The 57,671-nt window shown below is 46.6% G+C and carries 47 protein-coding genes (1 of these 47 running past the window's edge); 17 read left to right on the plus strand and 30 right to left on the minus strand.

The genetic code is table 11. The features are described 5' to 3' along the window. Positions 1–297: 297 nt before the first annotated feature. The 6 genes from P3T48_RS09150 to mazG form a co-directional block, all read right to left on the minus strand. The gene (locus P3T48_RS09150) at positions 298–2,613 is read right to left on the minus strand and encodes a TonB-dependent receptor domain-containing protein (protein WP_276506492.1); all 2,316 of its coding nucleotides are present in this window, start codon (positions 2,611–2,613) and stop codon (positions 298–300) included. Positions 2,614–2,793: 180 nt separating this feature from the next. Further along, positions 2,794–4,176 (minus strand): outer membrane beta-barrel protein, encoded by a 1,383-nt coding sequence (locus P3T48_RS09155; RefSeq protein ID WP_276506493.1) that lies wholly within the window; start codon positions 4,174–4,176, stop codon positions 2,794–2,796. Next, complete coding sequence (locus tag P3T48_RS09160; RefSeq protein ID WP_276506494.1) at positions 4,163–4,714, minus strand: RNA polymerase sigma factor; 552 nt, start codon at positions 4,712–4,714, stop codon at positions 4,163–4,165. Before P3T48_RS09160 ends, P3T48_RS09155 begins: the two co-directional genes overlap by 14 nt. Before the next feature lie 344 nt (positions 4,715–5,058). After that, complete coding sequence (locus tag P3T48_RS09165) at positions 5,059–5,976, minus strand: ribonuclease Z (RefSeq protein ID WP_276506495.1); 918 nt, start codon at positions 5,974–5,976, stop codon at positions 5,059–5,061. Between the two features lie 21 nt (positions 5,977–5,997). Further along, positions 5,998–6,555 carry a lipocalin-like domain-containing protein gene (locus P3T48_RS09170; RefSeq protein WP_158463294.1) on the minus strand — a complete coding sequence of 186 codons (558 nt, stop codon included), beginning with the start codon at positions 6,553–6,555 and terminating at the stop codon, positions 5,998–6,000. A gap of 25 nt (positions 6,556–6,580) precedes the next feature. Beyond that, the gene (gene mazG / locus P3T48_RS09175) at positions 6,581–7,462 is read right to left on the minus strand and encodes a nucleoside triphosphate pyrophosphohydrolase (protein WP_276506496.1); all 882 of its coding nucleotides are present in this window, start codon (positions 7,460–7,462) and stop codon (positions 6,581–6,583) included. A gap of 626 nt (positions 7,463–8,088) precedes the next feature. On the opposite strand from mazG, the gene P3T48_RS09180 reads away from it, so the two are divergent. The 3 genes from P3T48_RS09180 to P3T48_RS09190 all read left to right on the plus strand — a co-directional run bounded on the left by P3T48_RS09180 (position 8,089) and on the right by P3T48_RS09190 (position 13,058). After that, a complete protein-coding gene (locus P3T48_RS09180; protein ID WP_158464293.1) occupies positions 8,089–10,770 on the plus strand; it encodes a valine--tRNA ligase in 2,682 nt (893 codons plus the stop codon). Positions 10,771–10,905: 135 nt separating this feature from the next. Then, positions 10,906–12,105: a clostripain-related cysteine peptidase gene (locus P3T48_RS09185; RefSeq protein ID WP_158464292.1), complete on the plus strand. Its 1,200-nt coding sequence runs from the start codon at positions 10,906–10,908 to the stop codon at positions 12,103–12,105. Positions 12,106–12,161: 56 nt separating this feature from the next. Continuing rightward, positions 12,162–13,058, plus strand: a complete 897-nt coding sequence (locus tag P3T48_RS09190) for a GYF domain-containing protein (protein WP_276506497.1) — start codon at positions 12,162–12,164, stop codon at positions 13,056–13,058. Between the two features lie 290 nt (positions 13,059–13,348). Here the strand turns inward: P3T48_RS09190 and P3T48_RS09195 are convergent, their stop codons facing one another. The 5 genes from P3T48_RS09195 to P3T48_RS09215 form a co-directional block, all read right to left on the minus strand. Continuing rightward, positions 13,349–15,241 (minus strand): TlpA family protein disulfide reductase, encoded by a 1,893-nt coding sequence (locus P3T48_RS09195; protein ID WP_276506498.1) that lies wholly within the window; start codon positions 15,239–15,241, stop codon positions 13,349–13,351. Positions 15,242–15,290: 49 nt separating this feature from the next. Continuing rightward, positions 15,291–16,004 carry a DUF2461 domain-containing protein gene (locus P3T48_RS09200; protein WP_276506500.1) on the minus strand — a complete coding sequence of 238 codons (714 nt, stop codon included), beginning with the start codon at positions 16,002–16,004 and terminating at the stop codon, positions 15,291–15,293. Positions 16,005–16,017: 13 nt separating this feature from the next. After that, positions 16,018–16,665, minus strand: a complete 648-nt coding sequence (gene nth, locus P3T48_RS09205) for an endonuclease III (protein WP_276506501.1) — start codon at positions 16,663–16,665, stop codon at positions 16,018–16,020. Positions 16,666–16,795: 130 nt separating this feature from the next. Beyond that, positions 16,796–17,407, minus strand: a complete 612-nt coding sequence (locus tag P3T48_RS09210; RefSeq protein ID WP_276506502.1) for an OmpH/Skp family outer membrane protein — start codon at positions 17,405–17,407, stop codon at positions 16,796–16,798. A 90-nt stretch (positions 17,408–17,497) separates the two neighbouring features. Further along, positions 17,498–17,692 carry a hypothetical protein gene (locus tag P3T48_RS09215; protein WP_022251408.1) on the minus strand — a complete coding sequence of 65 codons (195 nt, stop codon included), beginning with the start codon at positions 17,690–17,692 and terminating at the stop codon, positions 17,498–17,500. Positions 17,693–17,779: 87 nt separating this feature from the next. On the opposite strand from P3T48_RS09215, the gene P3T48_RS09220 reads away from it, so the two are divergent. Continuing rightward, the gene (locus P3T48_RS09220; RefSeq protein ID WP_276506503.1) at positions 17,780–19,243 is read left to right on the plus strand and encodes an aminoacyl-histidine dipeptidase; all 1,464 of its coding nucleotides are present in this window, start codon (positions 17,780–17,782) and stop codon (positions 19,241–19,243) included. 142 nt (positions 19,244–19,385) lie between these two features. Here P3T48_RS09220 and P3T48_RS09225 read toward each other — a convergent pair whose 3' ends face one another. The 11 genes from P3T48_RS09225 to P3T48_RS09275 all read right to left on the minus strand — a co-directional run bounded on the left by P3T48_RS09225 (position 19,386) and on the right by P3T48_RS09275 (position 33,678). Beyond that, on the minus strand, positions 19,386–20,087 hold the full coding sequence (locus P3T48_RS09225; RefSeq protein ID WP_443217183.1) for a tetratricopeptide repeat protein: 702 nt from the start codon (positions 20,085–20,087) through the stop codon (positions 19,386–19,388). Then, positions 20,087–21,148 carry a 3-isopropylmalate dehydrogenase gene (leuB, locus tag P3T48_RS09230; RefSeq protein ID WP_158464286.1) on the minus strand — a complete coding sequence of 354 codons (1,062 nt, stop codon included), beginning with the start codon at positions 21,146–21,148 and terminating at the stop codon, positions 20,087–20,089. Before leuB ends, P3T48_RS09225 begins: the two co-directional genes overlap by 1 nt. A gap of 219 nt (positions 21,149–21,367) precedes the next feature. Next, positions 21,368–22,966, minus strand: a complete 1,599-nt coding sequence (locus tag P3T48_RS09235; RefSeq protein ID WP_276506504.1) for a hydroxymethylglutaryl-CoA lyase-like TIM-barrel protein — start codon at positions 22,964–22,966, stop codon at positions 21,368–21,370. Further along, positions 22,956–23,558, minus strand: a complete 603-nt coding sequence (gene leuD, locus P3T48_RS09240; protein ID WP_276506505.1) for a 3-isopropylmalate dehydratase small subunit — start codon at positions 23,556–23,558, stop codon at positions 22,956–22,958. The genes P3T48_RS09235 and leuD overlap by 11 nt, the downstream gene beginning before the upstream one ends. 33 nt (positions 23,559–23,591) lie before the next feature. Next, positions 23,592–24,986 (minus strand): 3-isopropylmalate dehydratase large subunit, encoded by a 1,395-nt coding sequence (gene leuC, locus P3T48_RS09245; RefSeq protein ID WP_276506506.1) that lies wholly within the window; start codon positions 24,984–24,986, stop codon positions 23,592–23,594. A gap of 37 nt (positions 24,987–25,023) precedes the next feature. Continuing rightward, positions 25,024–26,526, minus strand: a complete 1,503-nt coding sequence (locus P3T48_RS09250) for a 2-isopropylmalate synthase (protein WP_276506507.1) — start codon at positions 26,524–26,526, stop codon at positions 25,024–25,026. A gap of 342 nt (positions 26,527–26,868) precedes the next feature. Next, a complete protein-coding gene (gene dnaB / locus P3T48_RS09255) occupies positions 26,869–28,407 on the minus strand; it encodes a replicative DNA helicase (RefSeq protein ID WP_022251584.1) in 1,539 nt (512 codons plus the stop codon). A 101-nt stretch (positions 28,408–28,508) separates the two neighbouring features. Beyond that, on the minus strand, positions 28,509–30,605 hold the full coding sequence (locus P3T48_RS09260; RefSeq protein WP_276506508.1) for a tetratricopeptide repeat protein: 2,097 nt from the start codon (positions 30,603–30,605) through the stop codon (positions 28,509–28,511). 63 nt (positions 30,606–30,668) lie between these two features. Beyond that, positions 30,669–31,589, minus strand: a complete 921-nt coding sequence (locus P3T48_RS09265; RefSeq protein WP_276506509.1) for an ABC transporter substrate-binding protein — start codon at positions 31,587–31,589, stop codon at positions 30,669–30,671. 11 nt (positions 31,590–31,600) lie between these two features. Then, on the minus strand, positions 31,601–32,782 hold the full coding sequence (locus tag P3T48_RS09270) for a class I SAM-dependent rRNA methyltransferase (protein ID WP_276506510.1): 1,182 nt from the start codon (positions 32,780–32,782) through the stop codon (positions 31,601–31,603). Positions 32,783–32,982: 200 nt separating this feature from the next. Then, the gene (locus P3T48_RS09275; protein ID WP_022251588.1) at positions 32,983–33,678 is read right to left on the minus strand and encodes a 3'-5' exonuclease; all 696 of its coding nucleotides are present in this window, start codon (positions 33,676–33,678) and stop codon (positions 32,983–32,985) included. Between the two features lie 109 nt (positions 33,679–33,787). Between P3T48_RS09275 and P3T48_RS09280 the strand changes: the two genes are divergently transcribed. The 4 genes from P3T48_RS09280 to P3T48_RS09295 all read left to right on the plus strand — a co-directional run bounded on the left by P3T48_RS09280 (position 33,788) and on the right by P3T48_RS09295 (position 38,343). Continuing rightward, positions 33,788–36,331, plus strand: a complete 2,544-nt coding sequence (locus P3T48_RS09280) for an FtsK/SpoIIIE family DNA translocase (RefSeq protein ID WP_276506511.1) — start codon at positions 33,788–33,790, stop codon at positions 36,329–36,331. Between the two features lie 114 nt (positions 36,332–36,445). Further along, positions 36,446–37,045, plus strand: a complete 600-nt coding sequence (gene lolA1 / locus P3T48_RS09285) for an outer membrane lipoprotein periplasmic chaperone LolA1 (RefSeq protein WP_158464279.1) — start codon at positions 36,446–36,448, stop codon at positions 37,043–37,045. 244 nt (positions 37,046–37,289) lie between these two features. Beyond that, positions 37,290–37,748: a Fur family transcriptional regulator gene (locus tag P3T48_RS09290; RefSeq protein WP_276506512.1), complete on the plus strand. Its 459-nt coding sequence runs from the start codon at positions 37,290–37,292 to the stop codon at positions 37,746–37,748. A gap of 34 nt (positions 37,749–37,782) precedes the next feature. Then, positions 37,783–38,343: an NADH peroxidase gene (locus P3T48_RS09295; RefSeq protein ID WP_022251592.1), complete on the plus strand. Its 561-nt coding sequence runs from the start codon at positions 37,783–37,785 to the stop codon at positions 38,341–38,343. A gap of 222 nt (positions 38,344–38,565) precedes the next feature. On the opposite strand, the gene P3T48_RS09300 is transcribed toward P3T48_RS09295, so the two are convergent. Further along, entirely contained in the window at positions 38,566–39,294 is a 729-nt protein-coding gene (locus P3T48_RS09300) for a glycosyltransferase (protein WP_217758293.1), read from the minus strand. A gap of 1,383 nt (positions 39,295–40,677) precedes the next feature. On the opposite strand from P3T48_RS09300, the gene P3T48_RS09305 reads away from it, so the two are divergent. The 4 genes from P3T48_RS09305 to P3T48_RS09320 all read left to right on the plus strand — a co-directional run bounded on the left by P3T48_RS09305 (position 40,678) and on the right by P3T48_RS09320 (position 44,913). Continuing rightward, positions 40,678–41,373 carry a hypothetical protein gene (locus tag P3T48_RS09305; RefSeq protein WP_276506513.1) on the plus strand — a complete coding sequence of 232 codons (696 nt, stop codon included), beginning with the start codon at positions 40,678–40,680 and terminating at the stop codon, positions 41,371–41,373. Between the two features lie 109 nt (positions 41,374–41,482). Next, entirely contained in the window at positions 41,483–41,986 is a 504-nt protein-coding gene (locus P3T48_RS09310; RefSeq protein WP_276506514.1) for a hypothetical protein, read from the plus strand. Between the two features lie 7 nt (positions 41,987–41,993). Continuing rightward, positions 41,994–43,112, plus strand: coding sequence for an MORN repeat-containing protein (locus P3T48_RS09315; RefSeq protein ID WP_276506515.1), 1,119 nt, complete (start codon positions 41,994–41,996; stop codon positions 43,110–43,112). Between the two features lie 1,183 nt (positions 43,113–44,295). Beyond that, positions 44,296–44,913: a sigma-70 family RNA polymerase sigma factor gene (locus P3T48_RS09320; protein ID WP_022253200.1), complete on the plus strand. Its 618-nt coding sequence runs from the start codon at positions 44,296–44,298 to the stop codon at positions 44,911–44,913. Between the two features lie 137 nt (positions 44,914–45,050). Here the strand turns inward: P3T48_RS09320 and P3T48_RS09325 are convergent, their stop codons facing one another. Further along, positions 45,051–45,485 carry a helix-turn-helix domain-containing protein gene (locus P3T48_RS09325; protein ID WP_276506516.1) on the minus strand — a complete coding sequence of 145 codons (435 nt, stop codon included), beginning with the start codon at positions 45,483–45,485 and terminating at the stop codon, positions 45,051–45,053. Between the two features lie 182 nt (positions 45,486–45,667). Here P3T48_RS09325 and P3T48_RS09330 point away from each other — a divergent pair, with 182 nt between their 5' ends. The 5 genes from P3T48_RS09330 (at position 45,668) to P3T48_RS09350 (ending at position 51,525) form a co-directional block, all read left to right on the plus strand. After that, positions 45,668–47,542 carry an LTA synthase family protein gene (locus tag P3T48_RS09330; protein ID WP_158463423.1) on the plus strand — a complete coding sequence of 625 codons (1,875 nt, stop codon included), beginning with the start codon at positions 45,668–45,670 and terminating at the stop codon, positions 47,540–47,542. 74 nt (positions 47,543–47,616) lie between these two features. Next, positions 47,617–48,324: a phosphatase PAP2 family protein gene (locus P3T48_RS09335; RefSeq protein ID WP_276506517.1), complete on the plus strand. Its 708-nt coding sequence runs from the start codon at positions 47,617–47,619 to the stop codon at positions 48,322–48,324. Between the two features lie 107 nt (positions 48,325–48,431). Next, on the plus strand, positions 48,432–48,812 hold the full coding sequence (locus P3T48_RS09340; RefSeq protein WP_158463425.1) for a hypothetical protein: 381 nt from the start codon (positions 48,432–48,434) through the stop codon (positions 48,810–48,812). A 313-nt stretch (positions 48,813–49,125) separates the two neighbouring features. Beyond that, positions 49,126–50,841, plus strand: a complete 1,716-nt coding sequence (locus P3T48_RS09345; protein WP_276506518.1) for a glutamine--tRNA ligase/YqeY domain fusion protein — start codon at positions 49,126–49,128, stop codon at positions 50,839–50,841. Between the two features lie 42 nt (positions 50,842–50,883). Then, positions 50,884–51,525 (plus strand): DedA family protein, encoded by a 642-nt coding sequence (locus P3T48_RS09350; protein WP_276506519.1) that lies wholly within the window; start codon positions 50,884–50,886, stop codon positions 51,523–51,525. Positions 51,526–51,666: 141 nt separating this feature from the next. On the opposite strand, the gene P3T48_RS09355 is transcribed toward P3T48_RS09350, so the two are convergent. The 6 genes from P3T48_RS09355 to P3T48_RS09380 all read right to left on the minus strand — a co-directional run. Next, entirely contained in the window at positions 51,667–52,734 is a 1,068-nt protein-coding gene (locus P3T48_RS09355) for a mannose-1-phosphate guanylyltransferase (protein ID WP_276506520.1), read from the minus strand. Between the two features lie 179 nt (positions 52,735–52,913). Then, positions 52,914–54,401, minus strand: a complete 1,488-nt coding sequence (locus tag P3T48_RS09360) for a xylulokinase (protein WP_276506521.1) — start codon at positions 54,399–54,401, stop codon at positions 52,914–52,916. A 132-nt stretch (positions 54,402–54,533) separates the two neighbouring features. Continuing rightward, entirely contained in the window at positions 54,534–54,980 is a 447-nt protein-coding gene (locus P3T48_RS09365; RefSeq protein ID WP_158463430.1) for a hypothetical protein, read from the minus strand. A gap of 118 nt (positions 54,981–55,098) precedes the next feature. Then, on the minus strand, positions 55,099–56,604 hold the full coding sequence (locus tag P3T48_RS09370) for a glycoside hydrolase family 10-like protein (RefSeq protein WP_443217184.1): 1,506 nt from the start codon (positions 56,602–56,604) through the stop codon (positions 55,099–55,101). 75 nt (positions 56,605–56,679) lie between these two features. Next, positions 56,680–57,339, minus strand: coding sequence for a trimeric intracellular cation channel family protein (locus tag P3T48_RS09375; protein ID WP_022253210.1), 660 nt, complete (start codon positions 57,337–57,339; stop codon positions 56,680–56,682). 47 nt (positions 57,340–57,386) lie between these two features. Continuing rightward, positions 57,387–57,671, minus strand: the end of a protein-coding gene (locus P3T48_RS09380; protein ID WP_276506522.1) for a replication-associated recombination protein A. The gene runs 987 nt beyond the window's last position; the window shows 285 of its 1,272 coding nt (coding positions 988–1,272); its start codon lies beyond the right edge, outside the window; the stop codon is at positions 57,387–57,389.

Genomic DNA, 57,671 nt, shown 5'->3' on the forward strand with positions numbered 1-57,671 from the left:
AGAGTTTCGACGAAAAAGTTTTGAAATTAACAGTTATTTAACAGTTGGGGTGAAGAATAAGAGACTTTCCTGCCCCACTCTCATTATATTATACACACGGGATCGCGGGCTGCGCGTGTGCGCGAGGGTGTATTACCGACAAGTTCCTCTTCTCACCCCAAGGCAGAATATCCAAGACCAGGAACAAATCCCCCGAAACCGGGATTCATAAACATAAAAAGCCCAGGTATGTGGCTCACTTGCCGGCAATACCTGGGAATATTAAAGAGAGAGAATTGATATTTCTTGGGAGGCAAGTTATTCCTTGCTGCCCCCTCCACTTTTCACGTCGTCGTTCTCGATGCCACGTTGTGCCTTCTTCACGCTCGCCTTGAGCGAACCGAAGCGGTAGGTAACAGAGAAGTAGAAGCGGCGACTGCTGGTTTTCGACCAGGAACTCTGACAGAAATTAGCGCTTTCGGTCACGTCATCCTGGCGCGTGTACTTATTAAACAGACTGCCCGCATAGACGCTCACGTTGAGACGCTTGTTGAGGAACGACTTCTTGACCGTGATGCCATAGTCGGAATAAGAACTGCCCTTGCCCTGAAGGGAAACACTCTTCGTACGGCCGAAATAATCTAACGAGATGAACCAGTTCTTGGGCAGCGTTTGCTCGATGCCGGTGAACGTGTAGCCAAACCATCCGTGGTTGCGCATGGTCTGCCCATTGGAGTAGTCGCTGTATAATCCATACAGATTGGAGTAGACGCGTGTCTTGCTGAAGATGTTCCAGCTGACATAGGCACTCAGAGCCGATGCCTTCACCTTACCGATGTTCTCATAGGTGGTGTAGATGACCTGCTTGCCTGTAGGATGGCTCAACCCTGCGATGGTGCGGTCGTCGACGAGTGAGGTGACTTCCTCGATGCTGTTGTTGACAAAAGCCGTAGCGGCCTTCACGTTCAGACTCAGCTTGCTGGTGTTGAGGTTGAAGCCCAACGTGATCTGATGCTTCTTCTCGCTCACGAGGTCGCTGTTGCCCTGGCTGAGGGAAGCAGGATTGCTGTCATCGAGATAAGGATTGAGATACCAGATGCCTGGACGGAAGATGCGCATGTTGTAGGCAAGGCTGAAATTGACGTAGTCGGACACACGCACGCCGAAACTTGCCGATGGCACAAGGTCGTCGAAGTTCTTGCAGAAGTCTTCGCCACGGCCTAAACGGTACTTCACGTCTTGCAGGGTGTGCTCATAGCGCAGACCGAGACGACCAGACAGCAGTTTCCATTTCACTCCATAGCCCAGATAGCCTGCGAAGATGTCATTGGTGTGCTTGTAGTGCGAGCTGTTGGCTTCGTCGTAGGCGTAGTCGGCTGCACTCAGTGCCTCACGGGTGTAGCGGTCGTCGTTGCTGTGGTTGTCGCGCATGATGTACTTCAGGCCTGCCTCCAAGGTGTGTATCTTGGCAAAGGGCGTGGTATAGTCTATTTGGAAGGTCTGCTCCAACGAATTGCCGTCCTGTTCGTGGCGCTGGTCTTTCAGCATGTGCAGATAGTCTTGCCATGCAGCCACGCCGTCTATGTCATGATACGCGTATTCGTCTTCGTCATCGCTGGGGTTGCTGTTGATCTTGTAAGACAGGGTGAGCAAGCGGTCTTTCACCGGAAAGGAGCGCTGATAGTCGATGCCTCCGTCTATGGAAGACCATCTGTTGCGGGAACGGTCGAAGTTGGAATAATGGTAAAGGGGACTTTCGTCGAGGGGCGATGTTGCCACTACCTGTTTCTCATTGGGTGTGTGGCCTCCGCCAGCCCATAGGCCAAACGAAGCTGACACGAGGCGCAGACTGTCGATCTCATAGCTGGCCTCGAAACTGCCAGAATGGTAGTTGTACCAGCCATTGCTTGTGGAATAGCTCTCCACATTGGCTGATGTCTCGTCGATGTCGCCGGTCACCTCGCGACGGTTGCCGCCCCAGTAGCGCTTCGCATCGCTGTGCGTATAGCTGTAGCGTCCGCTGACGGTGAACTTGCCACTCTGTACGGTGCCAAACATGTTGGCACCTATGCGACCCTGGGTGTTATAGTTGGTACCTACGGTGAGCGAATAGCCCTCCATACCCTTGCCTGTGGTGATGATATTAATGATGCCTCCCACTCCCTCGGCATCATACTTTGGTCCGGGATTGGTGATGATTTCTATCTTCTTCACGCTGTTGGCAGGCATGTTCTTGAGCACCTCGGAGGGATTGTTCGACATCATGTTGTTGGGTTTGCCGTTGACATAGACCTTGAACGACGAACTGTTGTTCACCATGATGTTGTCCTGCCCGTCGACTGTCACCATCGGCACCTTGCGTAGCATCTCCAACACGCTGTTGGCCTGTGCCTCGGGGTCAGACTCTACATCGTAGGTCATTTTGTCGAGCTCGCTCTTTACCAGGGGTTTCTTTGCAACAACGGTCACTGCGTCCAGGTTTTCCGACCACTTGATGCTGTCGTATGCCATCGTGTCGGTCACTTCTATGGGGGCTGTCTTGGTGCCATTGTCTGCCCAACGGGGTGTATTTGCTGCCGAAATTGCAGCAGTATAGGTCAGCAGCATGCCTATACTTGCCAGAACTTTTACCATTTCTCCAAATTCTTTAGGATGATTATTTTATGTTTTAGACCTACTTAAATACGTCTTCATCCTAATAAACGTTATTATGCCTCAAAATGTAACAGCAAATGCCAGGTTTTAACTTTGTTTAATATTTAATTCAACTTTCTCAATTGGGAAAGTTGAATTAAACATTCCCACAAAGAAGCGTTACTTTCCGATGTTCCAACGCAAGCCAAACTGGAAATTGAAGTTCAGTTTCTTGTCCTTGAACACGTTGTCTATATGGCTGCCGTTGTCAAAATAATACTTCGCACCCGGCTCAGCATAAATGCCCAACTGAGGAATCACGTCAAACTGAATGCCCAAGGATGCATTGGCAGACCATTGCATCTTGTCGCGCCCCACATCTTCACGGTTGCCATCCATCAAGGTCTTGTTTTTCACATTTACTGCCCCTTCACCTCCTACATTGACATAGGTATGCAAACGGCTGATCCCCCAGACCTCATAGGAAAGTCCTACAGGAATACCTACATAGTGGAGCGACTGGTTGACAACCATCTGACCGGAGCCATACTGATAAGTGAAATCAGAACTGGTCTGTGTATAGACAACGCCCGTGGTAAGCGAGAGACGTGGAAGAAGTGGCACACCTACCTGCAAACCCACCGAGACGGGGAAATGATGCTTGGAGTCGATAAGAGACTCCTTGTTGTTGAGCTTGACGACCATAAACTGCAGTGTGTTGTCGACAGCAGGTCCCATCATGGCGTCGCTCATCACCCAAGAGCCCGAAGACTCGCCGTTGCTGTAACTGCGAGGAATGCCATTCTCGGCATAGAGTTTCACCGACCAGCCCTCGGAAGCGGCCGACTTGGCTGCAACAATCTGCGGATCAGCTGTAGAAAGGGACACCGGACGGACAGACTTTCTCGTCTGACTGCCAGACAAAGCAGCATGCTTTTTCTGATAAGATTCTGATGATGAAGAGGAACGGACGGAAGAAGCCTCTCGGGAAGCCGAAGACTCTTGAGCCGAACGGGCAGCAGAGCCAGCAGGCTCTGTCAATGCTGGCGACAGGTCGCAGACAGGCTCTTCAACTCCGTCGGCTGAGAGAAGAAGGGGCTCTGAGGCCTCATTTCCTTGCGACTTTCGGGCTGCACGACTGTTGTCCAGTATATTATCTGCCAGCAGAACAGGTTGGCCGCTTTGAGCAGCAGAAAGACTGGCATCTGCATCAAGGGCTGCTATTTGATTTTCAGCAGCATTGCCATGCGCATCATCCTTGGAACTACCAGACGACAAAGCCCCCTGACGGTTCATCACAGAAGACACTACTGCCGTATCGGCAGGCGAAAGAGGTTGCTGTAAATACACATAACTGCCTCCCACCACGAGGGCAGCCAAGGCTGCAGCCATTCCCCACCAACGCAAACCCATGCGACGGGCTGGCTTGGCACCAAGAGGACGAAGAACGGCAGGGCGATGAACAAGCGATTGCTCGATGTCTGCCCACAAGTCACCGCCGGCCGGAGCCTCATAGTTCTCCAGCCTGTCTCGTAGTTTGTCTGTCCAATCAGTCTTGTTCATTTTCCGTATTCTTTAAATAGTTTTTTATTCTCGTTGCCAACAGTTTCTTGGCTCTCAGATACTGAGATGCAGAGGTGCTTTCCTTAATGCCCAACTCAGCGGCTATCTCCTTGTGGCTTTTCTGCTCAAACACATACATATTGAGCACGAGCCTGTATCCATCGGGAAGCGTGCCTATGAGCCGCGTCAGCACATCAGGCGGCACACGTTCCACATCAGGGCTGTCGGCCTCGGGTTCGTCGGGCACCTCATCGGTAAATACGAACTTCGTCTTTGCCTTGGCGTAGCTGATGGCCTCGTTGGCTACAATACGCAGCATCCAGCCCTTGAGCGAGCCCTCGCCCCGATACTCGAAGCGGGAGATGGAGGAGAAGATCTTCACAAAGCTGTCCTGTACGACATCGCGCACCTCGTCCCTGTCGGGTACGTACCTGAGCCCTACGGCCATCACATACCCGATGTAGCGGTCGTAGAGTCGATGCATCGCATCGCGACTACCACTCAAAATGTCGTCGAGGAGTTGCTTTTCTGATTCCAAATTCTCCTAAATTTATTTATTAAACTACGAGATACAAAAACCTTGCATCTAAAAATGAACTTTTTTCTGCAGGAGTTTTTTTAAGGAGTTAAGGGAGTTAAGGAGTTATCGCTCCCTCCGGTCGCTAAGGAGTGAAGACAAATGCCTTGGAGGAAACATTATGTTTCAACTTTCGCAAGTTAGCGCCACACGCCCAAAAAGGGCGTGCTTGAACCACAAGCGAAACTTGAGTTAATACTTAGTGTTAATTTAAGTCCACAAAAGCATTTGTCTTAACTCCTTAACTCCTTTTACTTCTTTAACTCCTTTGAAATCTCCTTAACTCCTGAGAGAACTCCCGAGAACTACTTCACCTCAAACACCATTCCCTCTTGCGAGAGATAACTCTCCGGGAAGACCGCCTTCGCCTCTTCGAGCAGCACATTCTCATTGTTGTATCGGGCGCTGTAATGACCGAGCAACAAGCGCCCTGCCCCGGCCTTCTGGGCGACAAGGGCTGCCTGGCGCGCTGTGCTGTGATAATAGATCTTGGCACGGTCCTCATTCTCCGAGGTATAGGTGCTTTCGTGATAGAGCACCGTCACGTCTTTTACTCTTTCATACAGATCGGGCAGATAGCACGTATCGCTGCAGTAGGCATAACTGCGGGGTGCGTCGGCTGGCTCCACCAACCTGCTGTTGGGCACGATGTCGCCCTCGGGTGTCGTCCAGTCTGCGCCGTTCTTGATGTTGTTGATCTGCGAGAGCGGAATACCGTAATAGTCTATCATGTCGCGACGGATGTGAGGCAAGGTGGGCTTCTCACGGAAGATGTAGCCACAGCAGGGTACACGATGGCGCAAAGGCACCGTCTCTACGGTGACAGAATGGTCTTCGTAAACCACTTTTTGCTGGGTTGTATCTACGGGAACAAACTCTATTTCATAGGTCATGCCCTGCATAAAGAAGTTCATCTGTTGCTCAAACAGGCTGGCGTAACACTCTGGTGCGAAAACCTTTAACCGAGATGTACGTCCCAACATACCAAAGGTGGAGAGCAGTCCTAACAATCCAAAGCAATGGTCGCCATGAAGATGAGAAATAAAGATGGCGCTCACCTTGGCAAAGTGGACATGCGAGCGCCTGAACTGCATCTGTGCTCCCTCGCCACAATCCATCATGAAGCACTTGCCACGCATCTCGATGAGCTGCGCGGAAGCACTGTGCTTGAGGGTGGGCAAAGCGCTGCCGCACCCTAAGATATGAATTCTGAATGGTTCCATAATCTGTCTCTCCAGCTTCTCCTACTGCTGGCGTTTGAATACATAGATGCCTTTATGGTTCTCGAGCAGCAGACTGTCGGGACCCAGGTTGTCGATGGCGAAGGTATCGGTATTGAGCAGCAGTTTGCCGTTGACGATTTTCCACGAGGTCCAGGGGTTGACCTCTGCCTTGACGTTGTTGACGATGTCGCCACCTTCCACGATCTCGAAGTTCTTGTCTATACTGGTCCACTTGCCCAAGAGTGAGGTAAGATTAATGACGCGCTGCGCCACCATCTCGCCGTCGGCAGACTTGTAAGCTATCAGGGCTATGCGGTCGCCAGCCAGGAGCCCGCCCTGTACCACTCCCGGTTCCTCGTCGTCAACAAAGACATCGAGTGTATCGCCATTGTCAGCAATGAGTTGCAGCGAGTGCATGGAGGTTCCTTCGCCACAAACGCCATAAATGGTGGAATCGTTGTCCGCCTCCACATCTACAGAATCGTTCATACCCATTACCTTTGCCGCCTTACGGTCGTGGCAACCTGCCATGAGCATCAGCCCCACGACAGCCACTGTAAAAAAGAATAATCGTCTCATCTTTATATGTATTATATTAAACTCCTTACTCTTGACGTTTAGCTTCATCCCATAGTTTATCCATTTCCTCCAAGGTCATGTCTTTCAGACTCTTACCCTGTTTCACCGAATGGTCTTCCACATAGTTGAACCTGCGGATAAACTTCTGGTTGGTCATCTCCAGAGCATTGTCGGGATTGAGCTTATACAGTCGGGCGGCATTGATGACAGAGAAGAGGAAATCGCCCAACTCGCGGGTGGAGTTTTCCTTGTCACCCTTAGCCAGTTCGGCCTTCAGCTCTTCCAGTTCCTCGTACACCTTGTCCCACACATCCTCCTTCTCTTTCCAGTCGAAGCCCACGTTGCGTGCCTTGTCCTGTATGCGATAAGCCTTGATGAGCGAGGGCAAGGCATCGGGCACTCCACTCAGCACCCGCTCGTTGCCGTCTTTCTCCTGCTGCTTAATCTGTTCCCAGGTCTTCTCCACAGCCGAGGCGGTAGAGGGACGTGAGGCGTCATCGGGCTCCTCCTGCTGGGTTTCCTTATACACCACCTGTCCTGCTTCGTTGATACACATGTCGGGGTTGGCAACCGTCCAGTTACCCTCCTCACGCCAGTTGATGAACGGATGGCGGAACATGAGCTTGTCGGCTTCCTGGTTGCAGACATCACAGATGTCGAACTCCTCATCCTCACGCCCTATGATGCTGTAGAACATCACATGCTCGAGCACATCGCCCAACTCTTTCTTGATATTCTTATAGTCGCGCTTCATCAGAGCGTCACACAACTCGAAAGTCTCCTCAATGGTATTGGGTCGAAGACTCTCGAAGGTCTGTTTCCTGTCCCATGGACATTGTATGCGCAGGCGGTCCTGCACATCCAGCAATCTCTCGAAAGCGGCTAATTTTTCTTCCTTGCTATGCACTTGTTGATATTATTTTAATGAAACTATAGTGCAAAGATAATGCTTTTCTTGGAAACCCATCGTTATTTTCATGTTTTTTTGGTAATAAATAACTTCTAACTTGAGTACACAGTATTTAAATATCGTCATACGAAATAAATATTGCAGCCTGACATTACAGGGCATAAGTATCATACTTGGCACTGCCAAGTGACATACCAACAGATGAAAAGATGGTACTTACGCCCCAGACACACCAAGGTCCGCTCTTCGGCTGAGAAGAGGTCATGTAGAGTAACCAGTAGCATAAGTTTGTGCCACTTGTGCCAAAGTGCCATGTGGCATTTCAGTACCAAAAGTACCATAAATACCGGTTTTTTCTATATTTTTCTATATTTGTGCCACTTGGCGTAATGGCGTAAGTGGCGCAAAGTGGCCTGTCGTTCATCACTACTATCCATAAAAATCCCAAGACTTATGAATAGAACAAAACATATAAAAGAAGTATTCTACAAATTTAAAGCTCCAAATGAAGATGAAAAACATAAATGAAGGAAAATAATAAGTAAAGACCTCGCTTATTTCGGCAGAATTTAGTAACTTTGCACCGATTTTATTGAAGAAAAAACAACAAAAGATAATAAAAAATGGAATTAGCAAGTAAGTACGATCCACAAGACGTGGAAGGAAAATGGTATCAGTACTGGCTCGACAACAAACTCTTCAGCTCGAAGCCAGACGGTCGTGACCCCTATACAGTGGTAATCCCACCACCTAACGTAACAGGTGTGCTCCACATGGGACACATGCTCAACAATACAATCCAGGACATCCTTGTGCGCCGTGCACGAATGGAGGGAAAGAACGCATGCTGGGTGCCAGGTACCGACCATGCCAGTATCGCTACCGAGGCCAAGGTGGTGAACCGCCTCGCTCAGCAGGGCATCAAGAAGACCGACCTCACCCGTGAGGAGTTCCTCAAGCATGCATGGGACTGGACTCACGAGCATGGCGGCATCATCCTCAAGCAGTTGCGTCGCTTGGGTGCCAGCTGCGACTGGGACCGCACAGCATTCACTATGGACGAGACCCGTTCGCGTGCCGTGATCCATGTGTTCTGCGACCTCTACCAGAAGGGACTCATCTATCGCGGCGTGCGCATGGTGAACTGGGATCCTAAGGCGCAGACTGCGCTCTCCGACGAGGAGGTTATCTACAAGGACGAGCACTCTAAGCTCTATCATCTGAAGTATTATGTAGTGGAGCAAGACTGCCAGCAGGTGGACGAGGAGAACGTGATGCACAAGGACGAGAAGGGCTACTATGCTGTAGTGGCTACCACACGTCCTGAGACCATCATGGGCGATACAGCCATGTGTATCAACCCAGAGGACAAGAAGAACACCTGGCTGAAGGGTAAGCACGTCATCGTGCCTCTCGTAGGCCGTGAGATTCCTGTCATCGAGGACTCATACGTTGACATCGAGTTCGGTACAGGTTGTCTGAAGGTGACTCCAGCTCACGACATCAACGACCATGCACTCGGCTTGAAGCACGGACTGGCAACCATCGATATCTTCAACGACAACGGAACCATCAGTGAGGCTGCCGGCATGTATGTGGGCATGGACCGCATGGACGTGCGCAAGCAGATCTCTACCGACCTGCAGGAGGCTGGCCTCATGGAGAAGATAGAGGACTATAATAATAAGGTAGGTTTCTCCGAGCGCACCAATGTGCCTATCGAGCCTAAGCTCTCTACACAGTGGTTCCTCAAGATGCAGCACTTTGCCGACATCGCCCTCGCACCGGTCATGGACGACGATATCGAGTTCTACCCCAAGAAATATAAGAACACCTATCGCCACTGGTTGGAGAATATCAAAGACTGGTGTATCAGCCGTCAGCTGTGGTGGGGTCATCGCATACCAGCCTACTACTTCGACAACGAGGGCAAGAAGGACTTCGTAGTGGCTGAAACCGCAGAGGAGGCTTTGAAGCTCGCACAGGAGAAGAACGCCAACATCAAGGCCGAAGACCTGGAACAAGAGAGCGACTGCCTCGACACATGGTTCTCTTCATGGCTGTGGCCTATCTCTCTCTTCGACGGCATCGAGCACCCAGACAATGAGGAGATCAACTACTACTACCCCACCAGCGACCTCGTAACAGGTCCGGACATCATCTTCTTCTGGGTGGCACGTATGATCATGGCTGGCTACGAATATCGTGGCAAGATGCCTTTCAAGCACGTGTACTTCACAGGTATCGTTCGCGACAAGCTCGGCCGTAAGATGAGCAAGAGCCTCGGCAACTCTCCTGACCCTATAGACCTGATCGATAAGTTTGGTGCCGACGGTGTACGCATGGGTATGATGCTCTCTGCGCCTGCAGGCAATGACATCCTCTTCGACGAGAGCCTTTGCGAGCAGGGACGTAACTTCAACAACAAGATTTGGAACGCCTTCCGCCTCGTTAAGGGTTGGGAGACAGCAGATATTGAACAGCCTAAGAGCGCAGAAATCGCAGTGAAATGGTTTGACGCCAAGCTCAAGGAGGTGAACGAGGAGATGCAGAAGCAGTTTAAGGACTACCGTATCTCTGAGGCTTTGATGACTGTATATAAGTTGTTCTGGGATGAGTTCTCATCTTGGTACTTGGAGATGGTGAAGCCAGCCTACGGTCAGCCTATCGACCAGAAGAGCTACGACGCTACCCTGCGTTTCTTCGACGCACTGCTGAAGATGCTGCACCCATTCATGCCATTCATCACCGAGGAGTTGTGGCAGCACATCTACGACCGCAAGGAGGGCGAGAGCATCATGCGCGAGAAGTTGGAGATTCCTGCACCTACAGCCGAGGAGCAGAAGTTGGCAGCCGACATCGAGGCTGTGAAGCAGATTATCGCCGGTGTCCGTACCGTTCGCAACCAGAAGAACATCGCTCAGAAGGAGCAGCTCTCACTCCAGGCAGTGGGCAAGAACGACTTCGAGGCTTACAACGACGTAACTCTGAAGATGGCCAACCTCGACAAGATTGAGGTCATCACCGAGAAGAGCGCCGACGCATCCAGTTTCATGGTAGGTACCGACGAGTTTGCCGTACCATTGGGCGACCTTATCGACGTGGCTGCCGAGATAGAGAAGGCTGAGGCACAGCTCAAGCACCTTGAAGGCTTCCTGATGGGTGTGCGCAAGAAGCTCAGCAACGAGAACTTCGTGGCTCACGCTCCTGAGAAGGTGGTGGCTCTTGAGCGCAAGAAAGAAAGCGACTCTGTAGAGAAGATCGCAGCCCTCAAGGCTACTATCGAAGAACTCAAGAAGAAGTAACAGACTATTTTTTTTCAATGTTAAATGTTGAATGTTAAGTGTTAGACGAGGCTGCTCTTGCCATCTTAAGAACAAGACTTTACAAGGGCGCCACGACTTAACATTTAACACTTAACATTTAACATTTTTCGTATCATGACAAGAAAGAAGCTTTTCACCTTATTTATATATGTATCCTTCGCCCTGATGGGACTGACGGGCTGCAACGACGAGGCTTTCGACATCGACAGCGTCAACAAGCAGACCTTGCTCATCATGTATCCATGGTCGGGAACCGAAAACTCGGCAGGACTCTACAGCGATATGGTCAACAACCTGAACCAGATAGAGAATGCCATCAAGAAGAACAAGGGACTAAAAAGCACAAGGGTATTTGTGTTTATGAGCACATCTGCCACAGAGAGTTCGCTCTTTGAGCTGACTTACAACTCAAGCACCTTTACTGTAGAGCATCAGATGCTGGAAAACTATACCGGCACTGCCTACACCACTACGGAAGGACTGACAGACATCATCGGTGAGGTGAAACAGCAAGCAGAGGCACTCAACTATGCCCTGATAATCGGAGGACACGGAACAGGATGGAACAACATTTCCGACTGGACCGACTATCCCAACCAGGCCAAGAGAAAAGCTGCACTCAAGACCCGCTCTTTTGGCGGACTCGACAACACCTATGCCATCAACGTATCATCGCTGGCACAAGCCATCGAGACCAACGGCATCAAGATGCAGTACATCCTCTTCGATGCCTGCTATATGAGTAATGTGGAGACGGCTTACGAGCTGAAGGATGCCACCAACTTCCTCTTGGCTTCGCCCAATGAGATTATGGCAAAGGGACTGCCCTACGAGGATATCTGGAGCTATCTCAACACGACAACTCCCAACTACGCAAGCATCATCTCGTCGTACTACTCTCATTACAACAGCACCTCTACCCCATACGCAAGCCTTGCTGCCATCGACTGCCGACAGATGGACAAGTTGGCTGCCATCATGAAGGAACTGAACAGCAAGTACACCATCACCACAGAACGCCTGGCTGGCGTGCAGACAGAAGACGGATACACCCCCAACCTGTATTACGACTTGGGCAACTATGTAGACAGTCTGAAGCCCAACGCCTCGATGAAGGATCAGTTTGCCACTCAGCTGAAAGCCACGGTAAAAGCCGCACAAAGCACCGCAGAAGTGTACAGCAACATCAATGCGACAACCATCACCGTCAAAGACTTCTCGGGTCTTACCATCAGCGACCCCAGTTCGCATCCCGTGGCTCTCAGAACCAAAAAACAGACCAAATGGTGGAAAGCGACGCATGAGGGAGAGTGAAGAGCAAAGAAGTTAGGAGGAAGTTAAAGAAAAACAAAAATAAACAGACAGAAACAATGGAATACTTCATCGTAGAAAACGGAAAGCAAGCCGGACCATTCAGCATAGCCCAGCTGGCAGAAAAACATATCAAACCTGAGACTTTGGTATGGAAAGAAGGTATGGCAGACTGGACTCCAGCCTGGAAAATAGCCGAACTGAAATACATTCTCGCCGAAGGCAGTCAGCAAACAGGAACTGCAATGCCTCCTGTTCCTCCTACAGCCAATCAGGCGGAAGATATGAGTCAGCCTGCAGCAGAAACAGAGGAAAATGAGAACGGGAAGGACAGCGACAAGAAGCCTAAGAAAAAGAAATCTTACTGGAAATTCTTCGTAGGACTCTTGGTTGGGATTCTGCTCATCCTGGCATTCACCAACCCCGGCAGAGACACTCATAAGCAAGCCGTAAAGGAGGAAGTCGGCAAGGTGATAGACAAGGCTACAAACATCAGTGACGACTTCATCTTCGCCGATGGCCTGCGCTCGTTTGCCAAGATGATCTCGAACAACATGATAGATGTTGCCTTCGACCAGCTTTTCGAGTACCACAACTACATCATCTTCTCGAAAGGCACCGTCAGCTTCAATGGCAAAAGTCACAACGTAAGCTTCGGAATCCTGGGCAAGGTATACACCATCAATGCCGATGATGCCATCAAGGCAATGGAAAATGTAGAACTGCTCAACAGCAACGACTCATCTGAAAATGCTGATGACAATCAGTCGGCAAACAACTCTTCAGACAACACCAACCTGCAGTCACAGCTCGAAAACAAGACCAACGAGGCTATTGACAAACTGTCCGACAAGGTCAGCAAAAAGGTGGAAGCCAAACTCAACGAAAAGTTGGAAGAACTCAACGACTCCTCTAATATCGACAAGATAGTAGATAAGATCCTCAGCTTGTTCTAACAGGCCTCCCTCCACGAAGTGGCAACACATATACAGGCAACAACGCACACAGGCGGCAATATCATAACAAAGCCCTACCCCCTTTGCGGGGCAGGGCTTTTTTTATCTCCATTAAGCACATAACTGCTGTCACGAAACTCATAAAAACGAAATAGGCTTCGATATTAAACGCAATAGGCTCCGTCCTAAAACGAAATAGGCTTCGAGCTTAAACGCAGGTGCTTTCAATAATCAATGAAAGCACTTGCGTTTTTCAAAAGAGAAATTCCTCCTGAAGTTTCACATTTATGTTATTCAGACTTCAACACCTCTCTCAACTTATCTACTCCAGGAAAACTTGTCGTCTGATAAGTAATCTTTCCTTCCTTGTTTACAACAAAATAAGTAGGAATACCTGAGAAATGATATAGGTCACTAAGAGCATCAGCCTGCTCCTCTGTCAACCGCACATGCACACCACTTATCGTCTTTATCATCTCGCCCCATTTGCCAACAGGCGATGAAGCATCTGCAATATAAACATACACCACATCGGTGAGCTGTTCTTTCAAAGGACGAATGGCCGACATGGCAGCCCTGCATGGCATACACCACGTGTTCCAGAAATCAAGGAGCAGAGTTTTGCCTTTATACTTATTTATGATTGAGGGAAAAATCTGTTTGGCAGACATCTTGGGGTCTATGTCTATAATGCTGTATACAGAACTGGAATTGGCTGTCTTTATCATCGCAGCCATTTTTTCGTCGGAAGACTTTTGCTGAGACTTCAAGTCTTCATTGTCGGCAAAAAGCAATTCCCTCACCATATCATTGGCAATACTATCGCGAGCTGCCGCCATCTGCTGTTCGGTGAGAAGATGCTTGCGTCCTAAAGAACGGCTGAGACGCTTTCCGACAGCTATATCATCCAACAATGGGTCAGCCGCCATATATTGGCGACAGAAACTTGACGTAAAGTCTGCAAGAAAAGAATAATAACGCTGATTCTTAGAACGAAGGATTGGGAGTTGCTCCAATGTTTTAAAATACGACAATGTGTCAACACTCAGGTCGGCACGTCGTACTCCTTTCTTGCCTACAACCATGGGAGCCATGGCTATATTGTTCTTAAAGCCAAACAATGCCGAAGCATAATTCATGGAAAGATAACTATGCGCCAAAGTTCGGGTGGCAACGCTGATGGTTGCATCAGCATCAATAGCATGTAGTTTTTGCTCATAAACCTTCTGCACATAATCACGATATTGCAATGGTGTCATACCACAAATGTCATCAAAGAAAGTTTTGCCATAGACATCAAGATTTTCCTTTACACTCTGCAACTCTGTATCGACAGCAGCATATTTTCCTTCAAACCAAACATATTTCTTGACGCTTGCATCATCTGCAAAGAGATGTGTAGCGGCAAGTGCCTGTGTCGTGAGGTCAATAATTACAGTAGTCGTATCGTGAGGCACTGCAAGAAACGGAATCTCCATTCGGTTAACCCGAATGGTTGCTATTTTCGGTAAAATAGCATTGGCACTTATGCTGCATGTTCCATCCACGCTGATAGAATCGTGGTCGAACGGCATACGCTGTGGTGAGAACCAATTTTCCACGAGAACATCAAGTGTGGTACCGTATTCAGGTTTATACCCTAACAAGCGCACATTCACAACAGTCTTGCCAAGGTTGAGATCAGTAGATGGCAATTCTACCTTTTTGTCAAATGCTTGCTGTAACAAGTGCTGCGGAATGTCAGCCTGTGGCCGTCTGCCGTCGAGGCGCACTCCGTAAATGTTCCAACCAGAGTTGTCGGATACTTCACGGAAATCAAACTCCGTCGTGGTCTCGGGCATTGGCTTAAAACGCAAAGTAGCAGAAACGTACCCACATTCAGGCACTTTCACAAAAACACCTTTAGGCAACTGCGGACTACCCAGATAAGCATACGTCGCACCATTGGCTGCAAGAACGGCATGGGAATCGATACTAACCTTGCCACTGGCCTGATAGATTTTTACGTCAAGAACTGTAGCTTTCTTGTCGAGTGTCACACGCTCGATTTCTAATTTATGATTGTTGGAGGCGAAGAAGTAAGGACGCTCAACAACTCGTTTGGCTTGTGCCGCTGAAGAAACGACCAACATCAGAAAGACAACAAGCGATAAGGCTTTCTGACTGAAATGCATTGTTTTCATTTAATGTGTATATTTGAATTCTTTTTCCCTCAAAAAAGGAATAGCTGAGCTATTCATAGTCATCAATCACAGAATTGACGAAATCCATCATGGGCTTTGCCACACGGAAGATGTCTGCCGACTTGCTGAGCCAAGCTTCATCGGCAAAGAAATCATCGGGCACACGGACCCAGGCACAGTAGTCCTTCATCTTCAGATAGTCGAGAAACTCATAATCCTTGGGAAAATCCTTGGGAGCTTTCTTCAACATATTGACTCCGAAACCTTTGTCGCTTATCTCGTCATCATCCTTCCATACGCCCTCACCAGGATAACCGAAGGTATTGACAAACCTGCCATTCTCCACAGCACGTCGCCATTCGTCAATGTTACCCATAATCTCGTTGCGGCACGAGGTAAGGATATTCGTAGGTAGACAGTAGGCACCGACTGCCAAAAGGCAATGACCAGGCTCTACATGAATATAGTAGCCACCACGAAGCGACTTCTTGCCGTGAGCACAAATGTAGGCTCCGAAATGGCGCTTATAGGGCGACTTATCGGAAGAAAAACGTATGTCACGATAGAAACGATACGTACAGTCTTTCACCTGCAAGTGGGCTATTTCGTCATCGAAACCGGCATAGTGCGCAATGGCCTTCCTGATGCCTTCCTCGAAATCAGACTTGGCTGCCAGATACTCTGCCTTGTGTTCCTGGAACCACTCACGGTTGTTGTGAGCAGCCACATCCTGCAAAAAATGATTGATCTTCTTGGCATTCATCTTATATGTATTGCTATAGTTTACTGTTTTTCAGACGTTTGGGACAATGCTCGTTAAAGAAGCACTGCTCGCATAGCGGTTTGGCACTCTTACATATATAGCGGCCATGCAACAGGAGCCAATGGTGCGCGTTGGGAATATCGGCTTCAGGAATGTTAGCCATCAGATAGTCTTCCACCTTTCGCGGACTGTCGGCCGTGGCAGGCACCAACCCCATGCGATGGCTGACACGATAGACATGCGTATCTACTGCCATGGTGGCCTTGCCAAACCACACGGCACGAATCACATTGGCGGTCTTGCGCCCTACTCCGGCAAGGCTCGTCAAGTCGGCAGCCGACTCTGGCACCTCGCCATTGAACCGCTCTACCAACTGACACGACATCTCTACGAGATGCTTCGCCTTGGCATTGGGATAACTCACCGAACGAATGAGTTCGTACACTTCATCCACCGTAGCCGCTGCCATGGAACGGGCATCAGGATAACGGGCAAAAAGAGCTGGCGTAACCATGTTGATGCGCTTGTCGGTACACTGAGCCGACAGCAAGGTAGCTACCAGCAACTGGAAAGCACTGCCAAACTCCAACTCGGTAGTGACACGGGGCATCTCCTGTCGGAAATGATCCAACACGTATTCGTATCTTTCTTTGCGAAGCATTGTTCTTTACACCTTATTATATATATAGCCATACAGCAAACCAGAAAGGAGCTGTATGGCTATCAGTAAAAATTTCTCTATAAAAAATAGAATCGTTATTGTACGTGTTTTAAGACTTACATCCGAAGGATTATTTCTTAGCAGGTGCAGCAGTCTCGCTCTTCAACTTGCCCTTGTAAGCCTTGTTCAAGCCATTGATCACCTCGTTAGTGATATCGTAAGCCTTGTCGGCATAAAGAAGGTTATCGCCACTCTTAGACAAGATGATGCTGTACTTCTTGTCCTTGTTGTAGGCAGCCAGATAGTGAGCAATACTGTCGTGGAGAGCATTGTTGTACTTTGCCTGCTCGGCAGCAAACTCGTTGCTCAGACGCTGCTGCAAACCCTGCACGTCGTTGCTCTGCTTCTGCAAACCAGCCTGTATAGCCTCTGCCTGCTCGCGTGTGAGTGCATTCTGCTGAATCTTCTGCTGGAAGTTGGCAGCTGCTGCCTGCAAGTTCTGCTGCTTCTGTGCAAGTGTAGCCTGAATGTTCTGACCCTTCTTCTCCAAGAGAGCAGAATACTCTTTGGCAAATGTATACTGTGTCATGATAGAGTCGACCTCTACATACGCAATCTTCAACTCAGCAGGAGCCTTGCTCTCAGACTTAGCCTCAACCTGTGGCTGCGACTTGTTGCATGATGCCAATGACAAGGCAGCAACTGCTGCGATAGCCATGAAGCCAAAAATGTTCTTTTTCATTTTCTTGTTATTTTAGTTTTTTATTATTTTATATCTTACATAAGATTTATTAAAGAGAGAATCCGTCTTCGTTCTTCACTCTTCACTTCCTCAATAGGCCTTTCCCGCTTGTCGTGCCTCGCGGTCCTGGTCTACCACACAATGAATACCCTGCTTGCGAAGTCCAGGATTGTCGTGGACATGCTGCGAGGAGAACTTGCCGTTCTTGCGAAAAATCAACTTCACGGATAATAAAGCTACAGATATAGCAATTATTAACACGCTAAATAGCAATATCTTTATCATTTTTATTACTTTTGCAGTGCATTAGATTGCACATTTGGATGCAAAGGTAATATTTTTCAAGCAAAGTTCAAAATAAAAATACATAAAATGACTAAAAATGATTTGAAACCTGCTCGTGTTTTCGAGCAGTTTGCTAAAATCAATCAGATTCCACGTCCATCAAAGCACGAGGAACAGATGATTGAGTACCTGAAAGAGTTTGGTAAAAGCCACAACTTGGAGACTGTTGTCGACAAAACCGGCAACGTGATTATCCGCAAACCCGCCACTCCTGGCTATGAGGACCGAGAGACGATTATCCTGCAGAGCCACATGGACATGGTGTGCGACAAGCTGGTGGATGTAGACGTTGACTTCACCAAGGATGCCATACAGACCTACGTGGACGGAGAATGGATGAAAGCCAAGGGCACTACCTTAGGCGCCGACGACGGAATAGGCTGCGCCATTGAGCTGGCTATCCTCGACTCTGATGACATCGAGCACGGACCTGTGGAGTGTGTCTTCACACGTGACGAAGAAACAGGACTTACTGGTGCACACGGCATGGAGGCTGGTTTCATGAAAGGCAACATGCTCATCAACCTCGACTCAGAGGACGAAGGACTTATCTTCGTTTCTTGTGCCGGTGGACAGACGATCCATGCCACCTTCGACTTCTCTCGCGAGAAGGCTCCTGCCGGATATTTCTTCCTCAAATTGAATATCAAGGGGCTGAACGGAGGCCACTCGGGTGACGATATCGACAAGAAGCGCGCCAATGCCATCAAGATTCTGGCCCGTTTCCTCTATATGGAAATGGAGAAACAAGAAGATGGCATCCTCTTGGCAAGCTTCAACAGCGGAAAGATGCACAACGCCATTCCTCGCGACGGACAGGTTGTGTTTGCGGTAAAGAACGAGGCCAAAGAGCAGGTTCGTGCTGACTGGAACATCTTTGCCTCTGAGGTGGAAGACGAGTTCCATGTTACGGAGCAGAGCATGCACTTCAGCATGGAGAGCACTGATGCAATGGACGTTATCGAAAGCCAGGTGGCTGACAGATTCATCATGGCACTGCAGGCTGTTGACAATGGGCCTCTCACCCACTGCCAGGACGAGGCCATTGCCGAAATGGTTGAGACTTCGAGCAATGTGGCAAGTGTGGCAACTACCGAGGACAGCATCGAAATTGTTGCTTCTCAGCGCAGCAATGTGATGAGCAACCTCGACAATATGACCAATACGGTGAAGGCTGCCTTCCAGTTGGCTGGTGCCAAGATAAGTGTAGGCGACAAATATCCTGCATGGAAGATGCGTGCCAACAGCGCCCTGACCGACCTGACAGTCAAGAGTTACGAAAAACTATTCGGCAAAGAACCTTTGGTAAAAGGAATTCACGCCGGTCTGGAGTGTGGTCTCTTCTCTGAGAAATATCCCAACCTCGACATGGTAAGTTTCGGTCCTACCCTTCGCAATGTACATACTCCTGAAGAGGCTCTGCTCATCCCTACTGTTCAGATGGTTTGGGATCACTTGCTGGAGGTTCTCCGCAACCTTCCCAAGAAGTAAAAGGACTCAACTTTCGCAAATGGGAAAGTTAGAGTTCAGCAAAAAAACATACGATAAAAAAAGGAGATTTTCCGTATATGGAAAATCTCCTTTTTTTATGCGTATAAACTTGGAAGTTTTAAAATGCTTATGAAATGTGCCGCTACTTCTTCCGCCGCAAACGTGCAAAGAAATCCTGCAACTGTCCTGACTTGACACCCATCTTCTGCAAACGGCGAAGGTCATCGTATGCCTCGCTCTTGCGACCTAAGCTGATGAGCAAGTCGGCATGATTGACCACATAGTCCTGACAGGTACTGTCGAGGCGCATTGCCTCGCCATAGTCATAAACCGCCAGGTCGAGCATGCCCCTCTCTTTCTCCATTCCACCACGGGCTGCATAAGCTACAGCGCTGTCGGGATATTGCTCTATCAGACTGTTGATGCCATCGTAAGCCTCGGTGAGATGTTGGTTTTTCTCGTTGAGAAGCGCCAGTCCCAACTGTGCCTGGAAGTTGCCAGGTACCAAAACAAGAAGGTTCTGATAGTCGAGACGCGCAAAGTTGTAACGCTTCAGTTTCTCGTTGACAAAAGCCCGGTAGAAAAGTCCCGCAATGTTGGTCTGATTGAGGAAGAGCACCTTGTCGAGCTCATCCTTGGCATAGTTCCATTGCTCCAACTGTATGTTCCATGCAGCCTTTTTCAGGCGCAGGTCTACACTGTCAGGATGATACGCCAGAACATCTGTGGCATGTGCCAAGGAGTCGCGCAAGGCTGCACCTCCCTGCTGAGCCAACGCCTCGCCTCTGCCGCCAAGCAACAGGGCAAGCATAGCAGCAAGCACAAAAGGACGGTGACCTCTCATTATGCGTTCTTTATCCAGTTAACGATCCACTCGCCAACCTCTGTTGTGCCATAGTGAGCACCGCCCTCAACCTGAATCTCAGGAGTGCGGACATTGGCATCGAGAGAAGCATCTACTGCCTTGCGGATCAAAGCACCCTCCTCGTTCAAACCGAAGTGCTCGAGCAACATGGCTGCAGAAAGAATCTGAGCTACAGGGTTAGCCAGGTTCTTGCCAGCTGCCTGTGGCCATGAGCCGTGTACAGGCTCAAAGAGTGGAGTGTGCTCGCCTAACGAGCTGGATGGCTGCAAGCCCATAGAACCGGTGATGCAAGAAGTCTCATCGGTAAGGATATCACCGAAGGTGTTCTCTGTAACGATGACATCGAAGAAGGTAGGCTCTGTCAACACACGCATAGAAGCGTTGTCGATGAACATATAGTCGGTGTTTACCTCAGGATACTGTGGCTCCATCTCCTTGGCAATCTGACGCCAGAGACGAGAAGATGCCAATACGTTGGCCTTGTCGACTACGGTGAGGTGCTTGTTGCGCTTCATGGCGAACTCGAAAGCCACCTTCAGGATGCGCTCAATCTCAGGACGGGTGTAGATATCAGTATCGTAAGCCTTGTCATTGTCCTGATACTTCTCACCAAAGTACATACCACCAGTCAACTCACGGATAACAACGAAGTCGGCACCCTTCAAGAGTTCATCCTTCAATGGAGACTTGTGGAGCAGGCAGTCGAAGGTTGCTACCGGGCGGACATTAGCGAAAAGACCCAACTTCTTACGCATGGCGAGCAAGCCCTGCTCAGGACGTACCTTGGCTGTAGGGTTGTTGTCGAAACGTGGATCACCAACAGCTGCGAAGAGTACAGCATCAGCATCCATACAGGTTTTGAAGGTAGCCTCTGGGAATGGATCGCCTACCTCGTCGATAGCATGAGCACCGCAGATAGCCTCATTGTAAGTAAACTCATGGTTGAACTTCTCTGCAATGGCCTGCATTACTGCTACGCCCTGCTTCATAATCTCTGGTCCGATGCCATCACCGGCGAGAACTGCAATGTTTAATTTCATCTTATTTGATTTTTTATTGTTTATTTTTTGAATGATTAAAGCTTTTGCCCTTACAGGGCGCATTGCTAAAATGCTATCTTATACCCAGGGTGTTGCCCTGGGCTAAGAGCTTCTGCCCCTTCAGGGCGTGCTGTTGAATAGAAACCTTCGGAGATGTTTGCATAATCTTCGGAGATAATTCTGTAATCTTCGGAGATAATTTATTAATCTTCGGGGATATTACTCCATATCAAGATTACGAGGCGAGACAGCCTGTTCGTCGCTCTTATCAGCCTCGTACATATTGATCATTTTCAGCGTAGCCTTGATAGCAGCTTCTGTCTGGTCGGCATCCAAGCCTCGGGTGCGCCAGATACGGTCGCCTTCACGCCAGGTGATGACGGTCTGAACGAGAGCATCGGTACGACCACCTGGAGGAATGGTTACCTGATAGTTGTCGAGCTTGGGGAAAGTCTTGCCGAGCTTCACCTTGTAAATGTTGCGCAGCGCTTTCACGAAGGCATCATACTGACCATCGCCAGAGCTCTGGTCTTCATACTCCTTACCATCGATTTCCACCTTAAGGCTTGCTATAGGCTTCAAACCGTATGAGGTGGATACCATGTAACTTACCAGTTTCACTTTATCCTCCGGAGCACCATGCTTCAGTACATCGCTCACGATATAGGGCAGGTCGTCCTGAGTTACCAGCTCCTTGCGGTCGCCGAGTTCGGTGATTCGCTTGGTCACCGCCTTGGTCTGTTCCGGAGTCAACTCCAATCCCAGCTCATTGAGGTTCTGGATGATGTTTGCCTTACCAGAATTCTTGCCCAATGCATACTCGCGATGTCTGCCGAAACGCTCAGGCACCAGGTCGTTGCAATAAAGCTTGTCCTTGTTGTCGCCATCTGCATGTACGCCAGCCACCTGGGTGAAGACATTGTCTCCAACAACCGGTGTATTCGGAGCCACGGCAATGCCGCTGTAACCTTCAACCAATCGGGAAATATCGTTCAATCGGTCTTCCTTGATATTGGTCTTTGCCTCGAACATGTCCTTCAGAATCACCTGAACACTCGCTAATGGTGCATTTCCGCAGCGTTCGCCCAAACCATTCACGGTAACGTGAAGACCCTTGGCTCCGCTCAATACGGCTGCCAGAGAGTTGCTCACAGCCAAATCGTAGTCGTTGTGGGCATGGAAATCGAAGTGAGAGTTCGGATAACGGCGAACCATCTGTCGCATGTATTCCACACACTGCAACGGATTCAGAATGCCCAGCGTATCAGGAAGCAGGAAGCGCTTGATAGGCAACTTCACCAGCTCGTCCATCATCATGAAGAGATAGTCACGACTGTCGCGCATTCCGCTCGACCAATCCTCCAAATAGAGATTTACGGTAAAATCCCTGCTCAAAGCATAGTCGATAGTCTGCTTGATGTGAGCGAGATGTTCTTCAGGCGACATCTTGAGCTGCTGGGTGCAGTGCTTGTAGCTACCCTTCGCCAGGAGGTTGATGACGTGACCGCCGCATTCGGCAATCCAATCCACGCTCTTGTTGTTATCCACGAATCCCAATACCTCAACGGAATCCAGCTTACCTATGGTCTTGGCATAACGGCAAATTCGAGCGACAGCATCCTTTTCTCCTTCCGACACACGCGCTGAAGCAACCTCAATGCGATCAACATTGATGTCGTGCAACAGCATTCTTGCTATCATCAATTTCTCGTGAGGAAGGAAACTGACACCATTGGTCTGCTCGCCGTCGCGCAGCGTGCAGTCCATGATTTCAATCTCCTTGATGCGGGAATTATCTCTCTTTGCGTTAACGTCCATAATTACTTGTTTTAGCTTCCCAAGCCTCAACCTTGTCACGGTTCTGAACGAGGAAGTCTACGTCGTCCAAACCATTCTCCAGACAATGCTTCTTGTAGCCATTGATTTCAAAGTGCTCGCTCTTGCCTGTAGCAAGATTAGTAACGGTCTGGTTAGGAAGATCTACCTTCACCTCTGTCTTGTGATCCTTGTCGATGCTCTCGAAGAGTTCTTTCAGGAATTCCTCGCTTACCACAACAGGCAATACGAGGTTGTTCAACTCGTTGTTCTTGTGAATATCAGCGAAGAAAGAGCTGATAACCACACGGAAGCCAGCGCCTGCGATAGCCCAGGCAGCATGCTCACGTGAAGAACCCGAACCGAAGTTCTTACCAGCCACGAGGATGACGCCACTGTAGGAAGGATCGTTCATCACGAAGTCGGGTTTTGGAGTTCCGTCGGCATTATAGCGCCAATCGCGGAAGAGGTTATCGCCCATGCCCTCTTTATCGATGGCCTTGAGGAAACGGGCTGGTATGATCTGGTCGGTATCTACATTCTCCAAGGGGAGAGGAATGCAGCTGGATGTGATAACATTGAATTTCTGTTTCATTTCAATTTTTCATTTAACATTGAACACTTAACATTACATAAACTCTCTTGGGTCGGTAATCTTACCAGTAATAGCGGCAGCCGCTGCTACATATGGACTGGCAAGGATGGTGCGGGAACCTGGTCCCTGACGACCCTCGAAGTTACGGTTGGATGTACTTACAGAGTACTTGCCTGCAGGAATCTTATCATCGTTCATTGCCAGGCAGGCAGAACAACCTGGCTGACGAATCTCGAAGCCTGCAGCCTCTACTATCTTGTCGATTCCCTCTTCACGAATTTGTTTATCAACCAACCATGAACCCGGTACAAGCCAAGCTGTTACGCCGTCAGCCTTCTTCTTTCCTTTAACCAATGAGGCAAAGGCACGGAAGTCTTCAATACGACCATTGGTGCATGCACCCAGGAATACATAATCGATAGGATGACCCTCGAGTTTCTCGCCTGGCTGGAAGCCCATGTAGTTGAGGCTCTTCTTGAAACCAGCCTGCTCTTCCTCTGGTATCTCATCGAGTGTTGGGATGCTCTCGGTAATGCCGATACCCATACCTGGATTGGTACCATAGGTAATACGTGGTTCGATATCCTTGGCATCGAAAGTCAACTCTTTGTCGAAGACTGCGTCATCACCACTCTTCAAGGTCTTCCAGTAAGCCACAGCCTTGTCCCACTCTTCACCCTTAGGTGCATATTCACGACCCTTGATGTACTCGAATGTTGTCTCATCAGGAGCTACGAAACCACCACGGGCACCCATCTCGATAGAGAGATTGCAGAGAGTGAGACGACCTTCCATAGACATATCTTTCACTACATCACCACTGTACTCTACGAAGTAACCAGTGGCACCCGAAGTAGTGAGTTGACTCATGAGGTAGAGGGCAACGTCCTTGGCGGTAACACCCTTGCTGAGCTTACCGTTGATGCTGATGCGCATTGACTTTGGCTTGCTCTGAAGAATACATTGTGAAGCCATCACCATCTCAACCTCTGAAGTGCCGATACCGAAGGCTACCGCGCCCATGGCACCATGGGTAGAAGTGTGAGAGTCACCGCAGACGATGGTCATACCTGGAAGAGAAAGACCCTTCTCTGGTCCTACCACGTGGATGATACCATTGTCCTTAGTGTTCATGGCAAAGTGAGTTACGCCGAAATCAGCAGTGTTCTTTGCCAAAGTATCTACCTGCTTCTTAGAGATAGGATCCTCGATTGGCTTATCCTGATCGTGTGTTGGAGTATTGTGGTCAGGCATACAGAAAATCTGGTCTGGACGGAACATCTTGAGTCCGCGTGCCCGCATACCGGCGAATGCCTGAGGTGATGTTACTTCGTGACAGTAGAGACGGTCGATGTAAAGCTGTGTGGGGCCGTCTTCCACAATCTGGACAACGTGCTTGTCCCAAATCTTGTCGAATAATGTATTCATAATATCCTGTTTGTTATATATTTATCTGAATTATACTTTATCTTACCTTGAACTTGTTGATACAGTCGATGTAAGCCTCAACAGAAGCTGTCACGATATCGGTATCTGCACCGAAGCCATAATATACATGACCATCGTATTCCACCTGCATATGAACCTTACCTACATCGTCGGAACCCTTGTCGATAGCCTGGATGGTGAACTCCTTGAGGTTCATCTCCTTAGTAATCACCTTCTTCAGAGCACGGATGGCAGCATCCACAGGACCATTGCCCGAAGAGGCAGCCTCAAACTTCTGACCAGCAATATTCAAACCGATGCTGGCTACGCTCTTCACACCCTTGCCGGTGGTTACCTGCAACCAGTCGAGCTGAACACCATGCTTGTCGGCAGCATCAGCACCAGCGAGCATCAGTACATCCTCGTCCGTAACTTCCTTTTTCTTATCAGCCAACTGGAGGAACTTCTTGTATATCTTGTCGAGCTTCTCCTCGTCGTCGATATTCACACCGTTGACGTGGAGACGAAACTTCAAAGCAGCACGACCCGAACGGGCTGTCAATACGATAGCGTTATCGTCGAGACCCACATCCTTAGGATCGATAATCTCGTAGGTCTGCACATTCTTCAAGACGCCATCCTGATGGATACCAGATGAGTGAGCGAATGCATTGCGGCCCACGATAGCCTTGTTGGGCTGAACAGGCATGTTCATCAGACTGCTCACCATGCGGGACATTGGAACAATCTTGGTCGTATTGATGTTGGTGTCAATGTTGAGGTGTTTGTGACACTTCAGAATCATAGCAATCTCTTCGAGCGAGGTATTACCGGCACGCTCGCCAATACCATTCATGGTCACCTCTACCTGGCGGGCACCATTCAGTACACCCTGCAGAGTGTTGGCTGTGGCCATACCGAGGTCGTTGTGACAGTGGGTAGAAATTCGTGCATTCTCAATACCATCCACATGATCCATCAGATACTTGATCTTGGCACCATACTCATCAGGCAAACAGTAGCCTGTAGTATCAGGAATATTGACTACAGTAGCACCAGCCTTGATAACAGCCTCAACCACACGAGCCAGATACTCATTATCCGTACGTCCGGCATCCTCTGCATAGAACTCCACATCCTCTACGTATTTCTTGGCATACTTCACGGCAGCCACAGCACGCTCGATGATTTCTTCGCGGTTGGAGTTGAACTTATATTTGATATGACTGTCACTGGTACCAATGCCAGTATGGATTCTTTTGTGCTTGGCATACTGAAGCGCCTCGGCCGCACAGTCAATATCCTTCTCCACCGCACGTGTCAGCGCACAGATGGTGGGCCATGTAACAGCCTTGGAAATCTCCACCACCGAATTGAAGTCGCCCGGGCTTGAAATAGGGAAGCCCGCCTCAATGACATCAACGCCCAACTGCTCCAGCGCTTTAGCCACCTGAATCTTCTCAACCGTATTCAACTGACATCCTGGAACCTGCTCGCCATCGCGAAGGGTTGTGTCGAAAATAAATAATCTGTCACTCATATCTATGTTCTTTTATTATTTTGTTCTAAATATATAATAATGTGCAAATAAGCAAAAAGCCTTTCTTACTCCATACGACGGAAGCAGAAAGGCTTTATTATTTCCTATACTTGAACTATACACACACCTTATCACTTCCGCCCACATGCTGCAGTCGAATTCGAATAATAATGCTTAGTATGTTCAATGTATGTATTGCCATTTTTCTCTCTTTTTATTGTTACGACTGCAAAGGTAATGTTTTTATTCGATACCAGCAAACAATTTATAAGTTTTTTCACGAAAAAGGTAACAATTTTTTATTATTAGCTATTTTTCGTGTTTGGAATGTTACTAAAATCATCAAAAAGGAGGAGGACCAGGGAAGCCATCAGAAGAGGAAGCGGCAGAGAGAGGATCATCGGCAGGACCTGACCCGCTATTCATACGAGAACCTATGATCTCGCCACCCTCGTCGACAGGTGTATAACCTGCGTCAACAGGATCCTGGAAGCGGGTAAACTCGCCACGGAAGTTGAGCAGCACATCGCCTGTAGCACCCTTACGATGCTTGGCTATGATAATCTGAGCCATGCCATGAAGGTCGTTTCCCTTCTCGTCGACAAAGATGTGATAATACTCAGGACGATGAACGAAGAGCACCATATCGGCATCCTGCTCGATAGCTCCCGACTCACGAAGGTCGCTCAGCTGAGGACGCTTGCCCTCGAGTCCCTCACGGTTTTCCACATTACGCGACAACTGCGACAGGGCGAGTACCGGAATGTTGAGCTCCTTGGCAAGCCCCTTGAGCGAACGGGAAATTGTGGAAACCTCTTCCTGACGGCTACCAAACTTCATTCCGTTGGCGTTCATCAGCTGAAGATAGTCTATCATAAGGAGCTTCACACCCTTTTCTCTTACCAGTCGGCGTGCCTTGGTTCGCAGTTCGAAAACAGAAAGTCCTGGTGTATCATCAACATAGATGGGCGCACCAGTAAGGTCGCGCAACTTGCGGTCGAGTCGCTCCCACTCTGTATTGTCGAGCTGTCCATTCAGAATCTTATGTCCAGAGATTTCACACACGTTGCTTATCAAGCGATTCACCAACTGGACATTATTCATTTCCAAAGAGAAGAAGCCAATAGGAATATGATAATCGACAGCCACATTCTTGGCAATACTCAAGGCAAAAGAGGTCTTACCCATCGCAGGACGTCCGGCAATGATAACAAGGTCGGAAGGCTGCCAGCCACTGGTCATATCGTCGAGACCTGTATAACCTGTAGGAATACCGGTGAGTCCACCCGAGTTCTTGGCGGCACGCTGCAGAATATCGACAGCGTCCTTGATGACAGGGTCAATCTGGGTATAGTCCTGCTTCATGTTGTTCTGCGACAGCGTGAAGAGTTCAGCCTCAGCATGCTGCATCAACTCGTCTACATCGACACTCTCGTCGAAGGCCTGTGTCTCAATATCAGAGGCATAATGGATAAGCTGGCGCTGAAGAGCTTTCTGAGCCAGGATGCGGGCATGATACTCGATATGGGCTGCCGATGCCACCTGCGAGGAGATATCCATGAGATAGGCGGCTCCACCCACACGGTCAATCTCACCCATCTTGGTAAGTTCGTTGACGAGCGTCATGATATCCACAGGACGCTCCTCCATATTCATCTTCTGTATGGCCTCATAGATTTTCTGATGACGAGGCTCATAGAAGGTGGATGGCTTCAGCATCTCTGAAACCATAGAGAAAGCATCCGAATCAACCATCAGGGCGCCCAATACCACTCTCTCCAACCCGATATCCTGCGGCTGAAGATGAGCATATTTGGTGTCTATCTGAGGTTTGGCGCCACTGCGGCGCCTGCTGTTGTCATTATTATTATTGGTTGGCATTTTTGTTTACTTGTATTCTTCTTTTTGTTCTATTGTTTTCTCATTTCTTCTGAGGGCTGAAGAATTTAACTTCTTGCAAAGCCCATTATTTCTATAGAAACTTATTTCGCTGTAAAATGATTGTCTATCAAATTCAGCATCATGGCATATTCCACCTGCGTCACATTATGTCCGAGAAGCAGTCTCTTGAACTCAGCAATGCGACTGAAAACTTTATTACGGTTATCCTTATTTACCAGGGCATAGCCTCTCATGCTATCCTGCGCATCTTTAAGATGTCCTCTGCACCATTCTATGATACCCAGCAAGAAGAGTTCTTCGTTATAATCATCCACTTTCTCTTCTTGCAGCATCATGACGAGTTTGTTGAGTTCCTCTCCCGCCTTTTCTATTTCATTATTGTCGAGCAATACACGAACAAGCAGTAGCATGTACATGCGGTTGTTGGGATATTTGTAATCCAACTCGTAAGCCACTTTCAGAGCCTCGCTGTAAAGATATGTGGAACGCAGACTGTCAATCTTGGAAAGAAGGAGCGAAGGATTATCGCCCAACTTATCGCTCAAGGCATCGAAGATATCAAGCGCCTCCTTGTACTTGTCCTGCTGCAGATAGCATTTCACCAACAACTTGCCTACTGCCACATTTCCCGGATTCTTATCAAAGATGGGTTTCAGCAAAAAGACTGCTATATCATAGCGTTTCCTAACATGCATCATACAGAGTGCCTTCAAGACGACTCCGTCATCAGAATCTAAACTGAAATTGCGCAAATAATGGTTGAGTTCTACATAATTCTTGCTTTTGGCAAGGAATCGGCATACGCTGAGATGCACATCATCCAAATCATCAAAATCGGTAAAGACATCGCTGCTCAGGAAAGCAGGATCAATCCAAGAATTACTTTCGTTGACAAACGGATTGGGGAAGCCATTGCGCATAGGAGCCAACTGGAAGAATCGGTAAAGATCCTGCAGATAGTTACGACGTAAGGCCACCGCATCATTTTGCAGGAAGTCAAAATCTTCGCTCTTGGGAGTTTTTACAGATGCCGGAAAAATCATATCCTTATACTGAGGCATACGCTCAAGAACGTCTTGCAAAGAGAAAAGAAGACTGTACTTGTCACCTTCGCTCATAGTTGAGCCTGCGATAGAAATCATAAAATCAGCTTTGTCGCCAAGAGCTTTCTTCAACTGGCTCATATCGGGATGGTCAATCGTGAAAGGCACAAACCAGTTGGAGAAGCGATGGAAGAAGGCATAATTCTTCATCTTGCTGAAGGTGGAATAGTTGACATCAAGTCCTGCATCCCTCCTAACCTGCATTTTCTCCATGGTCTTGTCCAACTTGTCCATAAGACGGTCTTCCATCTCGGAATCTACAATCTCCTCGACAGAGGTGTCCTCCAGTACGTTGCTCTTCATCATCTTGTAGCCATTGTGGCTCAACTTGATGAGATCGGGCATGATATTCTTGTCAATGTCGGCAGAAACCGAAGAGGTTTGCTGGCACAGGAAAATCTGCTTCTGCAACGACTGCAAATCCTTCTTCACCCGTTCGACCTGCTGTCCGTCCAAGAGTTTCTCCTTCATGTCGGCTGCATAGATGGAAGACCAGGGCATAGAGAGAGCCAAACCTATCAAGGCACGCTGGCGGATGGCCTCACAAGCAGAAAGCTGATAGACAGAAAGCAACGTTTCCGACTTCTGCAGATCGAAACTCACAAGACAGGCCAACATCATGGCGCTCTCTATCATCAAAGCTGCTACCTGAGAAATCTTTTCCTCTACCAACAGAGTGGTTACATATTGAGAAATAGTACTGTTCCACTGATGGCTTACAAGAACAGCATCGAAAGCCTTGCGAAAATCCTCGAAGGAAGCATCCGACTGTTCCAACCTCTGAAGAATCGACGTCAGGTCGGCACCATTGATGCGGATGGCAGCAGCCTTGAACACCTGATTGGATGAAATTGCCCTTTCAAGCTCTACATGGTGCTCCAGTTTTAAAAGCCGTTCTACAAGAGAGGAAAAGACTGAGAGTGCATTGGGGTCTTTGCTGGCACATGCGAAAAAATGCAACATGCGGTTATAGTCGTCCAACAGGTCTTCCACCTCAGCCCTAAGGTCTGTCATGCTGAATTGAGTATCAATAACAGACTTCAACTGATATACATATTCATTAAAATGTTCCATGAGCTGGATCTTGTCCTGCTGATGTAGAACCAAATGTAAATCGCTTGACATTTTTACTGCTATTTAGTTTTTAATAGAGTTCGCTATGTTCCGATCGTACTTACGCGGACTTCCGGCATGCTGATAACGAAGCTTTGGCAAGGCATCAACCGTGCGGGCATCAACACCGCAATTCTTGATAATCAAATTCTTGTAATGCTGCACTCCGTTCTTGTTGATACTGTCAACAGCCATATTGTAAGCCTTGATAAAGAGATCCAACTGCTGCTTGCGACGTGGTTCCTTCAAGGCCTCTGTACGGAAAGCGAACACACCCAGACGTACGTTCTTATCACGGCTGTCCATCAACTTCACATGACCTTCAAGCCGAGCACGTGTGGCCTGAGGCTCAGAAAGGAGCACGGCATCCATCTCGTTGTTGAGCAACATCTTGAGTCGTATGTTCACGTCATTGATCTGCACACGATAGACATCATATTTGGGATGTACGCTGTCGATGGCAAGAGTGGCAAGATAGTCGGTTGCAGAATAGCGGGTGATGGCAATCATCTTGTCAGACAACTGCTTGAGTTCGGAGATACGCGAACGCTTGTTGGAGATAATCTGCCAATAGGCAGAGGTCGCGATAGGAAAGGTAAGTTTTGTACCCTTGGACTGAAGACGTGCAGCCCTAACCAAATCAGTCACCGAACCTTCTACTCGCTTGTTGGTCAGCGCAGTATCACAGTCCATCTGTGCATTGAAATGACGCAGATGAACATCCACACCCAACGTATCAAAGAGATGAAAATCCTTTGCCACAAGCACAGGCAGACAATCGAGCGTAGGCATCACTCCCACCTTGAACGAGGCGCGGTCGATGCTGTCGAGCCGAGCCTTCTCTGCCTTGCTCAAACGCGCACGCTTCTCATGAGAATCGCCACAACTGCTTATCCCCAACGCCGCACAACAAACGAATAATAATAAAAATATTTTCTTATTCATTATAAAATATTTTACTCCACATAAAGTACGAGTCCCTTCAGATACTCACCCTCTGGATGATAAATATTGATGGGATGGTCGGCAGGCTGATGCAACTGATGCAGGATTCTCACCTTTCTGCCCACCTGGGCTGCAGCCGTAAAAACAGCATTGCGGAAATTGTCCTTTGAGACCACCTGCGAACAGCTGAAAGTAAAGAGGATGCCTCCTTTCTTGATGCGCTGCAGGCCCTTCACATTGAGACGGGTATAACCCTTCAAGGCATTGCGCAGAGCTGCACGGTGCTTGGCAAAGGCTGGAGGATCGAGCACGATGAGGTCGTACTGCTGGTCGTGCTCGTCAAGATACTTGAAAGCATCTTCGCAGAAAGCCTCATGTCGGGCATCACCTGGAAAGTTGAGCGCTACATTATCGTTGGTCAACTCTATGGCCTTGGCACTGCTGTCTACCGAGTGTACTTGCTTGGCATCGCCACGCATGGCATAAACAGAGAAGCCACCCGTGTAGCAGAACATATTGAGCACGCTCTTGCCCTTGGCATACTGCTCCAAGAGTGAGCGGTTCTCACGCTGATCGACAAAGAAACCTGTCTTCTGTCCGCGTAGCCAGTCGATATGAAACTTCAGTCCGTTCTCCATCGCCACATTGCTGGCATCGCCACCTACGAGGAATCCATTCTCTTGATGCAGGTCAGCTTTATAAGGCAGAGTTGTCTCGCTCTTATAATATACATTGGCAATACGATCGCCCATCACCTGCACCAAGGCCTGGCAAATCTCGTTGCGGCAGACATGCATGCCCACACTGTGCGCCTGCATCACGGCTGTAGAACCATAGCAGTCTATCACCAGTCCAGGCAGATAGTCGCCCTCGCCATGCACCAGTCGATATGTATTGTTGGTAGGACTGTCGGCTATACCTACACCGATACGAACATCGAGTGCAGACTGCAGACGCTCGCACCAGAAGTCGGTATTGATCTCTATATCCTCGAAGGAAAGCACACGTACGGCGATAGAGCCTATCTGGTAATGACCTACGGCTATAAACTCGCCCGCGGCTGTGATGACTCTTACCGTCTCGCCTTCCTCGATGCCCTCGTCCATGTGATGAATGGCACCTGAGAATATCCAGGGATGAAATCGCTTGAGCGACTCTTCTTTTCCTCTCTTCAGAAATATCTGTTTATACATATTTTATTTTTATTGAACTTTAGCAAGTTCAGAAGTTATAATATTAAACAAGTTATCACTCCCTTCGGTCGTTAGAAGTTACAGCCAACAGCCTTTTGGGTTGAATACTCAGCCTAAAACATATGGCTTAGACTTCTCCAACTTCTTTAAATCCTTTAACTTCCCTATTTGCGAAAGTTTAGTTTATTACTTTACACGTTTTAAATAATAGGTGAAGATTGGGGCACTTCTTCATTCTTTGCCTCTTTACTCTTCACTACTTCACTCTCCGCTTCCACCAGTTTCACTGGTTCCACGAGTTCATAATCCCCGTCACGCGAGAGTCGCTGCAACTCTTCATATATCTTGATGCAGGTCCAGGCATCAGTAGCCGCATAGAGTTTCTGGGCATCTCGCAATATCGTCTGCTCCCAATTGCTCAGGCGCTGCGCCTTGCTTATCTTCATATGAAAGAGGTTGGCATAGAGTTTCTGCAAACTTTTGTCCTCAATACCAAACTTTTCAGCCACATCCTGCAACTCCACAAAATTGCCAGCCTTGAATTCTGCCCTGCGATGCAACTGCAACAGGTCGTCGTGCCAGGACAATCCCACCTTGACTACTTTCTTATCCTCCAACAATCGTATGATGGCAGGCGTGATGCCCGTCAGGTTCAGACGAAAGAGGAAACAGGTGTCGTGCGTACTCACTTGCAGCAACGACACCTCATATCTTTGACCCTTCTTGAATGAAGGACGAGTTTCTGTATCAAAGCCTAATATCTTCTGGCTCAGCAGATAATCCACAGCCTTCTCTGTCTCGCCAGGGGTGATAATCGTTATGATACGACCCTGAAACAACACTTTCGGAAGACCAGTAATTTCGCGCTTATCGAACTTTTTAAATAGAATCTTCATTAATCTTTTCTTACTTTCGATTGCAAAATTAAGAAAAAATGACGAGAAAATGACGAGTTTCTCATTTATTTTCTCTAATTTTGCAGATAAATAAATAATTGTATAAAAAATGGCAAAGAAAAAAACGCAACGCAAGGCCAAATCTTTCAGCGAGGCCTTAGGCTTGGAATATTTGTTCAACAACACTATAACTGACTTCTTTTTAGGATTAATTCTCTTCTTCGCATCTGTTTACGTCATCATTGCTATGGTGTCGTTTCTCAATACGGGGGCAGCCGACCAAAGTATATTGGAAGATTTGCAACAGGGAGAATGGATCAATACCGGACGACAGTTTCAGAACTATTGCGGCTCCTGGGGTGCCATCATCTCCTATTGGCTCATGTCGGTCAACTTTGGTTTCCCTGCCTTCCTGCTGCCTTTGTTCTGCGTGCTGGTGGGCTTTCAACTCATGCATGCCTATAAAATCAATTTGCTGAAATGGTTTCTATGCATGATGGTGGTTATGTTCTGGAGCTCGGTAACTTTTTCCAAGCTCCTCACACCACTTATGGGTGACCTCATCTTCAATCCTGGCGGTAAACATGGACTATTCGTCGTACAGCGGCTCGAGGACATCATGGGACCTCCGGGACTCACAGCCATCCTGCTCATCGTTGCCGTGGCATTCCTCACCTATCTTACTACCGAGACCATCACGGTCATCAGAAAGGCTCTCAACCCTATTGGATTCATATCCAAGAGGGTGTCTTTCGAAATCACCAATCACAAAAAAGATGAAGAGGAACCTGTTACCGACGAGGCTGAGGACAATCAGGCCGAACCTGTAGAGGAGGAAGATGAAGACCTGCCAAGCACCGTGCTTGAGGAGTTCAAAGACCCAGAACCTGCACAGGTGATCGACCTCGACGTGAACCCAGAAGAAGGCCTCAAGAAAAACGAGAACACGCAGGCCGAAAACCCTATAGAAGAAAAGTCGCTGCTGGAGAAACAGCGTGAGCTTCGTGCCCAGAAGGCTGAACAGGAGGCAAAGGATGCCAACAAGGTAGCTGGAGGAAATATCGATATGGATATATCCATAGCTGCCGCCGACGAAAAGGCACACGGAACAGTGGTAAGCAATGTGGAGCATCTCAATACGCCCATCAACCCCAAGGAGCCTTTCACCAAGTACAAGTACCCCACCCTGAGCCTGCTCAAGAAGTATGAGGACAATGGCAACTATATCGACGAGGCAGAACAGATAGCCAACAAAAACCGCATCATCGAGGTGTTGGGCAACTTTGGTGTTACCATACGTACCATACGAGCTACGGTGGGTCCTACCATCACACTCTATGAGATACAGCCTGCCGAAGGTGTGCGCATCTCTAAAATCAAGAATCTCGAGGACGACATCGCCTTGAGTCTTGCAGCCTTGGGAATACGTATCATTGCTCCTATCCCTGGCAAGGGAACCATAGGTATCGAGGTGCCTAACGCCAAGCCAAACATTGTGAGCATGGAGAGTATCCTCAACTCCAGAAAGTTCCAGGAAACAAAGATGGAACTGCCTATCGCTCTGGGTAAGACCATTACCAACGAGGTGTTCATGGTCGACCTGGCAAAGATTCCTCACCTGCTCGTTGCCGGTGCTACCGGTCAGGGTAAGTCTGTAGGTCTGAATGCCATCATCACCTCCTTATTATATAAGAAGCACCCCAACGAACTGAAGTTTGTGCTTATCGACCCTAAGAAGGTAGAGTTCAGCGTTTACTCACGCATCACCAACAAGTTTATGGCAGCCTTGCCCGATGAGGAAGAGCCTATCATTACCGATGTTACCAAGGTGGTTCGCACACTCAACAGCCTGTGTGTGCTCATGGACAGCCGATACGACTTGCTGAAGAAGGCAGGAGCCAGAAACATCAAGGAGTACAACCAAAAATATATCAACCACAAACTGCGTCTTACCGACGGACATGAATACATGCCTTACATCGTAGTCATTATCGATGAGTTTGGCGACCTTATCATGACCGCAGGCAAGGAGGTCGAGCTGCCTATAGCACGTATCGCCCAGCTGGCACGTGCCGTAGGTATACACATGGTGATAGCCACTCAGCGTCCTACCACAAGCATCATCACGGGTAATATCAAGGCCAACTTCCCAGGCCGTATCGCATTCAAGGTTACAGCCGCCATCGACTCCAAGACCATCCTCGACCGTACTGGTGCCAACCAGCTGATAGGACGAGGCGACATGCTTTATCAGGGAGGACAGGAGCCTGTACGTGTACAATGTGCTTTTGTTGACACACCCGAAATCGAGCGCATCAACGAGTACATCTGCGAACAGCCTGGTCCTATCGAACCTATGGAACTGCCAGAACCAGCCAACGATGACAATGCCACAGGAGCAGGAAACGTGGATACACGTAATCTCGACGCATTCTTCGAGGAAGCTGCCCATGCCATTGTCCTATCGCAACAGGGAAGTACAAGTATGATACAACGTCGATTCTCTATCGGTTACAACCGTGCCGGACGACTCATGGACCAGCTTGAGGCTGCCGGCATTGTAGGAGCAGCACAGGGCAGCAAGCCAAGAGAGGTGCTCGTACAGGATGAGAACCAACTCAACAACCTGCTGGCTGCACTCCGTGGACAGTAATTCAAAAAAAATGGAGGATATTGCCAATAGACAAGAAGGAATGTCACTTTCTTTGGTCTATCGGAAATATCCTTCCTATAAAATCAGGATTAATAGAGTTAACACACTAAAAACATGAAGAAAACGATTCTTATCGCACTCATGGCCCTGATAGGGCTAAGTGCATTTGCCCAGAGCGCCCAACAGGTACTCGACAGAACAGCCAAAGTGATAGGCAACAAGAGCGGTGCAAGCGCCAACTTCACCATATCAAATGCGAAAATAGGTTCAAGCAGCGGCACTATTGCCATCAAAGGAAACAAATTCAATGCCCGTACGCCACAAGCTATCGTATGGTTCAACGGAAAGACTCAATGGTCATATCTGAAGAAGACCAACGAGGTAAACATCTCTACCCCAACCCAGGCTCAACAGATGGCAATGAACCCCTATACCTTTATTAATATATATAAGACAGGATATAAAATGAACATGAAGAAAAGCGGCAACAACTATCAGGTTCATCTGACAGCACAAAACCAGAAACGGTCAGTTGCCGAACTCTACATCACCATCAATCAGAAAACCTACGTTCCCTCGCAAGTCAAAATGAGACAGGGCAAAACATGGAGCACCATCAAGGTGAGCAACTTCAAGGCACGCAGCATACCTAACAGTTCGTTTGCCTTCAACGCCAAGGAGTTCCCTTCGGCTGAAGTCATCGACCTCAGATAATAACCCTAAAAGGAACTTCGAAGCAAGCACTTTCCTACCTATATATAATAAGGTGTTTCACATCTATAGCTTCCCCATTTAAGAAAGTTGTATAGGATGTAAATACAAGAAAACTCAGTAAATAAAGGTGAAATGTAAGGAATTTGGAGAAATTACAAAAATTATTTGTAATTTCTCCAAATTTATTTTGTAGTTACAAATAAAATGCCTATCTTTGCATCGTAAACAAATAAAAACAAAGCGAATGACAGAGCAAGAGGCATACAATAGACTACAGGAAACGGGTATACGCCCATCCAAACAAAGGTTGGCTATCATGGACTGGCTCATTAATCATCCCATCCACCCCACGGTAGAGGATGTTTACCAAGGACTGTACAAGCAGATTCCTACCTTGAGCAGGACTACAGTTTACAACACCCTACGCATGCTGAGCGAAAAAGGAGCGGCACAGATGATCACCATCGACGAACACCGCGTGTGCTACGATGGAAATCCGAAAAGTCACGTGCACTTTTTCTGCAAGAAATGCGGACGAGTCATCGACATGATGGATGAAGACGCACCACAGTTGCAACACGAGATTTGTATCGATGGCAACCTCGTGCAGGAACAGCAACTCTACTATAAGGGCATCTGCTCCGACTGTATTGACAAAATGGAACAGACCGCTTTGCAAAATCAAGAAGCAAGAATTAATTAACAACAATTATACAACAATTAAAATACAAAGCATTATGAAGAAAAAATTTATTTGTACTGTTTGTGGTTATATCTACGAAGGTACTGAGGCTCCAGAGAAGTGTCCTATCTGCAAGGCTCCTGCCAGCAAGTTCAAGGAGATGGAGGATGCTGTTGACGACGATATGACATTTGCTACTGTTCACGTGTTGGGCCAGGCCTACAAGGACAGCGTTAACGAAGATGTTATCAAGGGCTTGAAAGACCACTTCAATGGTGAATGTGGCGAGGTAGGTATGTACTTGGCCATGGCACGTCAGGCTGACCGTGAGGGCTATCCTGAAATAGCAGAGGCTTACAAGCGCTATGCTTACGAGGAGGCCGATCATGCTTCACGCTTTGCCGAGTTGCTCGGCGAGGTTTTGGGCGACACAAAGAGCAACCTCGAGGCACGTATTGCTGCCGAGAAGGGTGCATGCGAGGACAAGTTCCGTATCGCCAAGCTGGCTAAGGAGCAGGGTTCTGATGCTATCCACGACACCGTTCACGAGATGGCAAAAGACGAGGCTCGCCACGCTGCAGGATTTGCAGGTCTCTACAAGAGATACTTCAAGTAAGAAAGCCGAGATGAGACCATTCTCATCACGACAACATACAAGAGAATCCTTTCTTTGCAAAGGGTTCTCTTTTTTTGTCTTGGCTACAAATAATTTTATCTGCAACAAAGTGCCAGCCTACTTTTGTTCTTCTACATTGTTATGTAAAGAATCAGGCTTGATGCTTCGCTGAGAACAGGATTCGAAGATGTCGATGGCAACAATTGTATGTAAGCAATCATTTTATCTCATCAAAGAACGAAATATTACAGAGGCATAAGTCACCAATCTGAAATAGACTTGAACCAACAAAGGTGGTCTGACATTGTTTTTACCAAAACTCGTGGCATTATGCACACCTGACCAACGATGGATGGCGCATGGTTCATCAATGAGATGAAGCTTTTTGCGCCATATTGCACTATACTGAAAGTACTTATCGTGTCCTGCCACATGGGAAGGAATTGGCAAATAGTATTTTAGCTCATCCTTAGAAAATCCCATGCAGAAGCCATAAATACCCATACCTTTTGGAGCAAAGAAAGGGATACGGTGTTCATATATCAGTTTTTGCCCAATCTTCAATTTCTCATCCCCAAAATAAAAAGCAGTAGCTACTAAACCACCATATTTACGTAACACTGACAAAGACTTGTCTATTTTTGAGGGAAGCCATACATCATCTTGGTCTGCCAGAAACAGATAGTCGCCAGTAGCTTTGGTAATGGCATTCTCAAAATTAGAGGATGCTAATCGATTAGCTTTAAAATACTTATACTTGGAATAATTTTTATGATGGAAAATCTTGATACGGGAATCATGATAAGATTCAAGGATTGATATTGTGTCATCAGTAGAACCATCATCAGAGACTATTATCTCCAACTCTACATTATCATTCTCCTTAAACCTCTGACTCAAGATGGAGTCCATCTGCTCCTTAATATATTTGGCACCATTATAGGTAGCCATACATATAGAGACTAACATATAGAAAAAAAATAAAAGGTTGCTATAAAACGATAAGCGTAGAACTTGATTCGGGACAACGAGCCACAAGACTAAAAATACCTAAGAATATGATAAAAAAGAAGCGTAAGCTTCACTTATCATACTCTCAGGCATTTGGCGTGGCCCGTATATACCGATAAGATCCGCCTACGCTATAGCGCAGGCGTTCACTTAATCTACGGTATATACATCTTTTAATCGCCAAATTTCGAGAGTATTCCGAATATAGTAAACGCTATGTATCTCAATAAATTATATGTCTATGCTGTTGATTTTTCTTGTTTTGTTTTTATTTTAATTGTTCGACATGATGTTATGATGGAGCGGAGTCGTAAAGTCTTCACTCTTTATCGTTTGCAAAAATACAAAAAACAAATGAGACGGAGAACGTTTCATTGCACAAAGTTTGGTGATTACATGAAAAAAAGTAAATTTGAGCCAGAAAACTATGTTTTTTATAACGGAGGAACGTGTATGGATAAAATAAGATATACTTGAAAGAAAAAATAGGTGAGCCAAAAAGGTTCTCACCTCCACAACCTAATTAGCAGATACTATACAACCTAATTAGCGGATGCTATAATTGATATAAAGAACGCACGCAAAAGAGAAGATACCGAATAAAGTACTTCACGTTATCGTAGTCCCATGGATACTTTTTAGGCTCGTATAAATCTAAATTGCATAAGGCTCTCTATTTTTTACCACATCATCATTCCTGTTGATACGAACAGGAAACTCAAGCAATGTACCACATCTATAGACAGTACTTACTTTACCGACGAAGGACTACTATTTTGAAGGACATCTGAAATTAAAAAGATGATAAAAAAGCATTATAAAAGGGCGCTACAACCATTTTTCATTTTCAACATCTATTTTTTCGCCTATTTTTCATAGATTTCTCCAAAAAAGTTCTTTAACATCACAGATTTTTGTTATTTTTGCAAGGCAATATATAAAGAACAGACAAAAGTCTATTGTTTAATTGCAAATAACAATATTGTCAAACTTTTAAATTTTAATTAAGAAACAGACATTACACAAGACTGAAACGCCAGGGACATGATGTTCAGATGCACATCAACCCTCAATGAGACTTTAAACGAGGTTTCACCTCAAGATTCTTTAACTTAGCGTTTCCGTTCTATACTTTTAAGATATTGAGCTTTTAGCTCTTGTTCTCGCCTTTGAATACCGCCAATATTCGCACAATGAGAACAAGCAGTATGAAAGTTCACGCTCATAGGCGTGGACTGTTCTATGCTTGTATTGTGCAGGTCACTTGGCGGTAACCTAAAGGCGCAAGCTACGAACGGTTGCACGCCTTTTTTATTGTTGTTCATGAAAAAAATATTATTAGTTATGCTAATGGCTTTTGTTACAAGCATGTCATTAGTTGCAAAAGAACCTTCACAAGGATTTTTGAATGGTGCATATGCTAAAATGATGGCACAGTCAAAGATGATAGATTTCGCAAAAAACCATACACCGACAAAATCTATTGTTTACTATGGGAGTTTCACTTTGTGCCCATCAACAGGACAAAATTCCTCTTTGTCTGGTACTCTTACCGTTTATTTTTACTCCAATGGAGTTATAAAAGTAGACGGAGAGTATTATATTCCTATGGAAGACTCTAAAGAAGGAACACAAGGCTACCTTCTTCCTGTTGGGCATAAGCTGCAAAATGTTCGTGCAGTATCACTTTTGCATAACAACACAGAAATTAATTATTTGGTTGCTTTGGAAAATGGTAATACAAGAATATGGTTTGTACATCATTATAACATGTCTCCTTCAAGTAGTTCTAATGGATACTACAATAATACTCCTTACAATAATGGTAGCAATGGTTCTTCTTCTCGAACTTGTCCAAGTTGTAGAGGTTCAAGAAATTGTAATACTTGCGGAGGAGCTGGTAAATATTGGGAAGAAGTTGGGCAATATACAGGAAATTCATATAAGAAGAAAGTAGATTGTCCTGTTTGCTATGGCACAGGAAGATGTGGAACATGCCACGGAAAAGGCAGTCTTTAATTTAGTAGACTCCACTAATAAAATAAAGGGGTATAATCCCCATTTTTATTAACTATCGCACAATTTAAGTGCTTTATAGTTGCGCCCGACACATACAAGGGATTTTACAATGAAACATTCATCATCTTTCAAGGCATCCTTAGTGATGTTAGTTAGTGTCATTAGTTTGCTGATGCCACAAAAGATTTCAGCACAGAGTACTGTTTACTTCTTTATAGATAAGGTATGCAACTTAGATGTTTTTATGTTCAAAAATAGTGAACCTCTTTTTGATATGGTAGGTCCGATTACTAAAAAAAGGCAAACTAAATCAGCAATGGTGTTACCTTTATGTACACAAGCACCATGTAAAAGAAAAACGGTATTTCATGCAACAGGAAAATCAATATTTGAAATGGAAGCCACTTACACAAACCCTGTAAATGCCAAGACTTCTAAACTTGCAGCAGAAATACAACTAAATTTAACGGATGGAGCGGTCTACTATGTAAAAATAGGTTTTAGAGGACTTCGCAACGATATGAAGATGGAACTTCTTTCAGACAAAGAAGCGGAGAAAATACTAAAAGACAAAAAGTATGTTGCATTGGACGACTATGATGAAGTAAATTAAAACGAGTATGAAAAATATACTATCTATCATTCTATGTATATTTCCATCTTTACTCTTTGGGCAGAATATTGATGCAAACAAATATTTTGCCCATACATTCGACAATTCTTTTGTCAAGTGTAAGTATGGAAAATTCAAAGGACAATTTCTGAAAGGAAAATGCAACGGTATGGGCATTCTTCAAATGAAGGACAACTCTCTATACATTGGTGATTTTATGAATGGTGAAATCACAGGATATGGCATGAAAATTTCCACAAGTGGTAAAGTACTTGCAAATTGCCCTGGAGCAATGACTTATGTAGGCAGTTGGAACAAAGGACAGAAAAGTGGCACAGGTACTTGTTATAACAAAGAAGGTAAGGTAATCTATAAGGGAAACTTCTTGGCAGACAAACCTACGGCAAACTATCCAGCAAATGATGCGCAAATAGATAAACTTTTTACTTTTGTCGAGTTGTCTGATGGAGGCACATTTATTGGTGAAACGAAACAAGGAATTCCTAATGGCTTGGGACTCGTCATGATGGCAAATGGTGATTTATGCCAAAGCGAATTCAAAAACGGAGACAGATGCGGTATCGGATTATACCTCATGAGTGATGGAAATTGGGAAACCCTCAGCTTTGAAAATGGTAAATCATATACCATAACATCTTCTGAGAATTATAACCAAATAGACAACCAACGAAAACAAATGGTTAGAGAAGCTTGGGCAAAAGCTGGAAAAGAATTGGCAGGACTTTCTACACAGTTGGTTGAAAATGTAAGCAACATTTATTCTATTGCAAACGGAAAAAGTGTCAGCAATTCTTCCGCAAACATATCTTCCATCACAACATCCGACGTGCCTGTTTCAAACGACAACAATTCGGCAAAGGCCCAGAATACAAAAAATAATACTCAAATGTCTATGTCTGACCAAGTGAATTACAATTCATTGCGCAACACGTATAACAAATGGGCTTCTGACCTTATGCAAATGAAGAATGCGAATGGCCAATATCAGAATGGCTTTAAGGCATCCGACAAGAAGCATGCACAAAATGAGATGAAACGAATTCGGAAAAGTGCCATGCAAAAATGGAATAAGGAAATACCATATAATTCTATAGAGGATTGGTAATTCTATTTAATGTCTACAATTGCCACACACTTTTGCAATCACTGGGAACAAAAAATACACTCTAATAGTGGAGCGAGGAAAAACATAACCTCGCTCACTCCTTGAAGCACAGAAACAGAAATATTCTCCACAAGTCAAAGATGACAACAAGTTTCTAATAAAACTAACGACGCACATGAGTGTATAATTATCTCTGTCGGGATAACGTTGATGCAAAAACCGTAAAGCACTAAAACTCCTGTTATCAACGTATTGCATTTTTTGAAATAGATTTAGCAAAAAACCCTTCACCCTTCATCTATTCCTTGGAATCCCCTGTGTTTATAGGGGTTTCAGGGGTTGAATGGCTCAAATCCACCCTTCATCACCCTTCATGGTCTGTCATTTTCTGTCACTTAAATTGTTTTCAGTTCGTTATGAACTCACTTCCCTAACTTTCCTATTTGTTAAACTTCTATTATGAATTTGTTTTGCCAATTGTAGATAAATCTATGTTCTAAACTTTGGAACATAAGTTCTAAACTTTGGAACACAAGTTCTAAACTATCGAACATAAGTCCTAAACTATCGAACATAAGTTCTAAACTTTGGAACATAGATTATATAAGCTACAGAGAACATTTTCTGTGGTTTAACGATATAGTTAACCACTCTTTGTGTAATTTTTAATACGAGTTGACTCGTTTGTTACTTAGTTATAAATTACGTTGACTTACTTCATTTTAGTCATATTCATAGTTGACTACTTATGCTGAAGTTACATCAGTCAGCCAAAATCTGAAAAAGGTAAAAAGATGAAGGGTGATGAAGGGTGATGAAGGGTGAAATTGTACCCTTCTCCCTCTGAAACCCCTATAAACACAGGGGATTCCAAGGAATAGATGAAGGGTGAAGGGGTTTTGCGTGATTCTTTTTTCAAAAATACTGATTCCGGCAAAAAGCCTACTTATGGCACAATTGTGCCCTGCAAGGGGCACATTTGTGCTCTTTAAGGAGCAAATTACACAGAAAGGAAAGTAATATGAGCAATTCTTTAGGCAGTATTTCTTATTCCGAACGAAGGAAAAGCGGAAATCATAAAAGATGTTTACACCATCATTTCTTCCAACATTATTCTACAAAAAAAATTGCCTAAATCATTTTTTATCCGTATCTTTGCCCAACAAACTAAAGAAACAAAAAGATGGAAGCAAAGAATATCAACCAACTGGTCACAGAAAACCTGAGCTACGTAAAATCATTGGCGAATAGGTTTAAGGGTAAAGGTGTAGACTTCGACGACCTGGTGAGCGAGGGATACATGGCTATGACACAAGCTGCACAAAAATATGATACTGAGCGCGGAACACAATTTATAGCCTATGCCGCACCCTTCATTCGCAAGGCCATGGAACAGGCCATCAAACAGCAGTCTGCTTCTTACGGAATGCCAAAAGACGGGCACCAACAACTCAACAAGAAACTGAGTCGGCCCCTCTCTATAGACGCGCCCCTTGGCACCAACAACAAGTACACCCTGCTCGACATACTGATCAACAAGGATGCACTTTCAGAGGAAGAGAACACTTACTTCCGCCTCATTTCAGAAGACCTCAAGGCAGCCATCGAAATACTCGATGAGCGCGAGCGCGAAGTAATACGCAAGTTCTACGGCATAGGTTGCCCTCACATCCCCATGGCAGACATCGCCGAGGACATGGAACTGAAACGCGAAAGAGTAAGACAGATAAGAGACAAGGCTGTGCGGAAAATGGCCCGACAGGCAAAGACCAAAGCCCTGAAGACTCTCCTGAGGAAATAAAATCCAAGTAACCCTCACTCATACTGCAAGGGAAAAAGGCACACTACAATAACACATTCCGCTTCCGAAAAGGGAAAGTGGAAGAAACTTCCGAACCCAGCGAAAGTTCAATCACCAATGATAATACAGGAGGAAGGCTAAGCGCCTGCCTCCTTTTTCTTTTGTGCCTGTTGCTTTCTGTACTCACAAGGGGTCATTCCCATGCGATGATAGAAGTTGGCATAAAAACTCTGACGGGTATTGAAGCCTGCCATTTCGCTGATGTCCTCGATAGTCATCTTGGTATAGCGACGGTCTGAAAGCAGCGACATAGCTTCGTTGATTCGGAAATCGTTGACGAATTCCGAATAGTTCTTGTGCAGTCGTGTGGCACAAACTGCAGATATATAACGAGCATTGGTATTTAGATCGGCAGCCAACTTACGGGTATTGTAAGTTTTGTCTTTGTATTTACCTTCTGCTACGATAATTCGCAAAATTCCCTCGTACAGACTGTCCTTGAGCTTATCACTAAGAAGAGTTTGATAACGGGCTACTTTTTCCTTTTTAGGTGTTAAGTTATATTTAGCCATGGCATTAAGTTAGTTGTTTCTTTAAATTACCAGTGACAAAGATACGGCAAAACAAGATACAAACCAAATTTTTTGTGGTTTTTTTTATTAATTATATACAAATAAATTGCCTATGTGGAATAAAAGCCGTAATTTTGCCATAAAAATTAAAATAACAGGTCAGAATGAACAAACTCGGAGGAATGAAACAAATAATATGGTTCGTGAGAACATACATCGTGCTCATGATCATCTTCATACTGCAGAAACCATTATTCATGCTTGTTACCCATGGCGCATCACAAATGTCGTGGGGAGAAGTATTTGCAGAAATGATGCCCGTCATGTTTCATGGTCTTCGCATTGACCTGTCTATGGCCGGTTATCTCATGCTCCTGCCTGGCTTGCTCCTGCTTGCCAACGTATGGATAAGACAGGAGTTCATACGCCCGATATTCAACACATATATGGGCATCATAGCAGTTGCCACAGCCTTCTGCTTCGTTCTCAATGCCGTACTCTACCCCTATTGGTGCTTCCCCTTGGACAGCATGCCTTTCTTCTATTTCTTCACATCGCCTGCTGACGCTTTTGCAAGTGCATCTTTTGGAGAGATTGCCTTGGGAATCCTTGCTCTCGCAGCCATATCGGCACTGATCTGGTGGATGTTGCGCATGCCCAAACCACGACGCGACCGTTATGGAAGACGTGATTACAGAAACGAAGGACTCGACTGCCATCGCGTGCGTACATCTATTATTGTCTTCGTCATGACAGCCCTGCTCATCATCCCTATCCGTGGTGGATTCACTGTGGCTACGACAAATACAGGAACTGCTTATTTCAGTCAGCTATCTTACCTCAACCACTCGGCGGTAAACCCGATGTTCAGTCTTCTCGAGTCGATGACAAGACAGCAGAACTTCGAAGACCAGTATCGCTATATGGACGCTGCCGAAGCCAACAAGATATTCCGTACGATGGTGAGCCAAAGCGACGAGAACACCTACCCCATTCTCAGCGATGAGGCACGCAAGCATGCTCCAGACATCCTGCTTGTTGTGATGGAAAGTTTCGCAAGCGACCTGCTTCCATCCATAGGTACACAGAAAGACGTGGCTGTATGTCTCGACTCCATAGCCCAGCAGGGCATCCTCTTCAACCGCTTCTATGCCAACAGCTTCAGAACCGACCGCGGACTCGTGGCCATTCTGAGCGGTTATCCGGCACAGCCCACCATGAGCATCATGAAGGATCCCAACAAGTCGAGCCACCTGCCATCTATCTCCAAGTCGTTGGTGAAATACAAGAACTACCAGACTGCCTACTATTATGGTGGCGACATCAACTTTACCAACCAGCGCTCCTATCTTATCTCACAGGGTTTCCAGCACATCACCTCAGACCAGGACTTCCCTATCGAGCAGCGACTGAGCAAATGGGGAGTGCACGACCATATCGTGGCCGACAGGCTGATGTACGACATCGAACACGAGAAACCAACAGGCCGTCCTGTTTTCAGAGTCTTCCAGACATCGAGCAGTCATGAGCCTTTCGAAGTGCCCTACAGCCGACTGAAAGACAAGCGACTGAATGCTTTTGCCTATACCGACAGTGTGATGGGTGCCATCGTGCGCAGATACCGCAAGCTGCCCAAATGGAAAAACACGCTCATCATCTTCGTGCCCGACCACGTAGGCGGATACAAGGAGCATCTCGACAATGGCGACAGAAGCCGTTACCAGATTCCTCTCATCCTGACAGGCGGAGCCATAGCCCATCCTATGAAGATAAAACTCATCGGCTCACAGCAGGACATTGCCGCCACACTGTTAGGACAGTTGGGAGTGGAACACAAAGACTTCCTCTTCAGCAAGAACATGCTGAGCGATGCCACACCTAAGTTTGCCTTCTTCACGGTCAACGATGCCTTTGGCGTGGTAAGCGAAGAAAACTCACTGATATTCGACAACAAGAGCAAGAAAGTACTCTATGACAAGGGAACCAAGCCCGGCTACAACATCAAGCGCGGACAGGCATATCTGCAGAAACTGTACGACGACATCAGTACAAAATAGTCATCATGCTCTCCCCATCACCCCTAAAAAAAGTTCTCAAGTAACAACAAAAAAAAAGAAATTAAAAGACACGAATGACAGACATGCTCAACACACTGGAACAGGCTGACACCCAACTATTGTTGTTCCTCAACGGATTCCACAACAGCTATTGGGACTATTTCATGATGATGTACAGCAGCCGATTTGTATGGATACCCTTTTATGCAAGTTTCCTCTATGTGATGTTCCGCAACTATGACTGGCGATCGACAACAAAATGCCTCGTAGCCATCATTGCCATCGTGGTGCTCTGCGACCAGACCACCTCAGGCCTTATCAAGCCAATGGTAGAACGTCTGAGACCCAGCAATACAGACAACCCCATCTCGCCCATGGTGCATATCGTGAACAATTATCGGGGCGGCAGATATGGATTCCCCTCCTCTCATGCCGCCAACGCATGGGGAATGGTTTTCTTCGCCATGTATTTGGCCCGCAACAGGAAGTTGAATCTTTTCCTCCTGGCTTGGGCCATAGTGATGGCATACTCACGCGCCTATATGGGAGTACACTACCCAGGCGACATATTGGTGGGCATCTTTTTCGGAGCCTTGTACGCCACCCTGTGCTACTATCTGCTGGCCTATATCGACCCACAGGGTATTGAGCAATGGAAAACCACCGGCAGACAATTGCATCAATCGTGGCTTCCAATCACTATGGGCTCACTCTCTGTCTTGGTAATGCTGACAGTTGCTGCCTTCATGGCAGCCACACAGATAGACATCTTCTTCAATTAAAAAAAGAGAAAAACGGCAACGCCAAAGACTACTCCCCAGCAAAAGGAAATGAATCAATAACAATACTAACAAATATATTAATCAAAATCAGAATCAATATGAAGAAAATGATGATTTTTGCAATCGCTGCTCTCGGTCTCACCATGGCAGCTTGCAACGGCAAGAAGGCTGAACAGCCACAGACTGCAACCACAGAGGTAGCAGTAGTTACCGATACCGCTTTCCAGAACAAGGCTGCCGGCGACTATCAGAGCTACGACGGAAGTAAGGTTATCACACTGAACAGCGACCTGACCGTTACAACCAAAAACACTCAGGACTACTACAAGTGGGAACTCATTGCCAAACCTGAAGGCGACCAGACCATTATCCTGCTAGACCGAAAGGGAGTGGACAAGGATATCCAGACACAGGTACAGATAGACGTAGCTGAAGGAATGATGGTTGTCAACAACGAGACCTTCCGCAAAAAGCAAGAAGCTAAGTAATACACATAAAAAACGCTCCTCACTTCACAGTGAAGAGCGTCTATTCAATAGGTATTAGTCCGTTTAAGGTAAAAAGATTGTATTCAGGATAACGTTTGCAAAGGTAGCAAAATTATTTTGAATAAAAAAATATTTTGACGTGTTTTATTGTTCTTTTTTGAAAAAATCTTATAAAAACAATAACACACAACCTTTTTTCCACACCTCTTCAACTATTTCAGCAAAAATATAATGCTCATCTTTTTCATACTTACAATTTATTTTGTAACTTTGCACCACATTATTATATATATAAAACATATCTCATTGAAATATGACAATAAATGAAGAAAATCTGAACGAAGAGAAGAAAAGCATCTCTTTCGTTGAACAATTTGTAGAAGAAGATCTCAAGGAGGGCAAGAACAACGGTCGCATACAGACACGCTTTCCCCCAGAGCCTAACGGATATCTGCATATCGGACATGCCAAAGCTATCTGCATGGACTTTGGTGTGGCAGAGAAATATAACGGTATCTGCAACCTTCGTTTTGACGATACAAACCCCAGCAAGGAGAACAACGAATACGTAGAAAACATCCTGCAGGACATACAATGGCTCGGCTTCAAGTGGGGCAATATCTACTATGCTTCCGACTATTTTGAGAAGTTGTGGGATTTTGCCATCTGGATGATCAAGAACGGACATGCCTACATCGACGAGCAGACTGCGGAACAGATTGCAGAACAAAAGGGAACTCCTACCACTCCCGGTACAGCAAGCCCTTATCGTGACCGCCCTGTAGAGGAAAGCCTTGCACTCTTCGAGAAGATGAACACTCCCGAGGCGGTAGAAGGAAGCATGGTGCTGCGTGCCAAACTCGATATGGCCAATCCCAACATGCACTTCCGCGACCCTATCATCTATCGTATTATCCAAACTCCACACCACCGTACAGGCACCAAGTGGCACTGCTATCCTATGTACGACTTTGCCCACGGACAGAGCGACTACTTTGAAGGTGTAACCCACTCTATCTGTACCTTGGAGTTTGTACCCCATCGTCCTTTGTACGATAAGTTTATCGACTTCCTCAAGGAGAAGGACAATACAGCAGACAATCTGTCCGACAATCGTCCACGACAGATTGAGTTCAACCGCTTGAACCTTACCTATACAGTGATGAGCAAGCGCAAGTTGCACACACTCGTAGACGAACACCTCGTCAATGGATGGGACGATCCTCGTATGCCTACACTCTGCGGCATGCGCCGTCGTGGCTATTCACCAGAGAGCATCCGCATGTTTATCGACAGCATTGGCTATACCAAGTTCGACGCCCTCAACGACATGGCTCTTCTCGAGGCTTCTGTACGCGAGGACCTCAACAAGAAAGCATGCCGAGTAAGTGCAGTACTCGACCCTGTGAAACTCGTTATCACCAACTATCCTGAGGGAGAGAGCGAGGAAATGGAAGCTATCAACAATCCTGAGAACGAGGCTGACGGTACACACACCATTACCTTCAGCAAGAATCTGTGGATAGAGCGTGGCGACTTCATGGAAGATGCTCCAAAGAAGTTCTTCCGCATGACTCCCGGCAAGGAGGTTCGTCTGAAAAATGCCTATATTGTGAAGTGTACCGGATGCACCAAGGATGCAGAAGGAAACATCGTCGAGATTCAGGCAGAATACGATCCTATCAGCAAGAGCGGAATGGAAGGTGCCAACCGCAAGGTGAAGGGAACCCTGCACTGGGTTTCTGCCGACCATTGTGTGAAGGCTGAAGTCCGTGAATACGACCGCCTGTTCAACGTGGAAAACCCATCAGCTGACGAGCGCGACTTCCGCGAATTGCTCAACCCTGAGAGCCTGCACACCTTCACCAACTGCTATGTTGAGGAATATGCTGCTGCCAAGAAGCCAGGCGAGTATCTGCAGTTCCAGCGCATCGGCTACTTCATGGCCGACCTCGACACAACAGCAGAGCATCCTGTATTCAACAAGACTGTAGGACTGAAAGATACTTGGGCTAAACTCAACAAGTAAGTTTTTTCCTACCATCTATCATTTCATGTTATATCAACGAAAATGAATACAGCTGCACTCTTTCTGTGGATTCTCAATAATTTGAACTACTGGGTGGTCATGCTTTTCATGGCCATCGAGAGTTCTTTCATTCCTTTCCCTTCTGAGGTGGTAGTTCCACCTGCAGCATGGAAGGCTATGGATCCTGCCAGCGGAATGAATTTTCTGCTTGTCATCGTGGTAGCCACAATAGGAGCTGACATAGGAGCCCTTATCAACTACTATCTCGCCAAATGGGTGGGACGCCCCATCATCTACCGCTTTGCAGACAGTCGTATAGGACACATGTGTCTCATCGACCGCGAAAAGGTAGAAACAGCCGAGGAATATTTCCGCAAGCACGGCGCTGCCTCTACCATATTTGGCCGACTGGTTCCTGCCGTACGTCAGCTCATCAGTATTCCTGCTGGTCTGTCGGGCATGCATCTGGGCAAGTTCCTGTTGTACACCACTATTGGTGCCGGCATCTGGAACACAGTACTGGCCATCATAGGCTGGAGCATATACCAGTACACCGACTACAAGACCACACATGACGTATACCAGCAGGCATTGAAGTACAGCCACGAAATAGGCTACGTGCTCTTGGCCTTGGCTGTCGTTGTTGTCGCCTTCATAGTTTACAAGGGACTGAAAAAGAAATAAAGAAGCTAAACTTTTTCCTAAGAGAAAGGAAAAATGGGAAGAAAAGCCGTTAAAACAAAAGCTACAACTAATCATAAAAAAATCTCCGCAAGTGTGACTTGCGGAGATTTTTTTTATATTGAACTCATGAAAACTCAGAGACTAATTCATTCCCGAGAACTGTTTGATGCGCTGTTCTTCCGACATCTTGCAGATAAGAAGCGTTCCGTCTTCCTCAGCCACAATATAGCCTTCGAGCCCCTGAATGACAACCTTCTTCTCGTTTAAAGTATGAACAATGTTATTTTTAGACTCTATCATCTGGATATTTTTGCCTATAGTGGCATTACCATACAGGTCGCGACGTGACTGCGCCAGCAAACTGCCCCATGTACCCAAGTCGCTCCATCCGAAACTGGCAGGGAAGACAAATATCTCCTCTGCCTTTTCCATAATGGCATAGTCGATAGAGATATTCTCGCACTCAGGATATCTCAGGTCTATCTGCTCCTGCTCCTGTGGTGTGCCATAAATAGGACGCAGGCTCTCGAATATCTTAGCTATGGCTGGCTGATATACACGGAAAGCATTCACTATGGTGGCTGCGCTCATGATGAAGATTCCTGCATTCCAGAAGAAGTTCTTGTCGCTAAGATACTTCTTGGCGGTTTCCAGGTCTGGTTTCTCATGAAACTGATCTACACGATATACCTCCTTGTTACGGGCTGAAGGTGTACGAAGATCACCCTGTATATAGCCATATCCCGTCTCAGGACGAGTTGGCTTCATGCCAAGGGTTACAATACTGTCAGTCTCGCCAGTAAACTTGAGTGCAGAAATAATAACTCGTCTGAACTCATTACTGTTGGTAACAATATGATCGGAAGGTGAAACGACAATATTGGCATTGGGGTCCTTCTCCTTGATTCGCCAACTGATGTAGGCAACACATGGAGCCGTATTGCGGCGACATGGTTCCTGCACGATGTTACCCGCAGGAATCTCGGGCAATTGCTCCTGTACAAGGGCTGCATACTTCTTGTTCGTAACCACCCACACATTCTCTGGGTCGCAAATACCTTCGAATCTGTCGAATGTCAGTTGTAACAAAGTACGACCTGTACCCAGTACATCAATAAACTGCTTGGGTTTCTCCTCGGTGCTCATAGGCCAGAATCTGCTGCCTACTCCACCTGCCATGATTACCAAATGATTATTTTTGTGAGCCATAATCCTTATATATAAATGTTATAGATTGCAAAGATACTAAAAATAAACTATTAAACAAAAAAAGGATGAGATAATTTCTCATCCTTCTTATTTTTATTGATTTATTTCAATAAGGCAGGGCTCCTCTAACCAATACAGAGTTGATTTTGCACACCTGCTCATGAACTGTACATTAGCGTTTACAGCTTGTTCAGTTCCTGTTTCCAGGTCTCATAAGCCTCCTTGTAAGCATCGCGATGGGCTACATCAGGCTCTACAACAGCCAACTTCTTGAGCGAAGCGAAAGCCTCATTATGATCCTTATAGATTCCTGCACCAATACCAGCACCCTTTGCAGCACCAGCACTACCGTCAGTCTCATACAGTTCAATGGTGGCTCCACTCACGCTGGCAAGCGTATCGCGGAACAAAGGACTCAGGAACATATTAGCCTTTCCGGCATGAATCTTGTTGAGTTCCATACCCATCTGCTGCATAATTTCCATTCCGTAGCAGAAACTGAAGACAATGCCTTCCTGTGCCGCACGCACAATATGTGCTCGATTGTGCTTATTGAAGTTCAAGCCACGGATAGAGCAGCCCACTTCCTTGTTCTCAAGCACACGCTCTGCTCCATTGCCGAATGGTATGATACGCACTCCTTCACTTCCGATAGGCACGCCTGCAGCCAAATCGTTCATATCGGCATAGCTGACATCAGGTGTGATGTTTCGATGTACCCATGCATTGAGAATACCCGTACCGTTGATGCAAAGAAGCACACCCAAACGGTCGAGTTCCTTGGTATAGTTGGCATGCGCAAAGGTATTGACACGGCTGTGAGGATCATAGTTCACATCTCCGAGCACACCATATACTACGCCTGAAGTACCGGCAGTACTTGCTATCTCGCCAGGATTGAACACATTCAGGCTGACTGCATTGTTTGGCTGGTCGCCTGCACGATATGAAATAGGTGTGCCTTCCTTGAGTCCCAACTCTTGAGCTGCCTCCTTGGAAACTACGCTCTGTACTGAGAAAGTAGGAACGATGTCGGCCAGCACATTCTCGTCAAATCCATAGTAATCAAGCAGGAACTTGGCTGGTTTCTTCTCCTTGAAATCCCACATCATACCTTCAGAAAGTCCGCTGATGGTTGTCTTTACCTCGCCCGACAATTTCATGGCCAGATAGTCACCGGGCAACATGATTTTGTCTATCTTGTCAAACAAATCTGGCTCATTCTCCTTGACCCAAGCCAATTTGGAAGCAGTAAAGTTGCCTGGTGAATTGAGCAAGCTCTGCAGACAACGCTCTTCGCCAAGATCACAGAAAGCCTTATCACCATAAGGCACGGCACGCGAATCACACCAGATGATACTTGGACGCAACACGTTCTGCTGCTTGTCCACGCACACCAAACCGTGCATCTGATATGAAATACCTATAGCGAGGATGTCTTCTCCCTTGGCACCAGTCTCTGCAATAATTCTCTGAAGCGACAGCTTGGCATTGTCCCACCACATCTGTGGGTCTTGCTCTGCCCACCCTGCCTTTACAGCCATGATAGGTGCCTCATGGTCAGGATAAAAAGCTGATGCGGCAATTTCGCCACTGTCAACATCTGTAAGAGATGCTTTCACAGAACTGGAGCCTACGTCAAAGCCCAATAAATATCTTCTTGCCATAATTCTTAGAATAAATCAGATTATTGAAAATTAAGTTTTTGTGCTATTGCTCGTTCTTTAGTCGGAGTCTTCATACTTCAACCTGAGTTCTTCACGCAGAGCTCTTATCTCCGAGTTCTTCACTCGAAGACTTTACGAGTCTTCTTTCAGCAAGTCATCAAAGAAGCTGTCAAGGTCGCTGTCGAGTCCTTCCATCAAGTCGCCCCCTACGATCACTGTATCATCGTCGGCAAGATAGAGCTCACCAAGGTTTTCCTTATCATCGTCCTCAAGAACAAAACTATAGGGCTTCAGAATACCCAACGAGTCTATCAGGTCGGCATTCCTTCTCATCAGTTCGCGCAGAATCTTGGCAACTTCATCATAGAAATTCTCATCTTTATTGTCTATCCATTGCTCCACCACACAACGTGTTATTTCCTTGTCGTCATCATCAAAAGCCAGCAGTTCTCCGCTGTCTTGAGATACACGCACATGAATGTCTGTCAACACGGAAGTTTCCTCTGATTCAGGAAACTTCTGAGCCACTTTTCTTAAAAAGCGCTCCACCTGTAAGATTGTTTGTTCCGTTATGTCCATAGATTAATGCTTTTGATTATGCAAAGATACAAAAAATAAAGTGATGAGCAAGAAAAAAGAATGAAAAGTTTCGTTTACGAACATCTTTTCTCGTCATTTTCATTGCTCATCACATCTTTTAAAACGAAACGGCTTTCTTCTTGCCCTTACTCTCATTGCCCACACGGTCGAGAGCTGTCACCAAATAAGTAAAGCGTTTGTCCTTCACGTATGGCAACTTAAAGAATTCGTCATAAGTCACTTTGAGAATACTTGAAGCATTCGAGAGGTCTACCTTCTCGCCCTTTTCAAATCGATAGATCACATAGCGATTTGCCACGTCGCCCCACTTCTTTCCTTTTGGAGCCTTCCATGTAAGTTGCGGTCCGTTTTCGGTCCATACGAGTTTAAGACCTTTCACTTTCTTTGGTGCTTTGTCATCCAGAAATGGCATCAAAGGAGGAAGGGCTGGCGTGCGCCAATAATAGTCGCGAAGCGTATGACCGATGTTGCCCACATTGTCGGCAGCAGTCTTGGCATACCACAGCACGGTTCCCTTCACATTGGGCATCTGCTGGTGAAGACGATGTTTGGCTGGCAACTGATGACTCTTTGGATTATCCGGGTCGGCATACTTAGCAGTACGCTCTATGTCTTCACCTATATATAATGGGCGTGCCGATGCATGCTTGTTCCACCAAGTGATAAGCGTCTTGTAGTCGGCAGCACGATTGCCTATCTCCCAGTAGAGTTGCGGCACATTATAGTCGACCCAACCATTGTTGACCCACAACAGCACATCGGCATACAGGTCGTCATAATTTTGCAGACCATTGGTCAGGCTTCCGTTAGGGTCGTTGCGCTTGTTACGATATATACCGAAAGGTGAAACACCGAACTTCACCCAGGGCTTTACAGCATGGATGGTCTCTCCCAATTGCTTCACAAAACGACTTACATTGTCGCGTCGCCAATCCTGAATATTGGAAAAGCCATGATTCATGCGCTGATAGAGCTGCTGGTCTGGAATCTGCTTGCCTGCTACAGGATAAGGATAGAAATAATCGTCGATGTGAAATCCGTCGATATCGTATCGGCTCACGATATCGGCTGCCACACGACAAGTATAGTCGGCTGCCTCCTGCAGACCGGGGTTGAGCAGCACCAGATTATCATACGAGAAACAGAGCTCTGGATGTTGCACCACCACACTACTGGAAGCCAGCTGTCCCATAGGAGTTCCTCCGTGCTTGGCGCGATAAGGATTGATCCAGGCATGCAGTTCCATGCCTCTACGATGACACTGCTCCACCATCCATTGCAAAGGGTCCCAATAAGGAGACGGAGCTTTTCCTTGCTTTCCTGTCAAATATCGGCTCCAAGGTTCCAACTTGCTTTCATAGAGAGCATCGCACTCTGCCCTCACCTGAAAAATAACGGCATTGACACCATCCTTCTGCAGTTCATCGAGCTGGCTACTAAGCATGTTCTGTATCTGTTCTGTCGTCTTTCCCAGATACTGTCCGTTCACACATTGTATCCATACGCCACGAAACTCTCGCTTGTTCTGAGCCTTCATTGTACCAGCCTGCAGCAAGAGAGCAACCATGACTGCTACTGTAAAGATTGTCTTTAGTTTTTTCATTGATTAATATATTTCGCTTTTCCGTTTTTTCTATAATTATTTATTGAACATTCGCAGGATTCAGAAGTTGTTTTTTTATTCCTGTTTCGGTTCTCCCGGTTCCTCATCATGCAACTTAGGCAAGGATATGTGATACCTTACAGCGATGAGGCGGATGGCACACACCACCAAAAAGGCCACTGCCGTTGTGACGTACAGACTGACACCCATCGAATCCAATGCCCAATAGGTCAGGCCACCCAGGATACACGCCATGGCATATATCTCCTTTCGGAAGATGACAGGTTCCTCGTTAAGCAGCACATCGCGAATAACTCCACCAGCCGCTCCTGTGATACAGCCCATGATGATGGCCACCCAAAAGGGGAAACCACTGTCTATCGTCTTTTGTATGCCGGCTATATTGAACAGTGCCAATCCCAATGTATCAAAAAGAAACCACGTATTATCGAGTCTTTTCAGATAATGGTGAAACACGATAACGACACCCTGCGCCATAAGCGTACATATCAGATAGATGGGACTCAGCATCCAGAAAGGACGCACGCCGAGCATTACGTCACGGATAGTTCCTCCACCTATGGCCACAGCCACACCACACACGAAACCTCCCAACCAGTCGTAATGCTTAGAGGCTGCAAGACGAATGCCCGACAAAGCAAAGGCAAATGTTCCAACGAACTCGACAACCCTCTGAAGAGTCATCATGAATTCTGGGTCTTGTTGTATATTCATTTTCTTGGTTTTCTATATAGTTATAAGGTATTTTGATTTCTCACTCATCACTTAAATCTTTCTCCCCAGCAAGTAGTCATCCACTGGTATAGCCGTTCTTCTGAAGGCGAATGCTGTGCAAACCAGAAACGGCTGTCCTGAATAGCATCGGGCAGATACTGCTGCTCGACAAAATGTCCAGGATAGTCGTGAGGATAACGATATCCATCATGATAACCCAGTTCGCTCATCAACTTAGTAGGAGCATTGCGAATATGAAGGGGCACAGGCAGGTTGCCCGTCTGGCGCACCTTTGCCAAAGCTGCATCTATAGCCAGATAGGCACTGTTGCT

The organism is Segatella intestinalis, from assembly GCF_029348455.1.
In the GTDB taxonomy this organism is placed as follows: domain Bacteria; phylum Bacteroidota; class Bacteroidia; order Bacteroidales; family Bacteroidaceae; genus Prevotella.

What these genes read in the sequence shown, in the direction of transcription:
- P3T48_RS09150 (WP_276506492.1), bottom strand. Translation starts at nt 2,613, where the DNA reads ATGGTAAAAGTTCTGGCAAGTATAGGCATGCTGCTGACCTATACTGCT.
- P3T48_RS09155 (WP_276506493.1), bottom strand. Translation starts at nt 4,176, where the DNA reads ATGAACAAGACTGATTGGACAGACAAACTACGAGACAGGCTGGAGAAC.
- P3T48_RS09165 (WP_276506495.1), bottom strand. Translation starts at nt 5,976, where the DNA reads ATGGAACCATTCAGAATTCATATCTTAGGGTGCGGCAGCGCTTTGCCC.
- P3T48_RS09170 (WP_158463294.1), bottom strand. Translation starts at nt 6,555, where the DNA reads ATGAGACGATTATTCTTTTTTACAGTGGCTGTCGTGGGGCTGATGCTC.
- P3T48_RS09180 (WP_158464293.1), top strand. Translation starts at nt 8,089, where the DNA reads ATGGAATTAGCAAGTAAGTACGATCCACAAGACGTGGAAGGAAAATGG.
- P3T48_RS09185 (WP_158464292.1), top strand. Translation starts at nt 10,906, where the DNA reads ATGACAAGAAAGAAGCTTTTCACCTTATTTATATATGTATCCTTCGCC.
- P3T48_RS09190 (WP_276506497.1), top strand. Translation starts at nt 12,162, where the DNA reads ATGGAATACTTCATCGTAGAAAACGGAAAGCAAGCCGGACCATTCAGC.
- P3T48_RS09195 (WP_276506498.1), bottom strand. Translation starts at nt 15,241, where the DNA reads ATGAAAACAATGCATTTCAGTCAGAAAGCCTTATCGCTTGTTGTCTTT.
- P3T48_RS09200 (WP_276506500.1), bottom strand. Translation starts at nt 16,004, where the DNA reads ATGAATGCCAAGAAGATCAATCATTTTTTGCAGGATGTGGCTGCTCAC.
- nth (WP_276506501.1), bottom strand. Translation starts at nt 16,665, where the DNA reads ATGCTTCGCAAAGAAAGATACGAATACGTGTTGGATCATTTCCGACAG.
- P3T48_RS09210 (WP_276506502.1), bottom strand. Translation starts at nt 17,407, where the DNA reads ATGAAAAAGAACATTTTTGGCTTCATGGCTATCGCAGCAGTTGCTGCC.
- P3T48_RS09215 (WP_022251408.1), bottom strand. Translation starts at nt 17,692, where the DNA reads ATGATAAAGATATTGCTATTTAGCGTGTTAATAATTGCTATATCTGTA.
- P3T48_RS09220 (WP_276506503.1), top strand. Translation starts at nt 17,780, where the DNA reads ATGACTAAAAATGATTTGAAACCTGCTCGTGTTTTCGAGCAGTTTGCT.
- P3T48_RS09225 (WP_443217183.1), bottom strand. Translation starts at nt 20,087, where the DNA reads ATGAGAGGTCACCGTCCTTTTGTGCTTGCTGCTATGCTTGCCCTGTTG.
- leuB (WP_158464286.1), bottom strand. Translation starts at nt 21,148, where the DNA reads ATGAAATTAAACATTGCAGTTCTCGCCGGTGATGGCATCGGACCAGAG.
- P3T48_RS09235 (WP_276506504.1), bottom strand. Translation starts at nt 22,966, where the DNA reads ATGGACGTTAACGCAAAGAGAGATAATTCCCGCATCAAGGAGATTGAA.
- leuD (WP_276506505.1), bottom strand. Translation starts at nt 23,558, where the DNA reads ATGAAACAGAAATTCAATGTTATCACATCCAGCTGCATTCCTCTCCCC.
- leuC (WP_276506506.1), bottom strand. Translation starts at nt 24,986, where the DNA reads ATGAATACATTATTCGACAAGATTTGGGACAAGCACGTTGTCCAGATT.
- P3T48_RS09250 (WP_276506507.1), bottom strand. Translation starts at nt 26,526, where the DNA reads ATGAGTGACAGATTATTTATTTTCGACACAACCCTTCGCGATGGCGAG.
- dnaB (WP_022251584.1), bottom strand. Translation starts at nt 28,407, where the DNA reads ATGCCAACCAATAATAATAATGACAACAGCAGGCGCCGCAGTGGCGCC.
- P3T48_RS09260 (WP_276506508.1), bottom strand. Translation starts at nt 30,605, where the DNA reads ATGGAACATTTTAATGAATATGTATATCAGTTGAAGTCTGTTATTGAT.
- P3T48_RS09265 (WP_276506509.1), bottom strand. Translation starts at nt 31,589, where the DNA reads ATGAATAAGAAAATATTTTTATTATTATTCGTTTGTTGTGCGGCGTTG.
- P3T48_RS09270 (WP_276506510.1), bottom strand. Translation starts at nt 32,782, where the DNA reads ATGTATAAACAGATATTTCTGAAGAGAGGAAAAGAAGAGTCGCTCAAG.
- P3T48_RS09275 (WP_022251588.1), bottom strand. Translation starts at nt 33,678, where the DNA reads ATGAAGATTCTATTTAAAAAGTTCGATAAGCGCGAAATTACTGGTCTT.
- P3T48_RS09280 (WP_276506511.1), top strand. Translation starts at nt 33,788, where the DNA reads ATGGCAAAGAAAAAAACGCAACGCAAGGCCAAATCTTTCAGCGAGGCC.
- lolA1 (WP_158464279.1), top strand. Translation starts at nt 36,446, where the DNA reads ATGAAGAAAACGATTCTTATCGCACTCATGGCCCTGATAGGGCTAAGT.
- P3T48_RS09290 (WP_276506512.1), top strand. Translation starts at nt 37,290, where the DNA reads ATGACAGAGCAAGAGGCATACAATAGACTACAGGAAACGGGTATACGC.
- P3T48_RS09295 (WP_022251592.1), top strand. Translation starts at nt 37,783, where the DNA reads ATGAAGAAAAAATTTATTTGTACTGTTTGTGGTTATATCTACGAAGGT.
- P3T48_RS09300 (WP_217758293.1), bottom strand. Translation starts at nt 39,294, where the DNA reads ATGGCTACCTATAATGGTGCCAAATATATTAAGGAGCAGATGGACTCC.
- P3T48_RS09305 (WP_276506513.1), top strand. Translation starts at nt 40,678, where the DNA reads ATGAAAAAAATATTATTAGTTATGCTAATGGCTTTTGTTACAAGCATG.
- P3T48_RS09310 (WP_276506514.1), top strand. Translation starts at nt 41,483, where the DNA reads ATGAAACATTCATCATCTTTCAAGGCATCCTTAGTGATGTTAGTTAGT.
- P3T48_RS09315 (WP_276506515.1), top strand. Translation starts at nt 41,994, where the DNA reads ATGAAAAATATACTATCTATCATTCTATGTATATTTCCATCTTTACTC.
- P3T48_RS09320 (WP_022253200.1), top strand. Translation starts at nt 44,296, where the DNA reads ATGGAAGCAAAGAATATCAACCAACTGGTCACAGAAAACCTGAGCTAC.
- P3T48_RS09325 (WP_276506516.1), bottom strand. Translation starts at nt 45,485, where the DNA reads ATGGCTAAATATAACTTAACACCTAAAAAGGAAAAAGTAGCCCGTTAT.
- P3T48_RS09330 (WP_158463423.1), top strand. Translation starts at nt 45,668, where the DNA reads ATGAAACAAATAATATGGTTCGTGAGAACATACATCGTGCTCATGATC.
- P3T48_RS09335 (WP_276506517.1), top strand. Translation starts at nt 47,617, where the DNA reads ATGACAGACATGCTCAACACACTGGAACAGGCTGACACCCAACTATTG.
- P3T48_RS09340 (WP_158463425.1), top strand. Translation starts at nt 48,432, where the DNA reads ATGATGATTTTTGCAATCGCTGCTCTCGGTCTCACCATGGCAGCTTGC.
- P3T48_RS09345 (WP_276506518.1), top strand. Translation starts at nt 49,126, where the DNA reads ATGACAATAAATGAAGAAAATCTGAACGAAGAGAAGAAAAGCATCTCT.
- P3T48_RS09350 (WP_276506519.1), top strand. Translation starts at nt 50,884, where the DNA reads ATGAATACAGCTGCACTCTTTCTGTGGATTCTCAATAATTTGAACTAC.
- P3T48_RS09355 (WP_276506520.1), bottom strand. Translation starts at nt 52,734, where the DNA reads ATGGCTCACAAAAATAATCATTTGGTAATCATGGCAGGTGGAGTAGGC.
- P3T48_RS09360 (WP_276506521.1), bottom strand. Translation starts at nt 54,401, where the DNA reads ATGGCAAGAAGATATTTATTGGGCTTTGACGTAGGCTCCAGTTCTGTG.
- P3T48_RS09365 (WP_158463430.1), bottom strand. Translation starts at nt 54,980, where the DNA reads ATGGACATAACGGAACAAACAATCTTACAGGTGGAGCGCTTTTTAAGA.
- P3T48_RS09370 (WP_443217184.1), bottom strand. Translation starts at nt 56,604, where the DNA reads ATGAAAAAACTAAAGACAATCTTTACAGTAGCAGTCATGGTTGCTCTC.
- P3T48_RS09375 (WP_022253210.1), bottom strand. Translation starts at nt 57,339, where the DNA reads ATGAATATACAACAAGACCCAGAATTCATGATGACTCTTCAGAGGGTT.